This is a genomic window from Micromonospora sp. CPCC 205739 (assembly GCF_036906795.1).
Classification (GTDB): Bacteria; Actinomycetota; Actinomycetes; order Mycobacteriales; family Micromonosporaceae; genus Micromonospora.
In genome coordinates this window covers 1-57,182 of sequence record NZ_JBAKHS010000003.1, presented here as the reverse complement: position 1 = coordinate 57,182, position 57,182 = coordinate 1, and the positions used below count along the sequence as shown (strand labels likewise).

At 74.2% G+C, this 57,182-nt stretch carries 53 protein-coding genes (1 of these 53 running past the window's edge); 38 read left to right on the top strand and 15 right to left on the bottom strand.

Features of this window, described 5'->3' with window-relative positions; translation table 11 throughout:
• Positions 1-403, top strand: the final stretch of a protein-coding gene (locus V6U88_RS06385) for an amino acid permease (RefSeq protein WP_334450697.1). It extends 1,184 nt beyond the left edge of the window; only the last 403 of its 1,587 coding nucleotides appear in the window; the start codon falls outside the window, past its left edge; it ends in the stop codon at positions 401-403.
• Between the two features lie 21 nt (positions 404-424).
• Here V6U88_RS06385 and V6U88_RS06380 read toward each other — a convergent pair whose 3' ends face one another.
• A complete protein-coding gene (locus V6U88_RS06380) occupies positions 425-1,561 on the bottom strand; it encodes a PQQ-dependent sugar dehydrogenase (RefSeq protein WP_334450696.1) in 1,137 nt (378 codons plus the stop codon).
• A gap of 90 nt (positions 1,562-1,651) precedes the next feature.
• Between V6U88_RS06380 and V6U88_RS06375 the strand changes: the two genes are divergently transcribed.
• From V6U88_RS06375 to V6U88_RS06350, 6 genes are all read left to right on the top strand, one after another.
• On the top strand, positions 1,652-3,016 hold the full coding sequence (locus V6U88_RS06375) for a glutamine synthetase family protein (RefSeq protein WP_334450694.1): 1,365 nt from the start codon (positions 1,652-1,654) through the stop codon (positions 3,014-3,016).
• 99 nt (positions 3,017-3,115) lie between these two features.
• Positions 3,116-4,471, top strand: coding sequence for an aldehyde dehydrogenase family protein (locus V6U88_RS06370; protein WP_334450692.1), 1,356 nt, complete (start codon positions 3,116-3,118; stop codon positions 4,469-4,471).
• A gap of 5 nt (positions 4,472-4,476) precedes the next feature.
• Entirely contained in the window at positions 4,477-5,244 is a 768-nt protein-coding gene (locus V6U88_RS06365; RefSeq protein WP_334450690.1) for a 3-oxoacyl-ACP reductase, read from the top strand.
• Positions 5,245-5,359: 115 nt separating this feature from the next.
• Positions 5,360-6,052, top strand: coding sequence for a gamma-glutamyl-gamma-aminobutyrate hydrolase family protein (locus V6U88_RS06360; protein WP_334450688.1), 693 nt, complete (start codon positions 5,360-5,362; stop codon positions 6,050-6,052).
• A gap of 48 nt (positions 6,053-6,100) precedes the next feature.
• Positions 6,101-6,652 carry a pyridoxamine 5'-phosphate oxidase family protein gene (locus V6U88_RS06355; protein WP_334450687.1) on the top strand — a complete coding sequence of 184 codons (552 nt, stop codon included), beginning with the start codon at positions 6,101-6,103 and terminating at the stop codon, positions 6,650-6,652.
• A 176-nt stretch (positions 6,653-6,828) separates the two neighbouring features.
• Complete coding sequence (locus V6U88_RS06350; RefSeq protein ID WP_334450686.1) at positions 6,829-10,500, top strand: SpoIIE family protein phosphatase; 3,672 nt, start codon at positions 6,829-6,831, stop codon at positions 10,498-10,500.
• Between the two features lie 28 nt (positions 10,501-10,528).
• On the opposite strand, the gene V6U88_RS06345 is transcribed toward V6U88_RS06350, so the two are convergent.
• Positions 10,529-10,843, bottom strand: a complete 315-nt coding sequence (locus V6U88_RS06345) for an STAS domain-containing protein (RefSeq protein ID WP_334450685.1) — start codon at positions 10,841-10,843, stop codon at positions 10,529-10,531.
• 95 nt (positions 10,844-10,938) lie between these two features.
• Between V6U88_RS06345 and map the strand changes: the two genes are divergently transcribed.
• Together map and V6U88_RS06335 are read left to right on the top strand one after the other, a co-directional pair.
• Entirely contained in the window at positions 10,939-11,796 is an 858-nt protein-coding gene (gene map, locus V6U88_RS06340) for a type I methionyl aminopeptidase (protein WP_334450684.1), read from the top strand.
• On the top strand, positions 11,793-12,509 hold the full coding sequence (locus V6U88_RS06335) for a VIT1/CCC1 transporter family protein (RefSeq protein ID WP_334450683.1): 717 nt from the start codon (positions 11,793-11,795) through the stop codon (positions 12,507-12,509). Before map ends, V6U88_RS06335 begins: the two co-directional genes overlap by 4 nt.
• A 66-nt stretch (positions 12,510-12,575) precedes the next feature.
• On the opposite strand, the gene V6U88_RS06330 is transcribed toward V6U88_RS06335, so the two are convergent.
• The 7 genes from V6U88_RS06330 to V6U88_RS06300 form a co-directional block, all read right to left on the bottom strand.
• On the bottom strand, positions 12,576-13,313 hold the full coding sequence (locus tag V6U88_RS06330) for a nucleotidyltransferase domain-containing protein (RefSeq protein WP_334450681.1): 738 nt from the start codon (positions 13,311-13,313) through the stop codon (positions 12,576-12,578).
• Between the two features lie 88 nt (positions 13,314-13,401).
• The gene (locus V6U88_RS06325; protein WP_334450679.1) at positions 13,402-13,893 is read right to left on the bottom strand and encodes a nitroreductase family deazaflavin-dependent oxidoreductase; all 492 of its coding nucleotides are present in this window, start codon (positions 13,891-13,893) and stop codon (positions 13,402-13,404) included.
• Positions 13,894-13,946: 53 nt separating this feature from the next.
• Positions 13,947-16,676 carry an FtsX-like permease family protein gene (locus V6U88_RS06320; RefSeq protein ID WP_334450677.1) on the bottom strand — a complete coding sequence of 910 codons (2,730 nt, stop codon included), beginning with the start codon at positions 16,674-16,676 and terminating at the stop codon, positions 13,947-13,949.
• An 11-nt stretch (positions 16,677-16,687) separates the two neighbouring features.
• Complete coding sequence (locus V6U88_RS06315; protein ID WP_334450675.1) at positions 16,688-17,422, bottom strand: ABC transporter ATP-binding protein; 735 nt, start codon at positions 17,420-17,422, stop codon at positions 16,688-16,690.
• Positions 17,423-17,453: 31 nt separating this feature from the next.
• Positions 17,454-18,038, bottom strand: a complete 585-nt coding sequence (locus V6U88_RS06310; RefSeq protein WP_334450673.1) for a PadR family transcriptional regulator — start codon at positions 18,036-18,038, stop codon at positions 17,454-17,456.
• A 58-nt stretch (positions 18,039-18,096) separates the two neighbouring features.
• On the bottom strand, positions 18,097-18,546 hold the full coding sequence (locus V6U88_RS06305; protein ID WP_334450671.1) for a ferritin-like domain-containing protein: 450 nt from the start codon (positions 18,544-18,546) through the stop codon (positions 18,097-18,099).
• Positions 18,543-18,992, bottom strand: a complete 450-nt coding sequence (locus tag V6U88_RS06300) for a hypothetical protein (RefSeq protein ID WP_334450670.1) — start codon at positions 18,990-18,992, stop codon at positions 18,543-18,545. The genes V6U88_RS06305 and V6U88_RS06300 overlap by 4 nt, the downstream gene beginning before the upstream one ends.
• A 231-nt stretch (positions 18,993-19,223) precedes the next feature.
• Between V6U88_RS06300 and rimP the strand changes: the two genes are divergently transcribed.
• The 18 genes from rimP to V6U88_RS06205 all read left to right on the top strand — a co-directional run bounded on the left by rimP (position 19,224) and on the right by V6U88_RS06205 (position 37,860).
• Positions 19,224-19,940: a ribosome maturation factor RimP gene (rimP, locus tag V6U88_RS06295; protein ID WP_334450668.1), complete on the top strand. Its 717-nt coding sequence runs from the start codon at positions 19,224-19,226 to the stop codon at positions 19,938-19,940.
• Complete coding sequence (gene nusA / locus V6U88_RS06290) at positions 19,937-20,980, top strand: transcription termination factor NusA (protein ID WP_334450667.1); 1,044 nt, start codon at positions 19,937-19,939, stop codon at positions 20,978-20,980. Before rimP ends, nusA begins: the two co-directional genes overlap by 4 nt.
• A 16-nt stretch (positions 20,981-20,996) precedes the next feature.
• Positions 20,997-21,329, top strand: a complete 333-nt coding sequence (locus V6U88_RS06285) for a YlxR family protein (RefSeq protein ID WP_334450666.1) — start codon at positions 20,997-20,999, stop codon at positions 21,327-21,329.
• A gap of 93 nt (positions 21,330-21,422) precedes the next feature.
• Positions 21,423-24,425, top strand: coding sequence for a translation initiation factor IF-2 (gene infB / locus V6U88_RS06275; RefSeq protein ID WP_442934575.1), 3,003 nt, complete (start codon positions 21,423-21,425; stop codon positions 24,423-24,425).
• A gap of 88 nt (positions 24,426-24,513) precedes the next feature.
• Positions 24,514-24,807: a DUF503 domain-containing protein gene (locus V6U88_RS06270; protein ID WP_334450665.1), complete on the top strand. Its 294-nt coding sequence runs from the start codon at positions 24,514-24,516 to the stop codon at positions 24,805-24,807.
• 143 nt (positions 24,808-24,950) lie between these two features.
• A complete protein-coding gene (gene rbfA / locus V6U88_RS06265) occupies positions 24,951-25,433 on the top strand; it encodes a 30S ribosome-binding factor RbfA (RefSeq protein ID WP_334450664.1) in 483 nt (160 codons plus the stop codon).
• A gap of 26 nt (positions 25,434-25,459) precedes the next feature.
• Positions 25,460-26,491 carry a DHH family phosphoesterase gene (locus V6U88_RS06260; RefSeq protein WP_334451242.1) on the top strand — a complete coding sequence of 344 codons (1,032 nt, stop codon included), beginning with the start codon at positions 25,460-25,462 and terminating at the stop codon, positions 26,489-26,491.
• 65 nt (positions 26,492-26,556) lie between these two features.
• Positions 26,557-26,964, top strand: a complete 408-nt coding sequence (locus V6U88_RS06255; protein ID WP_334450663.1) for a hypothetical protein — start codon at positions 26,557-26,559, stop codon at positions 26,962-26,964.
• On the top strand, positions 26,964-27,173 hold the full coding sequence (locus tag V6U88_RS06250; protein ID WP_334451240.1) for a DUF6186 family protein: 210 nt from the start codon (positions 26,964-26,966) through the stop codon (positions 27,171-27,173). The genes V6U88_RS06255 and V6U88_RS06250 overlap by 1 nt, the downstream gene beginning before the upstream one ends.
• Before the next feature lie 478 nt (positions 27,174-27,651).
• Positions 27,652-28,164, top strand: a complete 513-nt coding sequence (locus V6U88_RS06245) for an AAA family ATPase (RefSeq protein WP_334450662.1) — start codon at positions 27,652-27,654, stop codon at positions 28,162-28,164.
• 278 nt (positions 28,165-28,442) lie between these two features.
• A complete protein-coding gene (locus tag V6U88_RS06240; protein ID WP_334450661.1) occupies positions 28,443-29,771 on the top strand; it encodes an MATE family efflux transporter in 1,329 nt (442 codons plus the stop codon).
• An 89-nt stretch (positions 29,772-29,860) separates the two neighbouring features.
• The gene (truB, locus tag V6U88_RS06235; protein ID WP_334450659.1) at positions 29,861-30,745 is read left to right on the top strand and encodes a tRNA pseudouridine(55) synthase TruB; all 885 of its coding nucleotides are present in this window, start codon (positions 29,861-29,863) and stop codon (positions 30,743-30,745) included.
• Positions 30,746-30,822: 77 nt separating this feature from the next.
• On the top strand, positions 30,823-31,752 hold the full coding sequence (locus tag V6U88_RS06230) for a bifunctional riboflavin kinase/FAD synthetase (RefSeq protein ID WP_334450657.1): 930 nt from the start codon (positions 30,823-30,825) through the stop codon (positions 31,750-31,752).
• Between the two features lie 194 nt (positions 31,753-31,946).
• On the top strand, positions 31,947-32,216 hold the full coding sequence (rpsO, locus tag V6U88_RS06225) for a 30S ribosomal protein S15 (protein WP_334450655.1): 270 nt from the start codon (positions 31,947-31,949) through the stop codon (positions 32,214-32,216).
• 242 nt (positions 32,217-32,458) lie between these two features.
• Positions 32,459-34,855, top strand: a complete 2,397-nt coding sequence (locus V6U88_RS06220; RefSeq protein WP_334450653.1) for a polyribonucleotide nucleotidyltransferase — start codon at positions 32,459-32,461, stop codon at positions 34,853-34,855.
• A gap of 52 nt (positions 34,856-34,907) precedes the next feature.
• Complete coding sequence (locus V6U88_RS06215) at positions 34,908-36,320, top strand: M16 family metallopeptidase (protein WP_442934574.1); 1,413 nt, start codon at positions 34,908-34,910, stop codon at positions 36,318-36,320.
• 190 nt (positions 36,321-36,510) lie between these two features.
• Complete coding sequence (gene dapB, locus V6U88_RS06210) at positions 36,511-37,284, top strand: 4-hydroxy-tetrahydrodipicolinate reductase (RefSeq protein WP_334450652.1); 774 nt, start codon at positions 36,511-36,513, stop codon at positions 37,282-37,284.
• 105 nt (positions 37,285-37,389) lie between these two features.
• On the top strand, positions 37,390-37,860 hold the full coding sequence (locus V6U88_RS06205; protein WP_334450651.1) for a GNAT family N-acetyltransferase: 471 nt from the start codon (positions 37,390-37,392) through the stop codon (positions 37,858-37,860).
• Positions 37,861-37,910: 50 nt separating this feature from the next.
• Here V6U88_RS06205 and V6U88_RS06200 read toward each other — a convergent pair whose 3' ends face one another.
• Entirely contained in the window at positions 37,911-40,016 is a 2,106-nt protein-coding gene (locus V6U88_RS06200; protein WP_334450650.1) for an amylo-alpha-1,6-glucosidase, read from the bottom strand.
• A 156-nt stretch (positions 40,017-40,172) separates the two neighbouring features.
• Here V6U88_RS06200 and V6U88_RS06195 point away from each other — a divergent pair, with 156 nt between their 5' ends.
• Genes V6U88_RS06195 through V6U88_RS06180 form a run of 4 tightly spaced genes read left to right on the top strand, consistent with a single transcriptional unit; the run spans position 40,173 to position 44,573 of the window.
• Positions 40,173-41,219, top strand: coding sequence for a LacI family DNA-binding transcriptional regulator (locus tag V6U88_RS06195; RefSeq protein ID WP_334450649.1), 1,047 nt, complete (start codon positions 40,173-40,175; stop codon positions 41,217-41,219).
• 25 nt (positions 41,220-41,244) lie between these two features.
• Positions 41,245-42,495, top strand: coding sequence for a sugar ABC transporter substrate-binding protein (locus tag V6U88_RS06190; RefSeq protein WP_334450647.1), 1,251 nt, complete (start codon positions 41,245-41,247; stop codon positions 42,493-42,495).
• A 57-nt stretch (positions 42,496-42,552) separates the two neighbouring features.
• Positions 42,553-43,683, top strand: a complete 1,131-nt coding sequence (locus V6U88_RS06185) for a carbohydrate ABC transporter permease (protein WP_334450645.1) — start codon at positions 42,553-42,555, stop codon at positions 43,681-43,683.
• Positions 43,680-44,573, top strand: coding sequence for a carbohydrate ABC transporter permease (locus V6U88_RS06180; RefSeq protein ID WP_334450643.1), 894 nt, complete (start codon positions 43,680-43,682; stop codon positions 44,571-44,573). Before V6U88_RS06185 ends, V6U88_RS06180 begins: the two co-directional genes overlap by 4 nt.
• A gap of 48 nt (positions 44,574-44,621) precedes the next feature.
• On the opposite strand, the gene V6U88_RS06175 is transcribed toward V6U88_RS06180, so the two are convergent.
• From V6U88_RS06175 to V6U88_RS06165, 3 genes are all read right to left on the bottom strand, one after another.
• Positions 44,622-45,002 (bottom strand): VOC family protein, encoded by a 381-nt coding sequence (locus V6U88_RS06175; protein ID WP_334450642.1) that lies wholly within the window; start codon positions 45,000-45,002, stop codon positions 44,622-44,624.
• A gap of 157 nt (positions 45,003-45,159) precedes the next feature.
• Entirely contained in the window at positions 45,160-46,218 is a 1,059-nt protein-coding gene (locus V6U88_RS06170; RefSeq protein ID WP_334450640.1) for a sigma-70 family RNA polymerase sigma factor, read from the bottom strand.
• A 58-nt stretch (positions 46,219-46,276) separates the two neighbouring features.
• Positions 46,277-46,858, bottom strand: coding sequence for a GNAT family N-acetyltransferase (locus V6U88_RS06165; protein WP_334450639.1), 582 nt, complete (start codon positions 46,856-46,858; stop codon positions 46,277-46,279).
• Between the two features lie 35 nt (positions 46,859-46,893).
• Here V6U88_RS06165 and V6U88_RS06160 point away from each other — a divergent pair, with 35 nt between their 5' ends.
• Complete coding sequence (locus V6U88_RS06160) at positions 46,894-48,204, top strand: glycosyltransferase 87 family protein (RefSeq protein WP_334451238.1); 1,311 nt, start codon at positions 46,894-46,896, stop codon at positions 48,202-48,204.
• On the opposite strand, the gene V6U88_RS06155 is transcribed toward V6U88_RS06160, so the two are convergent.
• Positions 48,103-48,654, bottom strand: a complete 552-nt coding sequence (locus V6U88_RS06155) for a GNAT family N-acetyltransferase (protein WP_334450638.1) — start codon at positions 48,652-48,654, stop codon at positions 48,103-48,105. The two genes, V6U88_RS06160 and V6U88_RS06155, sit on opposite strands and share 102 nt — an antisense overlap.
• A 78-nt stretch (positions 48,655-48,732) precedes the next feature.
• Here V6U88_RS06155 and V6U88_RS06150 point away from each other — a divergent pair, with 78 nt between their 5' ends.
• The 6 genes from V6U88_RS06150 to V6U88_RS06125 all read left to right on the top strand — a co-directional run bounded on the left by V6U88_RS06150 (position 48,733) and on the right by V6U88_RS06125 (position 56,002).
• Positions 48,733-49,962, top strand: a complete 1,230-nt coding sequence (locus tag V6U88_RS06150) for a winged helix-turn-helix domain-containing protein (RefSeq protein WP_334450637.1) — start codon at positions 48,733-48,735, stop codon at positions 49,960-49,962.
• Positions 49,963-49,966: 4 nt separating this feature from the next.
• On the top strand, positions 49,967-50,581 hold the full coding sequence (locus V6U88_RS06145; RefSeq protein ID WP_334450636.1) for a DUF2752 domain-containing protein: 615 nt from the start codon (positions 49,967-49,969) through the stop codon (positions 50,579-50,581).
• Positions 50,582-50,784: 203 nt separating this feature from the next.
• A complete protein-coding gene (gene thyX, locus V6U88_RS06140) occupies positions 50,785-51,522 on the top strand; it encodes an FAD-dependent thymidylate synthase (protein WP_334451237.1) in 738 nt (245 codons plus the stop codon).
• 53 nt (positions 51,523-51,575) lie between these two features.
• Positions 51,576-52,502: a 4-hydroxy-tetrahydrodipicolinate synthase gene (gene dapA / locus V6U88_RS06135; protein ID WP_334450634.1), complete on the top strand. Its 927-nt coding sequence runs from the start codon at positions 51,576-51,578 to the stop codon at positions 52,500-52,502.
• Positions 52,503-52,554: 52 nt separating this feature from the next.
• A complete protein-coding gene (locus V6U88_RS06130; RefSeq protein ID WP_334450632.1) occupies positions 52,555-54,243 on the top strand; it encodes a ribonuclease J in 1,689 nt (562 codons plus the stop codon).
• Positions 54,244-54,430: 187 nt separating this feature from the next.
• Positions 54,431-56,002, top strand: a complete 1,572-nt coding sequence (locus tag V6U88_RS06125; protein ID WP_334450631.1) for a S1 family peptidase — start codon at positions 54,431-54,433, stop codon at positions 56,000-56,002.
• A 206-nt stretch (positions 56,003-56,208) separates the two neighbouring features.
• Here the strand turns inward: V6U88_RS06125 and V6U88_RS06120 are convergent, their stop codons facing one another.
• Positions 56,209-57,036 (bottom strand): isocitrate lyase/PEP mutase family protein, encoded by an 828-nt coding sequence (locus V6U88_RS06120; protein ID WP_334450630.1) that lies wholly within the window; start codon positions 57,034-57,036, stop codon positions 56,209-56,211.
• Positions 57,037-57,182: the final 146 nt, after the last annotated feature.

The following is a 57,182-nucleotide window of genomic DNA, read 5'->3' as shown; positions in this document are numbered from 1 at the left end:
CGGCATCCCGGTCGCCTTCTACGCCGTGGTGTCGGTGGCGGTGATCGGGCTCTACCTGTCGTTCGTCATCCCGATCGCGCTCCGGCTGCGGATGGGGGACCGGTTCCAGCCCGGTCCGTGGACGCTCGGCCCGAAGTACAAGCTCCTCGGCTGGATCGCGGTGATCGAGATCGCCGTCATCTCGGTCTACTTCGTGCTGCCGATCGTCCCCGCCGGGGTGCCCGGCAACGCCGACTTCAGCTGGTCGGCGGTGAACTACGCCCCGCTCGCCGTGGGCGGGGTGCTGCTGCTGGTCGGCGTCTGGTGGTACGCCTCGGCGCGGAAGTGGTTCACCGGTCCCCGCCGTACCGTCGAGGAGCCGGCACCGGCGACCGGGCCGGCGCCGGTCGACGAACCGGCCTGACCCGCCGCCTCCACCGCCGGTTCACGGTTGCCGGGGACCGGCGGTGGGCGGCGTGACTGCCGGGGGCTGCGGCGGGCCGGTCGTCACCCGGAGGATGCGGTCGTCGTCCGCGGCCGGCGTGCCGCGGCCGTCGCGGTTGCTGGTGGCCACCCAGAGCGAGCCGTCCGGGGCGCGCTCCACGGTCCGCAGCCGGCCGTAGACGCCGCGCAGTTCGGCGGTGGGGGTGCCGACCTCACCGGACACCCCGATTGGTACGGCCCAGAGCCGCGCCCCGCGCAGCGCGGCGACGAACAGGGTGCCCTCGGCGAAGGCGGCGCCGCTCGGTGACGCCTCCGCCGGGTTCCAGACGACGACCGGGTCGCGGAACCGGGGGTTGCCGCTCCTGCCCTCGACGACCGGCCAGCCGTAGTTGCCGCCCGGCACGATCAGGTTCACCTCGTCCCACGTGCTCTGGCCGAACTCGGTGGCGAAGAGCCGGCCCCGCGCGTCCCAGGCGAGACCCTGCACGTTGCGGTGGCCGTAGCTGTAGACCAGCGATCCGGCGAACGGGTTGTCCGCAGGCACGCGGCCGTCCGGCCGCATCCGCAGGATCTTGCCGTTCCGGCTGGCCAGGTTCTGTGCGTCGGCGGGCACGAGCGCGTCGCCGATGCCGGCGTAGAGCATGCCGTCGGGGCCGAACGCGATCCGCCCGCCGTCGTGGGCGGACGCTCGCCGTACCCCGCTGAGGATCACCTGCGGGAACTGCGGCAGATCGAGCCGAAACCGCACGATCCGGATGTCGGAGGCGGTGGTGAAGCAGACGTAGACCAGCCGGTCCCGGCGGAAGGTGGGGGAGACGGCCAGGCCGAGCAGTCCCGCCTCGCCGCCGGCGACCACCCCGGCGATCCGGGCGACCTGCCGCGGTGCCCGGCCCGGCCGGACCCGGACGACGGTGCCCCGGTCGCGCTGGGCGACCAGGGCGCTGCCGTCGGGCAGGAAGTCGAGCCCCCAGGGAACCTGCAGCCCGGTCGCGACGACCTGCGGGTGGGCGAAGTCGAACCCGCCGGAGCCGGACGGCGTGCCCGGCCCCGGCGGCGGCTGCCCGCCCGCCTGGGCGGTGGCGGTGCCCGACCCGAGGGCGAGGACGGTGAGGACGGCCAGCAGGACTCGACGACGCATCGGAACTCCTCCTGTGGATTGCCGCCGACGCCCCCGGGGCATTGACGGTGATCCGGCTTGCCAGTAGACCTTGGTGATGGAGACTCGCTGATGACCAGAACGCCGTTGACGCTGGAAGAGTTGCGGGTCGGCATCGCCGCCGGCGAGATCGACACCGTGGTGCTCGCCCTGGTCGACATGCAGGGCCGGTTGCAGGGCAAGCGGTTCCACGCCCCCTTCTTCCTCGACCAGGTGGTCGCGAACGGCAGCGAAGGCTGCAACTACCTGCTCGCCGTGGACGTCGACATGAACACCGTCGACGGGTACGCGATGTCGGGCTGGGAACGCGGCTACGGCGACTTCGCGATGGTCCCGGACTTCGCCACCCTGCGCCGGATGCCCTGGCAGCCGGGGAGCGCGCTGGTCATCGCCGACCTGGCCTGGCTGGACGGCGGCGGCCCGGTGGCCGCCTCGCCCCGGCAGATCCTGCGCCGCCAGCTCGACCGGCTGGCCGCCCACGGGCTGACCGCGTACGCCGGCACCGAGCTGGAGTTCGTGCTCTTCCGCGACTCGTACGAGGACGCCTGGCGGCGCGGCTACCGCGACCTGACCCCGGCCAACCAGTACAACGTGGACTACTCGCTGCTCGGTACCGCCCGGGTGGAGCCGCTGCTGCGCCGCATCCGCACCGAGATGGCCGGCGCCGGGCTGACCCCGGAGAGCGCCAAGGGGGAGTGCAACCTCGGCCAGCACGAGATCGCCTTCCGCTACGACGAGGCGGTGGCCTGCGCCGACCACCACGTCATCTACAAGAACGGGGCCAAGGAGATCGCCGCCCAGGAGGGCATGTCGATCACCTTCATGGCCAAGCCGAACGCCCGCGAGGGCAACTCCTGCCACATCCACTTCTCGCTGCGCGACGCCGACGGCCGCTCGGCGATGCTCGGCGACGGGCCCGCCCACCTGTCGGTGACCGGGCAGCGGGTGCTCGCCGGGCTGCTCGACACCATGCGCGAGCTGAGCGTCCTCTTCGCCCCCAACATCAACTCCTACAAGCGCTACCAGCCCGGCTCGTTCGCGCCGACCGCGCTGCGCTGGGGCACCGACAACCGCACCTGCGCGCTGCGCCTGGTCGGGCACGGGCAGGGCATGCGGGTGGAGAACCGGGTGCCCGGCGCGGACGTCAACCCGTACCTGGCGATCGCCGCGCTGGTGGCCGGGGCGGTGCACGGCATCGAACGGGAGCTGGAGCTGGGCGAGGAGTGCACCGGCAACGCCTACGACGACCGGGCCGCCGAGCGGGTCCCCGCCACCCTCCGCGACGCCCTCACCCTGTGGGAGTCCTCCGCCGTGGCGAAGGAGGCCTTCGGCGACGAGGTGGTCGCCCACTACGCCAACCAGGCGAAGGTCGAACTGGCCGCCTTCGACGCCGCCGTGACGGACTGGGAGCTGGTCCGTGGCTTCGAACGCCTCTGACGCCGCCCGCCGCACGCGCCCGACCGGCCGGCGCGCCACGGGCGCGACGCGCCGGGACGACAGCTGCGCAAGCACCGCGGAGAGGGCAGGGTGGGGCGGGTGACCGAGGTACGGAACCCGGCGACGGGACAGATCCTGCGAAAGGTGCCGGCCAGCTCGCCGTCGGAGGTCGACGCGGCGATCGAGCGGGCGGCACGGGCGTACGAGACGTGGCGGGGCGTGGCGCCGGGGGACCGGGCGCGGCTGCTGCGGCGGTTCGCCGCCGTGGTGGACGCGCACCTGGAGGAGCTGGCCCGGCTGGAGGTGCACAACGCCGGGCACACCATCGGCAACGCCCGCTGGGAGGCGGGCAACGTCCGGGACGTGCTCGACTACTACGCCGGCGCCCCGGAGCGGTTGACCGGCCGGCAGATCCCCGTGCCGGGCGGGTGGGACGTCACCTTCCACGAGCCGCTCGGCGTGGTCGGGGTGATCGTGCCGTGGAACTTCCCGATGCCGATCGCCGCCTGGGGTTTCGCCCCGGCGCTCGCCGCCGGCAACACCGTGGTGCTCAAGCCCGCCGAACTGACCCCGCTGACCGCGCTGCGGCTGGGCGAGCTGGCGGTCGAGGCGGGCCTGCCGGAGGGGGTGTTCACCGTGCTGCCGGGGCAGGGCGGCGTGGTGGGGGAGCGGTTCGTCACCCACCCGGCCGTGCGCAAGGTCTGCTTCACCGGCTCCACCGAGGTCGGCACCCGGATCATGGCCGGCTGCGCCGGGCAGGTGAAGCGGGTGACCCTGGAGCTGGGCGGCAAGAGCGCCAACCTGGTCTTCGCCGACGCGGACCTGGCGAAGGCGGCGGCCACCGCCCCGTACGCGGTCTTCGACAACGCCGGCCAGGACTGCTGCGCCCGCTCCCGGATCCTGGTCCAGCGATCGGTGTACGACCGCTTCCTCGAACTGCTCGAACCGGCCGTGCGCGCCTTCCGGGTGGCGGACCCGGCCGCCGAGTCGACCGAGATGGGCCCGCTGATCTCGGCCGCGCACCGCGACCGGGTCGCCGGGTACGTCGACGGCGCGAAGGTCGCCTTCACCGGCACGTGCCCCGACGGCCCCGGCTTCTGGCACGCCCCGACCGTGCTGCTCGCCGAGTCGCCGGCTGAGCGGCACTGGCGGGAGGAGGTTTTCGGGCCGGTGGTGTCGGTGCTCCCGTTCGACGACGAGGCGGACGCGGTCCGGCTCGCCAACGACACCGAGTACGGCCTCTCCGGCTCGGTCTGGACCCGCGACGTCGGCCGCGCGCTGCGGGTGGCCCGCGCGGTCGAGGCGGGCAACCTGAGCGTCAACTCGCACTCCTCGGTGCGGTACTGGACCCCGTTCGGCGGGATGAAGCGCTCCGGGCTCGGCCGTGAGCTGGGCCCCGACGCGCTGCACGCCTTCACCGACGTCAAGAACGTGTTCATCAGCACAGAGGAGTGACCAGCGTGCAGGGACGACTTCAGGACCGGGTGGCCGTGGTGACCGGGGCGGGCAGCGGGATCGGGCTGGCCACCGTGCGGCGCTTCGCCGCCGAGGGGGCGCGGGTGGTCTGCGCCGACATCGATCCCGAGGCCGGCAAGCGGGCGGCCGACGAGGTCGGCGGCGAGTTCGTCGCCTGCGACGTGGCCGACGAGGCGTCCGTCCGGGAACTCTTCGACGGCGTGGTGCAGCGGCACGGCCGGGTGGACGTGGCCTTCAACAACGCGGGCATCTCCCCGCCCGACGACGACTCCATCCTGGAGACCGGCCTGGACGCCTGGGAGCGGGTGCTGCGGGTCAACACCACCAGCGTCTACCTCTGCTGCAAGTACGTCATCCCGCACATGCGCCGGCAGGGCAAGGGCTCGATCATCAACACCGCCTCCTTCGTCGCGCTGATGGGAGCGGCCACCTCGCAGATCGCGTACACGGCGAGCAAGGGCGGGGTGCTGGCGATGACCCGGGAGCTGGGGGTGCAGTTCGCCCGGGAGGGGATCCGGGTCAACGCGCTCTGCCCCGGCCCGGTCGCCACCCCGCTGCTGCTGGAGCTCTTCGCCGCCGACCCGGAGCGGGCCGCCCGCCGGCTGGTGCACGTGCCGATGGGACGGTTCGGCGCCCCGGAGGAGATCGCCGCCGCGGTCGCCTTCCTGGCCAGCGACGACGCGTCCTTCATGACGGCGGCGCAGTTCGTGGTGGACGGCGGCATCACCGGCGCGTACGTCACCCCACTGTGAGCGCGAGGAGTGAGCCGGGGCCTGCGAGCCCCGCAGTCGCGAACGGAGACGGCACGGTGAGCGCGAGGAGCGAGCCGGTCCTGCGAGCCCCGCAGTCGCGAACGGTGCCGGCCCGGTGAGCCGCCCGCTGATCGGGATCAGCGCGTACGTGGAGCCCGCCGGCTGGGCGGTGTGGCGGGACGTGCCGGCGACGCTGGTGCCGCAGGCGTACGTCCGGGCGGTGGGCGCGGCCGGCGGCCGGGCCGTGGTGCTGCCCCCGGACGACGTGGACGCCGACGTGGTCGGGGTGCTCGACGGGCTGGTGCTGGCCGGTGGGGCCGACGTGGGCCCGGAGCGGTACGGCCGGCCGCCCGACCCGCGTACCGAGCCCCGGCCGGACCGGGACGCCGGCGAGCTGGCGCTGCTCGCCGGGGCGCTCGCCGCCGACCTGCCGGTGCTGGGCATCTGCCGGGGCATGCAGCTGCTGGCGGTCGCGCACGGCGGGGCGCTGCACCAGCACCTGCCGGACCTGGTCGGCCACGACCGGCACCGCCCGGCCCCGGGCCGGTACGGCGCGCACCCGGTCCGGTTCGCGCCCGGCAGCCTGGCGGGGACGGTGATGGCCGGGGTGGACCGGGTCAACTCCTACCACCACCAGGGGGTCGCCGACCCGGGGCGGCTGGTCGCCACCGGCTGGGCCGACGACGGGGTCGTCGAGGCGATCGAGGATCCGCGGCGGCGGTTCCTGCTCGGCGTGCAGTGGCACCCGGAGAACGAGGCCGACCCCCGCCCGATCACTGCCCTGGTCCGGGCCGCCCGGTCCACCTGACGGGAACGGGCATCCCATCCTTCGGCCACCGGTGCGAGGATGGCCGGCATGGGGAAGGTGTATCCGGAGATCGGCGGGCGGCTGCGGGACTTCATCGAGGCGCAGCCGGTCTTCTTCGTGGCCTCCGCCCCGTCCGGCCCCGACGGGCACGTCAACGTCTCCCCCAAGGGGATGCGCGGCACCTTCCTCGTCGTCGATCCGCTGACCGTGGCCTGGCTGGACTACCACGGCAGCGGCGCGGAGACCCTGGCGCACCTGCGGGAGAACGGGCGGATCACCGTCATGTTCTGCGCCTTCACCGGCCCACCCAAGATCCTCCGCCTGCACGGGCGCGGCGTCGCCACCCCGCTCACCGATCCGGGCTTCGCGCCGCTGCTCGCCGGCTTTCCGGACCCGCCCGACCCGCACGCCGTCCGGAGTGTGGTCACCGTCACCGTCGAGCGGGTCAGCGACTCCTGCGGATACGGGGTGCCGCTGATGGACTACCGCGGCGAGCGCGACCTGCTGATCGAGTGGGGCTCCCACCGCACCGTGGAGGACCTGGCGGCCTACCGGAGCAGGAAGAACGCCGCCAGCATCGACGGCCTGCCGATCTTCTGACGGCTCGCCCCGACCCGCCGTCGAGCGGTGTCCGGCCGGTGGCGGCAGGATGAGACCCACGTAACCAGCGTCGGCGAGTGTCCATGCGTTACGTTGCTGGTCCGTCTGGGTAGAAGGCGGGGCGCGGCCGGTGAACGCCGAGGCGTCACGAGGGCACGGCCGGAGCGGGAGGGTGCATGAGCTCGGCCCAGGTGGGCGAGGGCGAGCGGAACTCGTCGGGCTGGCGGCCCGGCGACGGCTGCCTCCCTCCGCAGCTCGCCGAGGCGTTCGCCGCGGGGGGCGAGATGGGCCGAAGGCTGGCCGGGTACGACTGGTCCCGCACCCCGCTCGGCACCCCCGACAGCTGGCCGCCGGCGCTGTGCCACGCGGTCAGCATGATGCTCGCCTCCCGCGCCCAGATCGCGATGTTCTGGGGCCCGGACCACCGGACCTTCTACAACGACGCCTACCTGCCCACCATCGGCACCAAGCACCCGGGCGTCATCGGGCAGCCGGCGAGCGAGCACTGGGTGGAGACCTGGGACGTGCTCGGCCCGGTGCTGGACGGCGTGCTGCGCACCGGCGAGCCGTACCACGGCAAGGACCACCCGTTCGTCATCGACCGGCAGGGCTTCGTCGAGCAGGTCTACTTCGACGTCTCGTACGACCCGATCCGGGAGGCCGACGGTCGGGTCAACGGCGTCTTCTGCTTCGTCAACGAGACCACCGGCCGGGTGCTCGGCGAGCGCCGGCTACGGGTGCTGGCCGAGCTGGGCTCCCGGCTCGGCGAGGCGCGCAGCGTGCCGGAGGTGGGCCGGATCGCCGCCGAGGTGCTCGACGGGTACCGCGCCGACATCCCCTTCGCCCGGATCCGGCTCTACGACGACACCGGGCAGCTCGCCCTCGCCGGGTGCAGCGGCAGCGATGCGGCGAGCGTCCCCGCCGAGCCGTCGCCGGTGCTGCTCGGGTTCGCCGAGGATGGCGTCGCCGCCGAGATCGACGTGGCCGACCTGCTCGGCGTGGTGCCGCCCGAGGCCGCCGACCGGGCCCTGGTGCTGCCGCTGACCGCCACCAACGAGCCGGCCGGGGTGCTGGTCGTCGGGGTCTCCCGGCAGCTCTTCCTCGGCGACGAGTACCGCGACTTCTTCGACCTGGTCGCCGCGCAGATCTCCCGCGCCGTCGGGCAGCAGCGGGCGTACGAGCAGGAGCGGGCCCGCGCCGCCGAGCTGGCCGCGCTGGACCGGGCCAAGACGAACTTCTTCGCCAACGTCAGCCACGAGTTCCGCACCCCGCTGACGCTGGTCCTCGGGCCGCTGGAGGACATGCTCGCCGACCCGACGCTCCCTCCGGCGTACACCGACCGGCTGACCGTGATGCACCGCAACGCGCTGCGCCTGCTCAAGCTGGTCAACACCGTGCTCGACTTCTCCCGGCTGGAGTCCGGCCGGCTGGCCGCCCACTACCAGCCCACCGACCTGGCCGACTACACCTCCCGGCTGGCCAGCACCTTCCGCTCCGCCACCGCGCGGGCCGGGCTGCGCCTGGTGGTCGACTGTCCACCGCTGCCCGGGCCGGTCTTCGTCGACCGCGACATGTGGGAGAAGATCGTCCTCAACCTGCTGTCGAACGCGCTGAAGTTCACCTTCGACGGCGAGATCCGGGTGCGGATCCGCGCGGTCGACGGCGCCGCCCGGCTGGAGGTCAGCGACACCGGTGTCGGCATCGTCGCCGCGGAGCTGCCGCACGTCTTCGAGCGGTTCCACCGGGTGCCGGGGGTGCGCTCGCGCACCCACGAGGGCACCGGGATCGGCCTGGCGCTGGTCCGCGAGCTGGTCGAGATGCACGGCGGCACGGTGGTGGTCGGCAGCCGCCTGGACGAGGGCAGCACCTTCACGGTGACCGTCCCGTTCGGCTCCGGGCACCTGCCCGCCGACCGGGTGACCAGCGGCGCGCCGGCCCCACTGGCCGAGCCGCAGCAGGCCGCGCTCTACGTCGCGGAGACCGCCATCTGGAGCGACGACGGCGACGTCGCGTTCCCGCCGAACCCGGCCGCCCGGGCGGTGGGCGGGCGGGCTGGCCGGATCCTGCTCGCCGACGACAACGCCGACCTGCGCGAACACGTCACCCGGCTGCTCGGCCCGTCGTACGAGGTGGTGGCGGTGCCGGACGGCGTGGCGGCGCTCGAACAGGCCGTGGACGGCTCCTTCGACCTGGTGCTGTCCGACGTCATGATGCCCCGGCTGGACGGCTTCGGCCTGGTCAGGGCGCTGCGGGCGAACCCGGGGACCCGGCACGTGCCGATCGTGCTGCTCTCCGCCCGGGCCGGCTCCGCCGAGGCGGTCGCCGGGCTCTCCGTCGGCGCCGACGACTACCTGACCAAGCCCTTCTCCGGGCAGGAGCTGACCGCCCGGGTGCGCGCCAACGTCGAGCTGGGCCAGCTGCGCGGGCAGATCATCCGCCGGCTCCGGGCGCTGGCCGACGCGGCGGTGGCCGTCAACACCGCCCGCTCCACCGGCGACGTGGTGCAGGTGGCCGCCCGGCACGCGCTCGGACTCGCGGAGGCGGCCCGGGTGCTCGTCACCACCACCGGCGCCCGCTTCGAGGTCGACGGCGGCGGGGACGTCCCGGCCGAGCCGTCGCACGTGCTGCCGCTGACCGGCACCACCGGCGCGCAGCTGGGCGAGCTGCGGGTGTGGCACCGCGACGGCGACGGCACCGAGCAGGCCGCGCTCACCGAACTGGCCCGCCTGGTCGGGGTACGCCTGGAGAACGCCCAGCTCTACGAGGCCGAGCACCGCATCGCCACCACCCTGCAGCACAGCCTGCTGCCGCGGACGCTGCCCCAGCTGCCCGGCGCGGTGGTGGCCAGCCGCTACCTGCCCGGCAGCGCCGACGTGGAGGTCGGCGGCGACTGGTACGACGTGATCGGGATCGCCGACGACGAGGTGGTGCTGGTCATCGGCGACGTGGTCGGCAAGGGCGTCCAGGCTGCCGCGGCGATGGGCCAGCTGCGCAACGGGCTGCGGGCGTACCTGCTGGAGGGGTACGACCCCGGGCAGTCGCTGACCCGGTTGAACCGGCTGGTCGGCTCGACCGAGCGCCAGTCGTTCGCGACCGTGGTGTGCCTCTGGTTCGCCCCGCGCACCGGCCGGCTGCGGTACGCCAGCGCCGGCCATCCGTCCCCCCTGCTGATCCGAGGAGACGACGTGGCCTTCCTGCACGAGGGGGCGCTGGGTCCGCCCATCGGCGCCATCGCCGGCACCACCTACCGGACCGTCGAGGGCGAACTCGCCCCCGGCGGCCGGCTGCTGCTCTACACCGACGGGCTGATCGAGGACCGGCAGGTGAACATCGACGAGGCGCTGGCCCAGCTCCGTCGGGACGCCGCCGTCCGGGGCGAACACGTCACCGACCTGGTGGACGCCGTGGTGGAGCGGGTCGCCGAGCGGACCCGGCGCGACGACGTCGCGGTGCTCGCGCTGGAGGCCGCCGAACTCGACCGGTTCACGCTGCGGCTACCGGCCGACCCCACCCGGCTCAGCGTGCTGCGCAAGCGGCTGGAGGACTTCCTGCTCGCCCACCGGGTCGGCGAGACGGACCTGTTCGACCTGACCGTGGCGGTCTCCGAGGCCGCCGCGAACGCGATCGAGCATCCGGTGGCGCCCACCGACGCGACGATCGACGTCGAGGTGACCATGGCCGACCGGACGGTGGTGGCCACCGTGCGCGACAGCGGCCAGTGGCGCGAGTCGACGGGAGCGGGCTTCCGCGGCCGGGGGCTGGCGCTGATCCAGGCGCTGGGCGAGCTGTCGGTGCGCCGTACCCCGGACGGGACGGAAGTGCGGCTGACCCGGCGGCTGCGCGACTGAGGCCGGCCCCCGCGCACCCGGCGCGGCGTCACTCCCGGCGCAGCCAGTTCTGCTCGCCGAGACCGGAGATCTCCAGCACCCGGGCGACCTGCCGCGACGGCAGCACGGCCAGCCGGTCGGGGACGCGCTGGGCGAGCTGCACGACGGCATGGATGGCGGCCGAGTCGAAGAACGTCACCGCCCGCAGGTCCAGCGTGACCCGCGCGGCGGGCTCCCGCAGGGCGGTCTGGAGCATGGTGTCGGCGGTCGCCATGTCCACCTCGCCGGTCACCACGACGTGGAGGTGATCTCCGTCGAGTTCCGCGCTCGCGGAGAACACGGGAGGTGCGCCCCCTTGATCCACGCAGCCACAATGGCACAGCCGTATGCGCACGGCAACAACCGTCACGGCCGGGCCGTGGCCGGGGTCACGACGGGGCTCGGCGATAGGCTGTCGCCATGACCGTCCGTGCGCCGCTGACCCCAGGCACGCTCTCCCCGTGGCGAGCGGTTCCTGGCCACATCGTCCGTCCGGAGTACGTGGGCAAGAAGCGTCCGCAGCAGTGGCGTGGCTCGCACGTGCAGACCCCGGAGACCATCGAGAAGATGCGGGTCGCCGGCCGGCTCGCCGCCCAGGCGACCCAGCTCGCCGGCGAGCACTGCAAGCCCGGGGTGACCACCGACGAGATCGACCGGGTGGTGCACGAGTTCCTGGTCGACCACGGGGCCTACCCGTCGACCCTGGGCTACAAGGGCTTCCCGAAGTCCTGCTGCACCAGCCTCAACGAGGTGATCTGCCACGGCATCCCCGACTCGACGGTGCTCCAGGACGGCGACATCATCAACGTCGACGTCACGGCGTACCTCGACGGGGTGCACGGCGACACCGACGCGACCTTCTGCGTCGGGGAGGTCAGCGAGGAGGCCCGGCTGCTGGTCGAGCGCACCCACGAGGCGATGATGCGCGGCATCAAGGCGGTCCGGCCGGGCCGGCAGATCAACGTGATCGGCCGGGTCATCGAGTCGTACGCCAAGCGGTTCGGCTACGGGGTGGTGCGCGACTTCACCGGGCACGGCATCGGTGAGGCGTTCCACAGCGGCCTCTACGTGCCGCACTACGACAGCCCGCGCCCCACCGACATCATGGAACCGGGGATGACCTTCACCGTCGAGCCGATGATCACCCTCGGCACCTACCAGTACGACATGTGGGACGACGGCTGGACGGTGGTCACCAAGGACCGCAAGTGGACCGCCCAGTTCGAGCACACCATCGTCGTCACCGACGACGGCTACGAGATCCTCACCCTGCCGTGACCGAGACTCCGGCGGCGCTGCGCGAGGCGCACCACGCGGACGTCTCGGGCGGCTGGCTGCGGCCGGCCGTCTTCGGCGCGATGGACGGGCTGGTCACCAACATCGCCCTGATCGCGGGCGTCGGCGGGGGTGGCGTCTCGCCGCGCAGCATCGTGCTCACCGGCGCGGCCGGCCTGGTCGCCGGCGCGATCTCGATGGGGCTGGGGGAGTACACCAGCGTCCGCTCGGCCAACGAGCAGGTCGCCGCCGAGGTCGCCAAGGAACGGCGCGAGCTGGAGCGGCACCCGGAGGCGGAGGCCCGCGAACTGGCCGACGCGTGGGTCGCCCGGGGACTGCCCCGCGACCTCGCCACGCAGGTCGCCGAGGCGGTCCGGCGCAACCCGGAGGAGGCGCTGCGGGTGCACGTCCGCGAGGAGCTGGGCGTCGACCCCGACGAACAGCCCAGCCCCTGGTCGGCGGCGATCTCGTCGTTCCTCTGCTTCTCCGTCGGGGCGCTGGTCCCGCTGCTGACCTACCTGCTCGGCTTCACCAGCCTCTGGCTGGCGCTCGGCGTCGGCGGGGTCGGGCTCTTCGTGGCCGGGGCGCTCGTCGCCCGCTTCACCAACCGCCCCTGGTGGACCAGCGGCCTGCGCCAGCTGCTGCTCGGCGCCGCCGCCGCCGGCGCCACGTATCTCGTCGGGGCCCTCATCGGCATCCAAGGCAACATCGTCTGACCCCCTCTGGGGCCCGCACCGCGCGCACTTTCCGAAGCCACTCTCAGAGGCGGCACGGGGTGGGGGTCAGGGGGTGAGGAGGTCGTCGACGGTGCCGTCGACGGGGCGGCCTCGGGCGGCGAGTTCGTCGGCCTGGCGGGCGAGCACGCTGCCGATCTCGGTCATGTCGGCGCCGGCCAGCCCGGTGCGGCGTACCGCGTCACCCGGGTCGCGGAAGTAGGTGCGGGTGAGCAGGCCGGTCACCGTGGCCGCGGCCAGCCGCGCCTCACCGAGCATCAGCAGCGCCTGGTCGGTCTCGTACCACTCGGCGAGCCGGGCCGCCCGGGCGTGCGCCGCGCAGCCCCGGTACCAGGCCTGCCGGGCGGCGGTGCTGAACTCCGCCGGCCGGGCCCGGGCCAGCCGGCCCAGGTGCTCGTCGCGCAGCGTGCGCAGCCAGCCGGTCGGGTCGTACAGCGCGGTGGTGGTGACGTACCGGTCGGCGGTCAACGGCCAGAGCGCGGTCAGCGCGCGGGCCTGCCGCAGGTACTCCTCCGCGCCGGCCACGGTGAGGTCGACCAGCACGCCGTCCACCCGCCGGGTCGACGGCTCCGGGCCGACCCCGGGCCGGTAGGTGGCGAGCAGCAGGCCGACCTCGCGGTCCCCGCCGCCGTCGTCGTCGCCGTGCGCGAGCGGGCCGTGCACCGCCACGGCGAGGATGTCCGCCGGGAACCGCCGCCGGGCCGCCTCGGCCACCCGTTCGGCGACCCTCCACCGTGGATCGTCCAGGTGCTCCTCGGTGCCGATCTCGGTACTGCTGACGCCCACCGGGTACCACCTCCGTCACGGTCCGCGCACCGTCGGTACACCGCACCCTAGTCAGCACCGGCCGCCGCGTCGGGCCGCCGCGCCCGGGTCAGGCCGGGGCGTCGCCGACCGGTCCGCCGGTCGGCACCAGCCGGAAGATGCGGATCTCCCGGTCGCCGGCCCGCTCGACGTACGTCCGGTACGCGGGCCACTCGGTGACCAGCAGCCGCCACAGCCGGTCCCGTTCGGCCCCGGTGGCCACCTCCGCGCGGACCGCCATCCGGCGTCCCTTCACGTCCACCTCGGCGGCCGGGTCGGCGAGCAGGTTCATCGCCCAGCCCGGCTGGTGCTGCTGCCCCCAGTTCGACCCGATCACCACGTACGCGTCGCCGTCCGGCACGTACAGCAGGGGGTTGCTGCGGGGCTTGCCGGAGCGGCGGCCGGTGGTGGTGATGACCAGCGAGGGGATCAGCCCGAGCGCGACCACCCGGCCGCGGGTGAGCCGCCCGACCATCCGGTCGGCGGGGACGAGCAGGCGCATGGTGGCCCCGAACCACGCGTGGTGACCGAGTCGGCGAGTGAGGGTTCCCAGAACGGACACGCCGCCAGTCTGCCGGGTCGGCGGGTCCGGCGACACCCCCGGGACGGTCGCGCTCAGTCCAGCCGTCGCTCCACCGCCAGCCGGGACCGGGTGAGCAGGCCCGCGCCGAGCATCGCCACCAGCGGCACCACCACCAGCACCCCGAGGGTCAGCCAGGGCACCACGATCGGGTACGAGGGCTCCACCGGCCAGGCATCGGCGTACTGGCGGTTGACCGAGGTCAGGATGATCACCGCCGAGCCGAGACCGGCGACGATGCCCAGCACCGAGCCGAGACCGGCGATCAACCCGGCCTGGCAGAGCGAGAGCACCCGGCGGAGCCCGGGACTGGCGCCGACGGCGGCGAGGGTGGACAGGTCCCGGCGGCCCTCCGCGGCGGCGAGTCCGGTGGCCACCCCGGCCGCGCCCAGGGTGATCACGCCGGAGCCGAGCGCCAGCAGAAGCAGCAGCGGCCGCTGGTCCGACGCTGGCGGTCCCGGCTCCACCTCGACCAGCACCGGTACCAGCGACCGCAGTTCGGCAGCGAGGCGCCGCTGCTGAGCGGCGCTCGGCGCGTCGTCGGTCGCCACCGCCCAGCCCAGGTGTTCGACGGCCAGGCCGAGCCGCGTCGCCGCCGGCGCGGAGAGCACCAGCCGGTCGACCGGCAGGCCGCCGCGCAGCACGTACCCGGGGACGGTCGCGGTGGTGGTCACCGGCGGATCGGGACCCTCGGTGGTCCGGTCGACCGTCAGGGCGACCGTGCCGTCGACCAGGTAGCGCGGATCGGTCACCACCGCGCCGCCGGCCCGCAGCACGGCCGTCGCCCGGGCCACCTCGTCCGGCGGGGCGTCGGTGAGGGCCGGCAGGGCCGTCCCGTCGTCCACCACCACCGGCAGGTACATCCCCTCGGGGCTCTGCGTCGGCCGCTCGCAGCGGGGGTCGGCCAGGGCGCGCCGCCGGATTGCGGCCGACCGGAACGCCTCCGCCTCGAACGGGCAGGCCCGCTCGGGCGGCAGCATCGCGGCGACGGCGCAGTAGTCCTCGACGGGCCCGGTCGCTGCGCAGATCGGCACGTCGAGCGGGGCGACCGAGTCGGCGGCCAGCACGGCCCGGACCCGGTCGGCGACCGCGGGCACCGGGGGCAGGGCCGCCCCGTCCGGCGGTGCGGACCGCAGCAGCAGCACGTGGCCGGGCGGCACGCCGGGCTGCCAGCCGGCGCGGGTACGCGCGTCGTCGCTGGCGACATAGACGCCGAGGGCGACGCTGCCGGCGACCGCCGCCATCACCGCGGAGATGGCCGGACCCGTCGAGGAGCGGTTGCGGCTGGCGTCGCGCAGCGCGATCCGGGGGGCCGGCGGCAGCGCCGGGCCGGCCCGGGCGAGCAGCCCGATCAGGGTGGGCGTGGCGAAGACCAGCCCCAGCTCGCCGAGGATCAGCCCGGTGAGGATCACCGTCGGGCCGGCGCGCTGCGCCCCGAACGCGGCGATCGCCGACCCGAGGACGGTCAGCGCCACGCCGAGGACGAGCCAGCGGCGGCGGTGCGGCGGCACGGTGCGTCGCCCGGCCAGCCCCGCCACCACGTCCTGCCGGGCCGCCGCCCAGGCCGGGGCGAGCGCGGCCAGCACCCCGGCCAGCACCGCGACCGCCGCGATCAGGGCCAGCGCCGCGGGGAAGACCCGGTATCCGCCGCCGCGGGCACCGAAGAGGTACTGCTCGACCAGCGGCCGACCGGCGAACGCGGCGGCGACGCCGAGCAGCAGCCCGAGGGCCGCGCCGCCGACGCCCAGCACCACGCCGTCGGCGAGCACGATCCGGCGCAGGTGGACGGCGTCGCCGCCGGCGACCGCGACCAGGGCGAGGTCCCGGCGCCGCCGGCGTACGCCGACCGCGAACGCCGGCCCGACCAGCAGCACCACCTCCAGCAGGCCGAGCCCGCCGACCAGCACCACCGTGCCGGTCTCCTCGGCGTCCCCGGCGACCGGGGTACGGCTGAGGTCGGCCTCGACGAGGGTCGCGCCGGGGACCGGCGTCCGCGCGGTGAGCGTGATCCCGCGCGCGTTGAGCCGGTCGGTCAGCGCCGCGTCCACCGGCCCCGGCAGGTCGACCAGCCAGGACTCCTCCGCCGCGCTCGCCGGCGGGGGCACCGCCTGCGGGTGCAGCGCGACCGCCTCGGTCAGGTCGTCGGGGAACTCCACCACGCCGACCACCGTGTAGCCACGGGAACCGTCGGCGAGGGTGACCCGCCCGCCCACCTCGACCCCGAGTCGGCGCAGCGCCCGGGGGCTGACCGCGATCTCGTCCGGGCCGGTGGGCGCCCGGCCGGCGCGCAACCGGGCCGTCGAGCCGGCGAGCGGGTCGGCCAGGTCGAGCGACCGGCCGTTGAAGGCGACGAGGTCGTCGTCGACCCGCGCCTCGAACGGCACCCACCAGCGCACCCGGGCGACCCGGCTGCCGGGCGGCAGCAGCGCGACGACCTCCTCGGCGGTGACCCGGCCGCTGCGTGGCGGGTCGTCCCCCAGCGGGTGGGGGCTCTCGCCCCACGGGTCCTGGGTCACCGCGCCGTCGGCGATCCAGCGCAGCTCGACGTCGGCGGCGCCGAGCCGCTGCGCCGCGCGTTCGCTGCGGGTGAGCGCGGACATGTCGTAGCTGACCGCCACGAAGGTCAGCGCCAGCACCGGCAGGGTGATCATCGCCAGCACCAGCGCGGTACGCCGGCGCGCCCGGCCCGCCTCCCGCCGGGCGATCCGCAGCGCGGCCCGCCACGACCCGACCGCCCCGGCGATCCGCCCGCCGCCACGCCGCACCGGCGGCCGCCTCACCGACCGCTGCCGGAGAGCAGCTGCTCGACGCCGCCCAGCGGGGCGGTCGAGTCCACCATCACCCCGTCGCGCAGGAAGACCACCCGGTCGGCCCAGCCGGCGTGCCGGGCCTCGTGGGTGACCAGTATGCCGGCGGCCCCCGCGTCGACCCGGCGGCGCAGCAGGTGCAGCACCGCCTCCCCGGTCTGCGAGTCCAGCGCCCCGGTCGGCTCGTCGGCCAGCACCAACCGCCGCTCGCCCACCAGCGCCCGGGCGATCGCCACCCGCTGCTGCTGACCACCGGACATCTGGTCGGGAAAGCGCCCGCCGAGCCCGGTCAGCCCCACCTCGTCCAGCGCGGCCAGCGCCGCCCGGCGCGCCGCCCGTACGCTTACCCCGTCGAGTTCCAGGGGGAGCGCGACGTTCTCCGCCGCGGTGAGGCTGCCCAGCAGGTTGAGGTCCTGGAAGACGTAGCCGATCCGGCGGCGGCGCAGCCGGGCCAGCGCGCGACGGTCGAGCGCACCCAGCGACTGTCCCTCGACCCGTACCTCACCGGCGGTGGGGCGGTCCAGGCCGCCGGCCAGGGTCAGCAGGGTGGACTTGCCGGAGCCGGAGGGGCCCATCACGGCGACCAGCTCGCCGGGGTGGACGGTCAGGCTCACCCCGCGCAGCGCGTGCACGGCGGCCTCGCCGCCGCCGTGGGTGCGGTGCACCTCGCGCAGGTCGAGCAGCGGCTCGCCGGCCGCGCTCACCGCACGCCCACCCGGTCGTGCCGGCCGCCGTTCACCGGTGGACCTCCTGGTCGTCGTGCTGCACCGCCCCGGGCCGCCCGGACGGGTCGGCGGGCGGGGCCGGGCGGTACCGGACCAGGCTCGTCTCGCAGTGGTCCAGCCAGCGGATCTCCGCCTCGGCCTGGAACACCATCGCGTCCAGCACCAGCCGCCAGGGCAGGTCCTCCGGCCGGTCGCTGGCGTACTTCAACCGGGTCAGCTCCTGCAGGGTGCGCATGGTCGCGCTGCGCTGGGTCTGCACCACGGACCGGACGTCGACGCCCGGGGTGGTCAGCGCCAGGGCCAGCTTGATGGAGAGCTCGTCGCGGGGCCGGTCGGCGCGGCTGATCGGGGTGGCGAACCAGAGCGCCAGGTCCGCCCGCCCGGCGTCGGTGATCTCGTACGGCCGCTGCCCGCCCTCGTGCTCGGGCAGTGAACGGACCAGGCCGTCGCGTTCCAGCCGGTTGAGGGTGGTGTAGACCTGCCCGATGTTCAGCGGCCAGGTCGAACCGGTCGACTCCTCGAACGCGGCCCGGAGCTGGTAGCCGTACATCTGGCCACGCTCGAGCAGGGCGAGCAGGCCGTGGCGGATGGACATGGCTCCGGAGTATGCATACCTGGTATGCGTACCGCAACCGGAACGGGGGTCGCCGCGCTCAGGCGGGCCGGCCGGGGAAGGCGATGGTGAGCGGCGACATCCGCGCCGTGCGCCGCCAGCGGGTGGCCCGCACGGCGCAGTCGGTCAACGCGTTCAACGCCCGGGTACGGTCCGCGCCGGTGGTGACCGGCAGTGCCGCCCGCCAGAACGCCGCCGTCCGCTCCTCGATCTCCACCGCCAGCCGCAGCGCGGCGGCCCGGTCGGTGACCGGGTAGGGCAGCGCGTAGCCGGCCCGGTCCGCCGGGACCTGACCACCGCCGGCGCTCAGTTGCAGCACCAGCGCGTCGCGCCGGGCCCGGTGCGCCGCCTCGGCCGCCCGGGCGTCGCGGCGGGCCGCGTCGGTGAGCCGCACCCCGATCGGGCCGTACGCGAAGATCGCCGCGTACTCCGCGGTCAGCGCCGCGGCCAGCGCCTGGGCGGGGTCGGCGGGGGCCTGTCGCCGGATCACTTCAGCACCTCCACGTGGGTGGCCCGGGCGGCGGCGATCGAGCCGAGCACCGCGGCCCGCTCGGCCGGCGCGGCGGCGCACGCCTTCGCGGCCGACTCCCGGCCGCGCTGTTCGGCCGCCCGCAGCCCGGCGAGCAACTCGTCCCGGTCGCCGGCCGGCCCGCTGGCGCCCGGGGCGGGGGACCCGGAGGGCACGGGGCGCCCGATCAGACGCTGGATCTCCTCGGCGTGCGCGGCGTGCGCGTCGGCGATCGGGGTGAGCCGGTCGGCCAGCCCCGGGTCGGCGGCCACGGCGGCCCGGTGCCGGGCGGCCAGCTCGCGCGCCTCGCCGGCCAGCGGCTCCAGCGGGTCGGGCGGCGGGGCCGGCTCGTCCCGGTCGAGAAGATCACAGCCAGTCAGCGGCAGGGTCGCGCCACCCGCCGTCAGAAGTGCCCCCGCGCGCAGCACGGTCCGCCGGGTTTGCCCCGGTCCGCCGCGGTGCGTAGTCGTTCTGCCCGTCGCCACCGGACAAGTCAACACCATCTCCGTCATCAGGTGGGCGACCGGCGTCGGTGCGCCGCCCGGCCCGCCGCCCGACCGGCGCGTTACGCTCTGCGCAGCCACCGGCGCGTTCGCCCCGGTGGCGTGTGGGTATGGCGAGCCACGGGGCCGCCGCACAACAGGAGAAGGGTGCGCCAGATGACGCAGCGTGGCCGTGCCACCAGGCCGACGGGGCCGACGGGACGACCCCGTCGTACCGACGGTCCCCGGGGCGGCGACCGTGCGGGCGCACCCCGGGGCGGCGACCTCGCCGCCCGGCGCAACCGGCTGCGCGAGGTGATCGAGCCCGTCGTCCAGGGCGTCGGGTACGACCTGGAGGACCTGTCGGTCTCCCGGGCCGGCCGGCGGCACGTCGTACGCGTGATCGTGGACGCCGACGGCGGGATCAACCTGGACGCCGTCGCGGACGTCTCCCGGGCGGTCTCGGCGGCGCTGGACGCGGCCGAGGAGGCCGGCGGCGACATCGTGGCCGGCGAGTACCAGCTGGAGGTCAGCTCCCCCGGCGTGGACCGGCCGCTCACCCTGCCCAGACACTGGCGGCGCAACGTGGGCCGCCTGGTCAAGGTGACCACCCGGGCCGGCGCGGGCCTGTCCGGGCAGCGCGGCGAGCAGCCCGCCGGGGACCGTCAGGTCACCGGCCGGGTGGTGGCGGCCGACGACGAGCGCGTGGTGCTGGAGACCGACTCCGGCCGCGCGGAGCACACGTACGCCGAGCTCGGCCCCGGCCGGGTGCAGGTCGAGTTCAGCCGCCTCGACGAGATCGACGAGGCGGACGAGACCGACGAGGCCGACGAGGCCGGCGACGACATTGACGACATCGACGACGAAGATGATGTGGAGGACGAGGAGAGGTGAACATCGACCTCGCGGCGCTGCGCGCACTCGAGCGCGAGCGGGAGATCCCGTTCGACACGATCCTCGCGGCGATCGAGACCGCGCTGCTGACCGCCTACCGGCACACCGACGGGGCCGAGCCGCACGCCCGGGTGGAGATCGACCGTAAGACCGGGGCCGCCCTGGTCTACGCCCAGGAGGTGGACTCCGACGGCACCGTGGTGCGGGAGTGGGACGACACCCCGCACGACTTCGGCCGGATCGCCGCCATGACCGCCAAGCAGGTGATCCTCCAGCGGCTGCGGGAGGCCACCGACGAGGTGCACTTCGGCGAGTACGTGGGTCGCGAGGGCGACCTGGTCACCGGCGTGGTGCAGGCGCACGAGGCGCGGGTCGAGAAGGGCATCGTCAGCGTCGACCTGGGCAAGCTGGAGGGTGTCCTGCCGCAGTCCGAGCAGGTGCCCGGCGAGAGCTACAACCACGGCGAGCGGATCCGCTGCGTCGTGGTGCACGTGGCCAAGGGGATGCGCGGCCCGCAGATCACCCTCTCCCGCTCGCACCCGGGGCTGGTCAAGAAGCTCTTCGCGCTGGAGGTGCCGGAGATCGCCGACGGCACGGTCGAGATCGGCGCGATCGCGCGTGAGGCAGGTCACCGTACGAAGATCGCGGTGCGCTCCACCACGCAGGGCGTCAACGCCAAGGGCGCCTGCATCGGCCCGATGGGCCAGCGGGTCCGCGCGGTGATGAGCGAGCTGCACGGCGAGAAGATCGACATCATCGACTGGTCGGACGACCCGGCGACCTTCGTCGGCAACGCGTTGTCGCCGGCCAAGGCGCTGCGGGTCGAGGTGGTCGACCTGGCCAGCCGGACCGCCCGGGTCACCGTGCCGGACTTCCAGCTCTCGCTGGCGATCGGGCGCGAGGGGCAGAACGCCCGGCTTGCTGCCCGACTGACCGGTTGGCGGATCGACATCCGGTCCGACGCGGAGCAGGCCAACCCGGCCGGCCGGGGCGGAGCTGATCACGTCCCGGAGCCGGGCGGCGCGATCTCGACCAGCTAGGGGTAGACTTCTTCCAGTGGTACGACGCGCGCAGCCGGAGCGCACCTGTGTGGGTTGCCGGAGACGTGCGCCGGCCAGCGAATTGCTGCGGATCGTCGCGGTCGGCGACGAGGCTGGTCACAGCCTCCGGCCCGATCCGGCTCGCAGGCTGCCGGGTCGGGGAGCGAACATGCACCCGGATCCGGCCTGCTTCGCGCTGGCGGTGCGGCGGCGCGCCTTCGGGCGTGCGCTGCGCATCACCGGGGTCCTCGACCACGGCGCCCTTGCGGAGCACCTCGATGCGCCAACCACTACGTCCGGTCAGCCCGACCGGGCGAGGGTCGCTAGCAAGGTAGGACGACCGACATGAGCACACGATGAAGTCCCTGAAATGACCAGGCTTCAAGTGCACGAGTGAGGTTGCTGCGGGTGCTGCCCGCACGACCTCGGAGTGAGGAGTGCAGTGGCAGGTAAGGCCCGCGTACACGAGCTTGCTAAGGAGCTCGGGGTCGAGAGCAAGACAGTGCTCGCCAAGCTGAAGGAAATGGGCGAGTTCGTGAAGTCCGCGTCCAGCACCGTCGAGGCGCCCGTCGCCCGACGGCTGCGTGGCGCTTTCGTCGCGTCCGCCGGTGGTTCCGCGGCGCCGGCCGCCCCGGCGGCGGCCGCCCCGAGCCCGGCACCGACCCCGACGCCGTCCCCGACCCCGGGTGCCCCCCGGGTCTCGGCCAAGCCGATGCCGCCCCGGCGGCCGGCCGCGCCGACCCCTGGACCGAAGCCCAAGGGCCCGGTCCCCGGCCCGCCGCAGCCGGCGACCCCGGTCGCCAAGCCGGCGAGCGCGCACGACATCGAGGTGGCCGCCGCCGAGGCGCGCGCTGCCGCGCTGAAGGCTGAGCAGGAGGCCGCGGTCAAGGCCGCGCAGGCCGCCCGCCAGCAGCAGCGTGAGAACGTTCGACGGGAGCCCCCGACCGAGGGTGGCCCCCGTCCGGGTCCGCGTCCCGGCCCGAACGCCGTGCCGCCGCGTCCGGGTACCCCGGCCGCCGGTCGTCCCGGCGCGCCGGCCCCGGGCCCGGGTGCCCGGCCGGGCGGTCGTCCGCCGGCGCGTGGCGCCGGTAACAACCCGTTCGGTATCCAGGGCGGACAGCAGCAGCGGCCCCCGGCCGCCGGTGGCCCCCGGCCGAGCCCGGCGGGTATGCCGCCGCGGCCCAGCCCGGCCTCCATGCCGCCCCGTCCCAGCCCGGCTTCCATGCCGAGTCAGCGCCCGACCACGGGTCGCCCCGGCGGCCCCGGTGCCGGTCGTGGCGGTCCCGGCGGCGGTGCCGGTCGTCCCGGTGGCGGTGGCGGCGGCTTCCGCGGCGGCCCCGGTGGCGGTGGCGGCGGTGGCGGCTTCCGTGGCGGCCCCGGTGGTGGCGCCGGCGGTGGCGGTGGCTACCGCGGTGGCCCCGGTGGCGGCGGTGGCGCTCCGGGCGGCGGTTTCCGTCCGGGTGCTCCGGCCGGCGGTGGCGGTCGTCCCGGTGCCGGTGGTCGTGGTCGTGGCGGCGGCGCCGCGGGTGCCTTCGGGCGTCCGGGTGGTCGGCCGACCCGCGGTCGCAAGTCGAAGAAGCAGCGCAGACAGGAGTTCGACAACCTGTCGGCTCCGACCATGAGCTCGGGTGCTCCCCGGGGTCAGGGTCAGGTCGTCCGGCTCTCCCGTGGCGCCTCGCTGTCGGACTTCGCCGACAAGATCAACGCCAACCCGGGTTCGCTGGTCCAGGAGATGTTCAACCTGGGCGAGATGGTCACCGCGACCCAGTCCTGCTCTGACGAGACCCTGCTGCTGCTGGGTGAGCACCTCGGTTTCGACGTGCAGATCGTCAGCCCGGAGGACGAGGACCGCGAGCTGCTCGCGCAGTTCAACATCGACCTCGACGCCGAGGTCGCGGAGGACCGCCTGGTCAGCCGTGCGCCGGTGGTGACCGTCATGGGTCACGTCGACCACGGTAAGACCAAGCTGCTCGACGCGATCCGCAAGGCGAACGTCGTGGCCGGCGAGGCCGGTGGCATCACCCAGCACATCGGTGCCTACCAGGTCCACGTCCCGCACGAGGGCGAGGACCGCGCGGTGACCTTCATCGACACCCCGGGTCACGAGGCGTTCACCGCCATGCGTGCCCGTGGTGCCCAGGTGACGGACATCGTGGTGCTGGTGGTCGCGGCCGACGACGGCGTGATGCCGCAGACGATCGAGGCGCTCAACCACGCCAAGGCGGCGGACGTGCCGATCGTGGTGGCGGTCAACAAGGTCGACAAGCCGGAGGCGAACCCGGACAAGGTCCGCCAGCAGCTGACCGAGTACGGCCTGGTCGCCGAGGAGTACGGCGGCGACACCATGTTCGTCAACGTGGCGGCGAAGCCGGGTATCGGCATCGACGACCTGCTCGAGGCGGTCCTGCTGACCGCCGACGCGTCGCTGGAGCTGACCGCTCCGATCGACGGGCCGGCGCAGGGTGTGGCCATCGAGGCGCACCTGGACAAGGGTCGCGGTGCGGTGGCGACGGTGCTGGTGCAGAAGGGCACCCTGCGGGCGGGCGACTCCATCGTCGCCGGTGGGGCGCACGGCCGGGTCCGGGCGATGCTCGACGAGAACGGCAACCAGGTCGCCGAGGCGGGTCCGGCTCGTCCGGTGCTGGTCCTCGGTCTGACCGCGGTGCCGGGCGCCGGCGACACCTTCCTCGCCGCGGCGGACGACCGTACGGTGCGGCAGATCGCCGAGCAGCGGCAGGCACGGCGGCGGGCGGCGTCCTTCGCCAACTCGCGCGGCCGGGCCACCCTCGAGACGCTCATGGAGCAGCTCAAGGAGGGCGAGAAGACCTCGCTCAACCTGGTGCTCAAGGGCGACGTCTCCGGTTCCGTGGAGGCCCTCGAGGACGCGCTGTTCAACCTCGACATCCCGGAGGAGGTCCAGCTCAGGATCATCCACCGGGGCGTGGGTGCGATCACCGAGAGCGACGTCATGCTCGCGAGCGCCTCGTCCGAGGCGGTCACGATCATCGGCTTCAACGTGCGGGCCGCCAACAAGGTCCGCGAGATCGCCGACCGCGAGGGCGTGGAGATCCGGTACTACACGGTCATCTACCAGGCCATCGAGGAGATCGACGCCGCGCTCAAGGGGCTGCTCAAGCCGGAGTACGAGGAGGTCGAGCTGGGCTCCGCGGAGATCCGCGACGTCTTCCGCTCGTCCAAGGTCGGCAACATCTCCGGCTGTATCGTCCGGTCCGGCATCATCCGCCGCAACGCCAAGGCGCGGCTGCTGCGGGACGGGGCGGTCGTGGCGGACAACCTCACGATCAGCTCCCTCAAGCGGTTCAAGGACGACGCGACGGAGGTCCGCGAGGGCTTCGAGTGTGGTCTGACGCTGGCCGGTTTCAACAACGTCCAGGTCGGCGACATCATCGAGACCTTCGAGATGCGGGAGAAGCCGCGCGCCTGATCCGGTGCTGACACAGTGATCAAGGGGTTTACGCCATCCGGCGTAAACCCCTTGATCATGTCTGGGGGTGTCCGTATCGTCCGAAGCGATGTACACGGGAACCGCGGTCTTCGACCTGCTGCTGCCGGGCGACTCACGGTCGCTCAAGGCCAAGAGATCATATGTCCGGCCCATCGTGGCGGCGCTGCGCCGCTTCGAGGTGTCGGTCGCCGAGGTGGGCGCGCTCGACCTGCACGGCCGGGCCGAGATCGGGGTGGCCGTGGTGGCCGCCGAGGCGTCCCACGTCCGTGAGGTGCTCGACTCCTGCGAGCGACTGGTGGCCGGCCGGCCCGAGGCGGAGCTGCTCTCGGTGCGCCGCCGGTTGCACGGCGAGGACGACTGACTCCGCCGGTGGCCGTCACCACCGGCGGTGCCGCGCGACCGGCCGGGCGGCGCGGGTAGTGTTCGGGGTGTTGGGCGGTCGGTCCCGGCGGTGCCCCGCGCCGTCGTACCGGCCGTGAGCAGAACGCCCTGGAGGTGGGGGAGATGACGGATCCGGCCAAGGTACGCCGGCACGCGGAGCGCATTCGCGAACTGGTCGCGTCGGTGGTGCGGAGCCAGATCAAGGACCCCCGGCTCGGGATGATCACCATCACCGACGCCCGGATCACCGCCGACCTGCGCGACGCCACGGTCTTCTACACGGTGCTCGGTGACGCGGCCGCGCAGGCCAGCACCGCCGCCGCGCTGGAGAGCGCGAAGGGCATGCTGCGCAGCACCGTCGGCAAGGCGCTCGGCCTGCGCCACTCGCCGACCCTGACCTTCGTCCTCGACGACGTGCAGGACCAGGTCAAGCACATCGACGACCTGCTCGCCGCGGCCCGCCAGTCCGACGCCGAGGTGCAGCGGCTGGCGGCCCAGGCCAAGTACGCGGGCGAGGCCCAGCCGTACCGGACCGAGGACGACGACGAGGACGAGGACGCCGAGGACGACGACGAGGGCACCCCGTCGGCCACGGACCGGCGGTGACCGGCACCCCGGGCGCGGCCGGCGACCTGCTCACCGGGCCGGTGCTCACCGGCCCCGACGAGTCCGACTGGGCCGCCGCCGTCGCGGCGGTACGCCGGCTGCCGGCCGACGCCCGGGTGCTGCTGATCTGTCACGTCAACCCGGACGGCGACGCGCTGGGCAGCATGCTCGGCTTCGGGCTCGGGCTGCGCCGGCTCGGCGTACGGAATCTCCAGGCGACCTTTCCCGGGCCGCCCGAGGTGCCCGAGCCGTTCCGCTGGCTGCCGGGGCTCGACCTGCTGGTGCCGGCGTCCGGGGCGTACCCGGATCCGGACCTGGTGGTCTGCTTCGACGCGGCGAGCGAGTCCCGGCTGGGTGAGCTGGTCGACCGCCTCGACACCGCCGGCGAGGCGCTGGTCCTCGACCACCACGCCTCGAACACCCGGTTCGGTCGGGTGCACCTGGTGGACCCGGCGGCCGCGGCCACCTCGGTCGTCGTCGACGAACTGCTCATTCGGCTCGACGTGCCGCTGGACGCGCAGATCGCCCAGTGCCTCTACGTCGCGCTGACCACCGACACCGGCTCGTTCCGGTTCGCGGCCACCACCCCCGCGGCGCACGAGCTGGCGGCGCGGTTGCTGGCCACCGGCATCGACCCGGGTGACATCTCCCGCCGGGTCTTCGACACCCGGCCGTTCGGCGCGGTCCGGCTCTTCGGCGAGGTGCTGGGCCGGGCCCGGCTGGAGCCGTCGGCCGCCGCCGGCCACGGGCTGGTCTGGACGTACGCCACCCTGGACGACCTGGCCCGGCACGACCAGCGGCCGTACGTGCTGGAGGCCCTGATCGACTCGGTGCGGTGCACGGCCGAGGCCGACGTGGCCTGCGTGCTCAAGCAGGTGGGCCCGGCCGAGTGGGCCGTCTCCATGCGCAGCAAGGGCGCGGTCGACGTGAGCGCGGTGGCGGTGGCGCTGGGCGGTGGCGGGCACCGCTTCGCCGCCGGATTCACCGGTGCGGGCAGCGCCGAGGACGTGGCAGGGTCCATCCGGGCGGAGCTGGACGGCGCGCTGATCATCGGCTGATCTCCGGGGCGCTCCCGCTGAGTGTTGGTCTTCCCGCGCTGCGTGAGCGCGGGGAGAATCGGAGGATGGAGCAGCCCCCCGAGCTCACCGTCGACCTGCCGCGCGTCTGGGACCGTCCGGTGGTCACGGTGCCGGTGCTGGCCTGCCTCTCGCTGGTCGGTGGGCAACTGCCGTCCTTCTCCGCGCAGGCGAACCTGTGGACCCTGGGCACCGGCGGCGCGCTGGTCTGGCTGGGGCTGGGCAACCGGGTGCCCCGCCGGCCGGCGCCGCGCCGGCTCGGACGCGGCGCCGTGTGGTGGGTGCTACCGGCGGCCGTCTTCGGCGTCTTCGAGGCGGCGACGTTCGTGGTCTCCGCCGGCAGCGAGTTCCCCACCTTCTCCCGGCTGGCGGACCCGCTGCTCGCCGACGAGCTGGTCCGCTCGGCCGCCTGGTTCGGCTGGCTGGCGGCCTTCTGGGGGCTGGTCCGGCGATGATGCGCACCCTGGCCATCGCCGGCTTCCTGGCCGCCCTGCTGCTCTTCGCGGCCGTCGAGTGGGCCGCACGCCGCCCGGGCTCGCGGGTGCCGTCGCTCGGTGACGTCTGCGCGTACGTGATGCGGTACGAGGTCGGGCCGGTGCCGGTGGGCCGGATCGGGGTGTTCGGCTTCTGGTGGTGGCTGGGCTGGCACTTCCTGGCCCGGTGAACGCGCCGCCGCCCATCTCGTCCAGATGGCGGGAACTCTGGGCAGCATGTGGAACTGAACGTTAACTTGGGAAAAGACCGGGCGCCGCGCCGCGACGCAGGTCGTGGGCGGTGGTGCCACACCCGGTGCCGCCTCCCTCCAGGGTCAGACCGACCCGGGCTCACGCTGCCAGGCGAGCCGCTCCGGTGATCCCGGACCGCCACCCGGCGCTCAGCAGGACCGCCCGTAGGGCCGCCGTTTCCCCGGTGGTCCGCGCCCTGGAAGGGAACTCCCATGCCGACCAAGCCCAAGCCCGAGACCACCGACGAGGCCCGCGAGCAGATGCGGCGCGCGCTGCAGACCTCGATGGACACCCGTCAGTGACGCTGCCCGACCGGCGGTGACGCCGCCGACGTTCCGCGTCGACGACGTCACCGCCCCTCGGCCCCGGCTCCGGTACGGGGCCTGAACCGGCCTCCGCTCCGGGTACCGTCCGGCGATGCGCCGCATCCTGGTCGTCGGCAGTTCGGGCGCCGGCAAGAGCACGCTCGCCCGAGCGGTTGCCCGCCGGCTCGACCTGCCGCTGATCCACCTCGACCGGCACTACTGGCGCCCCGGCTGGATCCCCGCCGACGAGACGGCCTTCCGGTCCGACGTCGCCGCGCTCGCCGCCGGCGAGCGCTGGGTGATGGACGGCAACTACGCCGCCACCCTCGATCTCCGCCTGCCCCGCGCCGACCTGCTGGTGCTGGTCGACCTGCCCTGGCCGCTCTGCCTCGCCCGGGTCGTCCGCCGCCGCTGGGACCGCCGCGCCGCCGACCGCCCCGACCTGCCCGCCGGCTGCCCCGAACGGCTCGACCTGGGCTTCCTGCGCTACATCTGGCGCTACCCCGGCCGGTCCCGGCCCCGGGTCTTCGCCGCGGTCGCCGCCCACGCGCCCCGGCTGCCGGTCGTCCGGCTGCGCAGTCGCCGCCAGGTCCGTCGCTGGCTCGACACCCTCCCGCCCCGCTGACCCACCGGACCTTCCCGTCCCGCCCCTGCCCCGCCCCTCGACACCGGTTTGCGGCGTGTCGGGGCGTCACCGCTCGAGGACACCCCGACACGCCGCAAACGGGGGCGGCGGCACCGGCCGCGTGTGCGGGGAGCGCCGCCGGGCGCCGGTACCACGTCGCGCCGCTCTGCTCCGCCGGGCTTGCGGCCCGGTCCGGTCCGGCCCGTCCGGGTGACCGTCCCGCGTAAGCGGTCAGAGGTATTGCGATCCTTACGGCGACCGTGCCAGGATCGGCGGCGATGAGTCAGTCCACCGCCACCACCACCACCGCCCTCGCGCCGGCGCGCAGGATCGCCACCCTCGCGCTGCCCGCGCTGGTGGTGCTCGCCGCCGAACCGCTCTACGTGCTGGTCGACACGGCCGTGGTCGGGCATCTCGGCCGGGTGCCGCTCGCCGCGCTGGCCGTGGGCGGCACCGTGATGACCCTCACCGCTTGGCTGGGCACCGTGCTCGCGTACGGGATCACCGGGCGGGCGGCCCGACGCTTCGGCTCCGGCGACCGGGCGGCGGCGGTGGCCGAAGGTGTGCAGGCCTCCTGGCTCGCCCTCGCGGCGGGCGTGCTCGTCGCGCTCGCCATGCAGGTCGGCGGCGGGGCGTTGGCGCGTACCCTCGCCGGGGGTGGGGACGACGTGGCCGGCGCGGCCGCGCAGTGGCTGCGGATCGCGGCCCTCGGCGCGCCCGGGCTGCTCCTCGCCGCCGCCGGCAACGGCTGGCTGCGCGGCATCCAGGACACCCGCCGGCCGCTGGTCTTCGTGCTCGCGCCCAACCTGCTCTCCGCGCTGCTCTGCCCGCTGCTGGTCTATCCCGCCGGGCTCGGCCTGGTCGGTTCGGCGGTCGCCAACGCGATCGCCCAGACCGTCTCCGGCGCGCTCTTCGCCGCGGCGCTGGTCCGCGAGCGGGTCTCCCTGCGGCCCCGGCCCCGGCTCATCCGGCAGCAGCTGGTGCTCAGCCGCGACCTGCTGGTCCGGGGCGTGGCGTTCCAGGCCAGCTTCCTCTCCGCCACCGCGGTCGCCGCGCGCTTCGGCGCCGCCGCCGTGGGCGCCCACCAGATCGCCCTGCAACTGTGGTTCTTCACCGCGCTGGTGCTCGACGCCCTCGCCATCGCCGCCCAGGCGCTCATCGGCGCCGCGCTCGGCGCCGGCGACGCCGCCGGGGCCCGGGCCCTGGCCCGCCGGTTCGCCCTGCTCGGCGGCGTCTGCGGCGTCGGCTTCGCGGTGCTGATCGCCGCCGGTGCCGGCGTCGTGCCGTCCTGGTTCAGCTCCGACCCGCAGGTACGCGAGCAGGCCATGGTGGCCTGGCCCTGGTTCGTGGCGATGCAGCCGCTGGCCGGGGTGGTCTTCGCCCTCGACGGTGTGCTGATCGGCGCCGGGGACGTGCGCTACCTGCGCAACCTCACCATCGTCGCGGCGCTCGGCGGCTTCCTGCCGGCGATCTGGCTGGCCCACGGGCTCGACCTGGGGCTCGGCGGGATCTGGGCCGGGCTGACGCTGTTCATCGTGATCCGGCTGGTCGCGCTGCTGCTGCGGCTGCGCTCCGGCGGGTGGGCGGTGGTCGGCGCGGTCCGCTGACCCGGCCGGCCAGGGTGCGGCAAATGCGGTGGCGGGATTGTGCCGTGCGGTGACGGCGCCCGCGACCCCGTCTGGCAGGCTTGGCGGTCGTGAGCGGTGACGGTCTGATCGTGGTGGACAAGCCGGGCGGCATGACGTCGCACGACGTGGTGGCGCGCATCCGCCGGCTGGCGAGGACCCGGCGGGTGGGGCACGGCGGCACCCTCGACCCGATGGCCACCGGCGTGCTGGTGATCGGGGTGGGCCGGGCGACCCGGCTGCTCACGTACGTCATCGGCGCGGGCAAGAGCTACACCGCCACGGTCCGGCTCGGGCAGGCCACCGTCACCGACGACGCCGAGGGCGACGTGATCGCCACCACCGCCGCCGGTCTGCTGACCGACGAGGCGGTCCGGGCGGCGTTCGCGGCGTTGGCCGGCGAGGTCGACCAGGTGCCGAGCGCGGTGAGCGCCATCAAGATCAACGGGCAGCGGGCGTACAAGCGGGTGCGCGAGGGGGAGAGCGTCGAGCTGCCCGCCCGGCGGGTCACCATCTCCCGCCTGGACGTGCTCGCGGTGCGCCGGGACACCCCCGACGTCCTCGACGTGGACATCGACGTGACCTGCTCGTCCGGGACGTACATCCGGGCCATCGCGCGGGACGCGGGCCTGGCGCTCGGGGTGGGTGGCCACCTGACCGCGCTGCGGCGCACCGCGGTGGGCGGCTTCAGCCTCGCCGAGGCCGCCACCCTCGACGAGCTGGAGCAGCGCGCGCCCGAGGTGGTCAACCTGCCGCTCGACGCGGCCGCCGACCGGTTCTTCCCGCGCCGGGAGGCCGGCCCGGACGAGGCGAAGGTGCTCAGCCACGGCGGGCCGCTCGACGCGGCCGGCATCGCCGGGCCGTACGCCGTCTTCGGTCCCGACGGCGGCTTGATCGCTATCGTCAGCGAGCGGGACGGCCGGGCCCGCGCGGAGATCGTGCTCGCGCCGGCCTGACGGCGGGGGCGGGTGCGCCGGCCGCGCGGCCGGCGCGGGTACCCGGCGAGGCCCGGGGGAAGCAGGGGAGGAGCGGCATGCAGCGGTGGCGGGGGTACGACGCGGCACCCGGTGGCTGGGGGCGTTCGGTCGTCACCATCGGCGTCTTCGACGGCGTGCACAAGGGGCACCAGGCGACCATCGGGCACGCCGTGGCCCGGGCCCGGGAGCTGGGCGTACGGTCCGTGGTGGTCACCTTCGACCCGCACCCGGCGGAGGTGGTGCGCCCCGGCTCGCACCCGGCGGTGCTCACCGAGCCGGCCCGCAAGGCGGAGCTGATCGAGGCCCTCGGCGTCGACGTGCTCTGCGTGGTGCCGTTCACCCCGGAGTTCTCCCGGCTGCCCGCCGAGGCGTTCGTGCACGACATCCTGGTCGAGCACCTGCACGCCGCGCTGGTGGTGGTGGGGGACAACTTCCGGTTCGGGCACCGGGCCGCCGGCGACGTGGCGCTGCTGGAACGGCTCGGCCGCACCTTCGGCTTCGGGGTGGAGGGCGCGCCGCTGGTGGCCGAGGCCGGCACGGTCTTCTCCTCGACGTACATCCGCTCCTGCGTCGACGCCGGCGACGTGGCCGCGGCTGCCGCCGCGCTCGGCCGCCCGCACCGGGTGGAGGGGGTGGTGGTCCGGGGCGACCAGCGCGGACGTGAGCTGGGTTACCCCACCGCCAACCTGCTCTGCCACCGGCACGCGGCGATCCCCGCCGACGGGGTGTACGCCGCCCGGCTGGTGCGCCGGGGGCAGCCCGAGCCCCTCGCGGCGGCGGTGTCGATCGGCACCAATCCGACCTTCTCCGGCCGGGAGCGGCGGGTGGAGGCGTACGCGCTGGACTTCTCCGGCGACCTGTACGGCGAGCGGCTGGCCCTGGACTTCGTCGCGCACCTGCGGGAGCAGCGCCGGTACGACGCGATCGAGCCCCTGGTGGCACAGATCGCCGAGGACGTCGAGCGGACCCGCCGGGCGCTCGGCTGACCGCGCCGCCCGCCGTGTCCCCGGCCCTTCGCCGGGCGGTACCGGGGTGAACTGGTAGTCTGGCGGAGACGTCGGCTGACCGACGTGGGGCCTCGCGTGCCTGCACGACGCCGCGGGTGCGAGGTACCGGTCCGTTCCGGTCTCCTGACCGGTCCGACGGACACCAGTGATCAACCCATCGAAACAGGGAGAACATGGCGCTCGACCAGGATGCCAAGGCCAAGATCCGCGCGGAGTACGCGACCGCCGAGGGCGACACCGGTTCGCCGGAGGTGCAGGTCGCGGTCCTCACCAAGCGGATCGCGGAACTCACCGAGCACCTGAAGGTGCACAAGCACGACCACCACAGCCGCCGTGGGCTGCTGCTGCTGGTCGGCCGTCGCCGCCGGTTGCTCAACTACGTCCAGAAGAAGGACATCAACCGCTACCGGTCGCTCATCGAGCGGCTCGGCCTGCGCCGATGACGTGACGGGGGAGTGGCCTGCGGCCGCTCCCCCGTTCTGGTACCACGGAAGAACCGCTCTGGTACCACAGAAGAACAGGGCCGCTCGACCACCCGAGAGGGAGCCGGTCAGCGTACCGGTCTCCGGTAGTGGCCTCCGGGCACGCCGGCATCACGCCGGCCACCCGGGCGCTTCGATCGAAGACCGGCCGTCTGAGCAGCTCCCGTGTCGTGGGCCCCCGACGCGAAGGAGCACGACAGCACATGACCGAGACCAACCTCGGCACCGAATCCCGCACCGCCGTGATCGACAACGGGTCCTTCGGCACCCGTGAGATCACCTTCTCCACCGGCCGGCTGGCCCGTCAGGCCGCCGGCTCGGTCGTCGCCCAGCTGGGCGAGACCGTGGTCCTCTCCGCCACCACCGCCGGCAAGCAGCCGAAGGAGCAGTTCGACTTCTTCCCGCTGACCGTCGACGTCGAGGAGCGGATGTACGCCGCGGGCCGGATCCCCGGCTCGTTCTTCCGCCGCGAGGGCCGCCCCAGCGAGGACGCCATCCTCACCTGCCGGCTGATCGACCGGCCGCTGCGCCCGTCGTTCGTCAAGGGCCTGCGCAACGAGGTCCAGGTCGTCGAGACCATCCTCGCGCTCGACCCGCAGCACCCGTACGACGTCGTGGCGATCAACGCCGCCTCGATGTCGACCAAGCTCTCCGGCCTGCCGTTCTCCGGCCCGATCGGGGCGACCCGGATGGCGCACGTGGACGGCCAGTGGGTCGCCTTCCCGACCATCGATGAGCTGGCCCGGGCCACCTTCGACATGGTGGTGGCCGGCCGCGCCCTGGCCGACGGCGACGTCGCGATCATGATGGTCGAGGCGGAGGCCACCGAGCACACCGTGGCGCTGGTCGCCGGCGGTGCCCCGGCCCCGACCGAGGAGGTCGTGGCCAGCGGCCTGGAGGCCGCCAAGCCGGCCATCCGCGAGCTGTGCCGGGCGCAGAGCGAGCTGGCCGAGGTGGCCGCCAAGCCGGTCGCCGAGTTCCCGGTCTTCCTGGACTACCAGGACGACGTGTACGGCGCGGTGGCCGAGCTGGCCCGCACCGACGTGGCCGAGGCGCTCACCATCGCCGGCAAGGCCGACCGCGAGCAGGCCCTGGACCGGGTCAAGGCCCGGGTCGCCGAGGAGCTCGGCGGTCGTTTCGAGGGCCGGGAGAAGGAGCTCAGCGCCGCCTTCCGGTCGCTGACCAAGTCCGAGGTCCGCAACCGGGTGCTGCGCGAGCAGATCCGCATCGACGGCCGCGGCCCGCGCGACATCCGCCCGCTGACCGCCGAGGTCGGCGTGCTGCCCCGGGTGCACGGCTCGGCGCTGTTCGAGCGGGGCGAGACCCAGATCCTGGGCGTCACCACGCTGAACATGCTGCGCATGGAGCAGTCGCTGGACACCCTCTCCCCGGAGAAGTCCAAGCGCTACATGCACAACTACAACTTCCCGCCGTACTCGACCGGTGAGACCGGCCGGGTCGGTTCGCCGAAGCGGCGCGAGATCGGCCACGGCGCCCTCGCCGAGCGGGCGCTGATCCCGGTGCTGCCGGCGCGCGAGGAGTTCCCGTACGCCATCCGGCAGGTCTCCGAGGCGCTCGGCTCCAACGGCTCCACCTCGATGGGTTCGGTCTGCGCCTCGACGCTGGGCCTGCTCAGCGCCGGTGTGCCGCTGAAGGCGCCGGTCGCCGGCATCGCCATGGGCCTCATCTCCGACGAGGTCGACGGCAAGACCCAGTACGTGACGCTGACCGACATCCTCGGCGCCGAGGACGCGTTCGGTGACATGGACTTCAAGGTCGCCGGCACCCGGGACTTCGTCACCGCGCTGCAGCTCGACACCAAGCTCGACGGCATCCCGTCGGACGTGCTGGCCGCCGCGCTGCAGCAGGCGCACGAGGCCCGGCAGACCATCCTCGACGTGATGCAGTCGGCGATCGAGGCTCCGGCCGAGATGTCGGACTACGCGCCGCGGGTCACCACGGTGAAGATCCCGGTCGACAAGATCGGCATGGTGATTGGCCCGAAGGGCCAGACCATCAACGCCATCCAGGACGAGACCGGCGCCGAGATCTCCATCGAGGACGACGGCACCATCTACGTCGGCGCGACCAACGGCCCGTCGGCCCAGGCCGCGGTGGACCGGATCAACGGCATCGCCAACCCGACCCTGCCGAAGGTCGGGGAGCGGTTCCTCGGCACGGTGGTCAAGACCGCCGCGTTCGGCGCGTTCGTCTCGCTGCTGCCGGGCCGCGACGGCCTGCTGCACATCTCCAAGGTGGGCGACGGCAAGCGGGTCGAGAAGGTCGAGGACTTCCTCAACGTCGGCGACAAGGTCGAGGTGGAGATCGCGGACATCGACGCCCGCGGCAAGATCTACCTGGACAAGGTCCGCCCGGAGGGCGCCGAGGAGCCGGCCGCCGCTGAGGCCGCCGGTGGCGAGCGTCCGGCCGGTCGCGGCGGTGACCGCGGCGGCGACCGGGGCCCGCGCGACCGCGGCGACCGTGGCGACCGGGGCGGCGACCGGGGCGGCCGTGCCCCGGAGCGCGGCGACCGGCCCCAGGGCAACGGCGAGGGTGGCGAGGGCGGCGAGCGTCCGCGCCGCCGGACCCGGCACAGCTGACCCAAAAGCACCACCGCACCACCCACCCCTCGTCAACTGAAAGCAGGTCTCCGTGAGTCGGGCCCAGCGGCTGTCTTTTCCTGCGGGTCGACGGGGGGTGGGGCCGTCTGGATCCGTCCGGCACGCCACCGGGACGCAACCCGGTCGCGCCGGGTCGGGCCGCGCGGTTACCCGCACGCTGAGTGACGACCCGCTGGGCGGCACGGTACGTCGTACCGTGCTGCCCAGCGGGTTGCGCGTGCTCACCGAGGCGATCCCGGCGATGCGCAGCGTCTCGTTCGGCATCTGGGTGGCGGTCGGCTCCCGGGACGAGACCGGCCCGCAGGCCGGGGCCGCGCACTTCCTGGAGCACCTGCTCTTCAAGGGCACCCACAAGCGCAGCGCGCTGGAGATCTCCTCGGGGATCGAGGCGGTGGGCGGCGAGACCAACGCCTTCACCACCAAGGAATACACCTGCTACTACGCCCGGGTGCTCGACGAGGACCTGCCGCTGGCGATCGACGTCATGTGCGACCTCGTCGCCGACTCGGTGCTCGAGGCGGCCGACGTGGAGACCGAGCGCGGCGTCATCCTCGAAGAGATCGCCATGCACGACGACGAGCCCGGCGACGAGGTGCACGACCTCTTCGCCCGCGCCGTCTACGGCGACCACCCCCTGGGCCGGCTGATCTCCGGCACCGAGGAGACGGTCACCCCGATGACCCGACGGCAGATCCAGAGCTTCTACCGGCGCCGCTACACCGCGCCGCAGATCGTCATCGCCGCCGCCGGCAACCTCGACCACGCCGCCGTGGTCAAGCTGGTCCGCCAGGCGCTGCGCGGCACTCCGCTGGACACCGACCCGGCCGCGCCGGCGCCCCACCGGTCGGCCACCCCGGCGGTACGCACCAGGCCGGCCACCACGCTCATCGAGCCGAAGGAATCCGAGCAGGCGCACGTCATCCTGGGCTGCCCCGGGATCGACCGCACCGACGAGCGGCGCTTCGCCCTCGGCGTGCTCAACAACGTCCTCGGCGGCGGCATGTCCAGCCGGCTGTTCCAGGAGATCCGCGAGCAGCGGGGCCTGGCCTACTCGGTCTACTCGTACGCCAGCCAGTACGCCGACAGCGGCATCTTCGCCGTCTACGCCGGCTGCGCCCCGGGCAAGGTCGACGAGGTGCTGGAGCTGACCCGTACCGAGCTGGCCCGGGTGGCCGCCGAGGGGATCACCGAGGCCGAGCTGGCCCGCGGCAAGGGGATGAGCAAGGGCTCGTTCGTGCTGGGCCTGGAGGACACCGGCTCGCGGATGAGCCGGCTGGCCAAGGGGGAGCTGCTCTACGGCGACCTGATGCCGGTGGACGAGCTGCTCACCCGGGTCGACGCGGTCACCCTGACGGACGTGAACACGCTCGCCGCCGAGCTGCTCACCCGGCCGATGTCCCTCGCGGTGGTCGGCCCGTTCGGCGAACACGACTTCTCCGCCTGACCCTCTGACCCGCCCGACCCGGCGCGGCCGCTGGCCCGCGCTGTGGTCCCGCCCCGCCTTGCGGCGTGTGGGGGTGTCGGCGCGGTGGGTGGGCCCGACATGCCGCAACCCGGAGTGGATCCTCGGCGTCCCGTGGGACGTGGGTGGTCCCGGCGAGTGACCGCGTCCCGATTGGGATAGGTTGTGCCGCGTGACTGACGAGCAGGAGAAGGGCCTGGACGAGCCGATCCGGGTCGGCGTGCTGGGTGCCCGGGGCCGGATGGGTGTCGAGGTGTGCAAGGCCGTCGACGCGGCCTCCGACATGGACCTGGTGGCGATGGTCGACCAGGGTGACTGGCTGTTCAACGCCTCCGACGCCGGTGCCGAGGTGGTCGTCGACTTCACCACGCCGGACGTCGTCATGGACAACCTGCACTGGTGCATCGACCAGGGCATCAGCGCGGTCGTGGGCACCACCGGCTTCACCGACCAGCGCATCGAGCGGGTGCGCGGCTGGCTGGAGCGCAAGCCCGGCGTCGGCGTGGTGATCGCCCCGAACTTCGGCATCGGCGCGGTGCTGATGATGCAGTTCGCCGCGCGGGCCGCCCGGCACTTCGAGTCCGTCGAGATCATCGAGCAGCACCACCCGCGCAAGCTCGACGCCCCCAGCGGCACCGCCACCCACACCGCCCGCCGGATCGCCCAGGCGCGCGCCGACGCCGGCCTCGGCCCCGCGCCGGACGCCACCTCCGACGAGGTGCCGGGCGCGCGCGGCGCCGACATCGACGGGGTACGCGTGCACGCCGTGCGCGCCACCGGGCTGGTCGCCCACCAGGAGGTGCTCTTCGGCACCACGGGCGAGACGCTGACCATCCGGCACGACTCGTACGACCGGGCGTCGTTCATGCCGGGCGTGCTGCTGGCCGTCCGCGCGGTGCGTACCCGCCCGGGCCTGACCATCGGCCTGGACTCGCTGCTCGACTGAGCGCCCGCCCGGCCGGCCCGTGCCGCGGGCCGGCCCGCGCCGGCCGGTGCGGCACCGGGCGAAACGGCTCGTCACCGGGTCCGGCCGGGACCTAGGCTGACCGTCATGATCGATTCTGGGCTACGTGACCGGGCCGGACGTCACATCACGCTGCGGCCGGTCGACGACGACAACTGGCGGGATGTCGCCGACGTGGCTCCCCGCGACGACCAGCGCGCCTGGGTGCCCGCCCTGGCCGCCCGCTACCTGGTGCTGACCATGCGCTCCGACGTGTGGACCTCGCTGGCCGTCTACGCCGACGAGACGGTGGTCGGACACGCCATGTGGGGTGTCGACGACGACGGCTCCCGCTGGATCGGCGGCATGGTGATCGCCGCCGACGAACAGGACCGGGGCGTCGGCCGGGCCACCGTCCGCACCCTGGCCGACTGGCTCGCCGCGCAGGACGGCGGCAGCGTGGTCCGCCTCTCGTACCACCCCGACAACACCCCGGCGGCCCGCCTCTACACCGCCCTCGGCTTCGCCCCGACCGGTGCCGTGGAGGACGACGAACTGGTCGCCGAGCTCACCTCCTGACCTCACCGGTCCTGAGATCGACGGCGCCGCCGACCTCAGGACCGGTCCGGTCACGTCCGGACGGCGGAGTCGGGCGCGCGGCGGGGGGAGGGGACGGCGGGGGTCAGGGTGAGGGTCGGCGGGAGGTTGGCGAGGGTGGCCTGGCCGGTGGCGTCGACGTGGACGTCGACGCGGGTGCCGGCGACGCGCAGGCCCTGGACGGAGACGGCGCCCAGCTCGGGACCGGCCAGGGGACGCAGGGCGACCCGACCGTTCGGCACGTCCGGGTGCAGCCCGGTCGCGGCGTGCAGGAGCAGCACCGCGGCCGCCGCCGACCAGGCCTGCGGCTGGCAGGCCGCCGGGTAAGGGACCGGCCGGCCGAGCAGCGTACGGTCGTCGCCGCCGTAGAGCTCGGGCAGCCGGTGGTCGAACGCCTCCGCCGCGCCGAGCAGCCCCTCCGCCAGGCCCAGCGCGGCCTCCCGGAAGCCGGCCCGGGCCAGCCCGGCGAGCACGATCGCGGTGTCGTGCGCCCAGATCGACCCGCAGTGGTACGACAGCGGGCTGAACCCGGCGTCGCCGGTGGACATGGTGCGCAGCCCGAACCCGCCGGCCAGCGCGTCGCCGGTGAGCAGGTGGGCGACCTGCGCCTCCTCCTCGCCGGAGAGCAGGCCGGTGCCGAGCAGGTGCCCGATGTTGCTGGTCAGCGAGTCGACGGGGCGCTTGTCCCGGTCCAGCGCCAGCGCCGGGTGCGGGCCCTGCGGGCCGTCCACCCAGAAGGCGGCGCGGAACCGGGTGGCGAGTGCGTCGGCGTACCCGCGCCAGCGGTCGGCGCCCGGGCGGCCGAACGCGTCGAGCAGGTCCGCCCCGCCGACCGCCGCCTGGTACGCGTACCCCTGCACCTCGGCCAGCACGATCGGCGGCGCGGCCAGCCGGCCGTCGCGGAACCGGACGGCGTCCCCGGAGTCCTTCCAGCCCTGGTTGGTCAGGCCGTGCCCGGTGGTGTCGACGTACTCGACCAGGCCGTCGCCGTCGGCGTCGGCATGCCCGTCGAGCCAGCCGAGCGCCGATTCCAGGTGCGGCAGCAGCGGCTCGATCTGGTCGGCGGGCAGTCCCCAGCGCCAGGCGTCGTGCAGCAGCGCCACCCAGAGCATGGTGGCGTCGACCGTCCCGTAGTACGCCGGCGGTAGCCGCAGCCCCTCGCCGAGCATGGCGAACTCGTGCCGGCGCAGCTCGTGCAGGATCTTGCCGGGCGCCTCACCGGTGGCCGGGTCGAGCCGGGCGCCCTGCCGGCGGGCGAGCACCCGCAGCGTCCCGGCGGCAAGTTCGGTGCCGAGCGGCAGCATCATCCGCGCCGCCCAGAGACTGTCCCGGCCGAACAGGGTGAGGAACCAGGGCACCCCGGCGCCGAGGAAGACGTCGGCGGGCGAGGCGGGTTCGGCCAGGCGCAGCCCGCGCAGGTCGTCCAGGGACCGGTCGAGCAGGCGGACCAGCCGCCGGTCGTCGGCCCGGACCACCGGCCGGGACCAGTTCGGCTCCCCGGTCGGGGCGGTCACCACGGCCCGGGGGTCGTCGACCCGCAGCCGCCAGCGCAGCGTCGCGATCCCGCCGGGGCCGAGGTCGACCGGCCAGGACAGCCGGGGCGCAGTGGCCCGGCCCGTGTCCACCCGGGCGCCCTCGCCGGTGACGGTCACCGTGATGCCGTCGGCGACCCAGCGCACCCCACCCGGCTGCCCGGTCCGGGCCTCGATCGGCGTGGCCGCGCCGCCGGACTTGACCACCTCGATCGGGGCCAGGTCGCAGCCGAGGTCGACGCTGACCGTGGCCCGCACCGGCACGGCGGCCGTCGAGACGACGCGGATCTCCTCGTCGACGCCGTGCGGGCCGGCCCGGCGGGTCCGTTCCACCCGCACGGTGGGATCCGCGCCGGGGTCGCCGAGCCAGCGGGCGAGGCCGACGAAGCGTGCGCCGTGCGGGCCGTCGGGGCCGTGGGCCAGCGCCTCCGGCTCCCGGTCGTCGATCCGCAGCTCCGCCCGGGACAACACCCGGGCGTCGGCGTGGAAGACCCCCTGGACGCCGGCCGGGCGGATCTGCCCGGCCCGGTCGCCCAGCGCGCTGGTCGGGGCGAGGACCACCCCGACCAGCTCGTGCAGCAGGGGTTGCAGCTGGCGTTCGGTCACGGTTGCGGCTCCAGGTCCTGAGGGGGCGGACGAACTCTTGACAAGCCGTCCGGGGCGGTGCAAAGTGCGAAACATTCCAGAAACTTGAACGATCTAATCCTGCCGTATCCGAATTGGATCGTTCAAGGCGGCGAGAGGCATCAAGTGTCCGAAAAGGTGACCATCGCGACGGTGGCCCGGCACGCGCAGGTCAGCCGGCAGACGGTGTCCAATGTGCTCAACTCGCCGCACGTCGTGCGGGAGGAGACCCGCCGGCGCGTGCAGGAGGCCATCGACACCCTCGGATATCGGGCCAGCCAGGCCGCCCGGCAGATGCGTACCGGCCGGTCCCGGCTGATCGCCGTCCGGATCGAGCCCACCCGCGACGGGATCAACGGCTCGGTGCTCGACCGCTTCCTGCACGGCCTCACCGAGACCGCCGAGGCGGCCGGCTACCGCGCGATGCTCTACACCGCCGCCGACGCCGCCGCCGAGATCGCCACCTTCGACGACCTGCTCAGCGCGTACGACCTGGACGGGTTCGTGCTCACCGGCACCGACCACGGCGACCCGCGTACCGCCTGGCTCGCCGAGCGGGGCGTGCCGTTCGTGACCTTCGGCCGGCCCTGGGACGACCCCGACGCCCACCCCTGGGTGGACGTCGACGGCGCCGCCGGAACGGCCCAGGCCACCGGCCACCTGCTCGCCGCCGGTCACCGCCGGATCGGCTTCATCGGCTGGCCCGCCGGCTCCGGCGTCGGCGACGACCGCCGCGCGGGCTGGCGGGAGGCCCTGCGGGCGGCGGGCGTGGACCCGACCGGGCTGGACCGGGAGGCGGTGGACGGCATCGCCGAGGGCGAGCGGCTCGCCGCCGACCTGCTCGCCGCCGCGTCGCCGCCGACCGCCCTGGTCTGCGCCAGCGACTCGCTCGCCCTGGGTGCCCTCCAGGCCGCCCGCGCCGCCGCGCCGAGCACCGGCCCGGCCGCCCGCACCGCCGCGCCGGCCACCGGCACGGCCGCCCACACCGCCGCGCCGGCCGTGCCGGTGATCGGCTTCGACGACACCCCGGTCGCCGCGGCGGTCGGCCTGACCAGCGTCAGCCAACCCCTGGGCGACGCCGCCGCCCGCTGCGTCGACCTGCTCACCGCGGTCCTCGACGGGCCCCCGCGGACCCCTGCCCCCGTGCTGCTCCAGCCCTCGCTGGTGCTGCGGCACACCGCCTGACACCGTCCCCCACCCAGGAGAAACGATGGCACCTCGAACCCTCACCCGCGCGGCGGTGGCCGGCCTCGCCGCCGTCGCGCTCCTCGGCTCCGCCGCCTGCGGCAGCGGCTTCGACGACGACCAGTCCGGCACCGCGCAGTCCAGCGGGCCGGCCAACCTCCAGATCCTGATCGGCTCCTCCGGCGACGCCGAGACCAAGGCGGTGCAGGACGCCGCCGCGAAGTGGGCCTCGTCGTCGGGCAACCAGGCCACCGTCACCCCGGCCCAGGACCTCACCCAGCAGCTCGGCCAGGCCCTGGCCGGCGGCACCCCGCCGGACGTCTTCTACGTCGACGCGGCCCGGTTCGCCGACTACGCCAGCGTCGGCGCTCTGGAGCCGTACGGCGACAAGATCAGCAACAAGGACGACTTCTACGAGAGCCTGCGCACCACGTTCACCTACGACGGCAAGCTGTACTGCGCGCCGAAGGACTTCTCCACGCTCGCCCTCCAGATCAACACCGACCTGTGGACGAAGGCCGGCCTGACCGACGCCGACGTCCCGACCAACTGGGACCAGCTCACCGCCACCGCCCGCAAGATCAAGGCGAAGGGGCAGGTGCCGCTGGCCCTCGGCGACACCCGGGACCGGATCGGCGCCTTCCTGGTGCAGAACGGCGGCTGGCTGCTCAGCGAGGACGGCAAGCAGCCCACCGCGGACACGGCGGAGAACCTGGCCGCCCTCACGTACGTGAAGTCGCTGATCACCGAGGGGCTGGCCCGGTACCCGAAGCAGCTCGACGCCGGCTGGTCCGGCGAGGCGTTCGGCAAGGGCAAGGCCGTGATGACCATCGAGGGCAACTGGATCAAGGGCGCGCTGCAGAACGACTTCCCGAACGTCAAGTACAAGGTGGTCGAGCTGCCCGCCGGCCCGAAGGGCAAGGGGACCCTCTCCTTCACCCAGTGCTGGGGCATCGCCGCCAAGAGCAAGTACAAGGAGCAGGCGGTCAAGTTCGTCGAGGCGATGACCGCCGGCGAGCAGCAGATCACCTTCGCCAAGGCCTTCGGCGTGATGCCGTCCCGCCAGTCCGTGCGCGAGCAGTACACGGCCGCGTTCCCGGCGGACAAGCCGTTCATCGACGGCGCCGAGTACGCCCAGGGCCCGGTGAACGCCCCGAAGATGGACAGCGTCGTCGGTGATCTGGACACCGGCCTGCAGGGGCTGGCCAACGGCGACCCGAAGACCATCCTCGGCAACTTCGACAAGAACGCCAAGACGGCGCTCGGCGGCAGCTGACGGGCCGGGGGCGCCGCCGCACCGGTGGCGCCCCCACGGCGAGTCGAAGGAGGGTGGATGGCAACCGAAGCAATCGCCGCGCCGGCCACCGCGACCGGTGGCCCGGAGCGCCGGCGCGGCGGGGGCGTCCGCGGTGGCGAGAACCTGGCCGGCTGGCTCTTCGTCGCCCCGGTCATCGTGATCCTCGGCCTGTTCCTGCTGCTGCCGATCCTGATGGCGCTCTGGGTCAGCCTCACCGACTGGAACGGTCAGGGCAGCCCGTTCACGTCGAAGGTGCCGTTCGTCGGCGCCGACAACTACACCCGGCTGTTCACCGAGGACGGGCTGGCCCGTCGGGACTTCATGACCAGCATTCGCAACAACGGCTACTACGTGGCGATCGTGGTGCCCGCGCAGACCGCGCTCGCCCTCGGGCTCGCGCTGGTCGTCAACAACCGGATGCTCAAGGGCAAGGCGTTCTTCCGCAGCGCCTTCTACTTTCCGTCGGTGACCAGCTCGGTGGCGATCAGCGTGGTCTTCCTGTTCCTGTTCGCCAACTCCGGTGCGGTCAACGCGCTGCTCGGCGTCTTCGGCGTGGACGGGCCGCAGTGGTTCGCCGACTCGCGCGGCGTGCTGCACCTGCTGCTCGGGGCCGTCGGGATGGACACCGCGCCGGCTGCGCTGGCCGGCGGCGGGCCGTTCGGGCTGAGCTGGTGGGACTGGCTGTCCGGGCCGAGCGTCGCGATGATGTCGATCATCACGCTGGTGGTGTGGACCACCTCCGGCACGTTCATGCTGATGTTCCTGGCCGCGCTGCAGAGCGTTCCGGTGGCGCTGGACGAGGCCAGCACGCTGGACGGCGCGAGCCGCTGGCAGCGGTTCCGGTACGTCACCCTGCCGATGATCAAGCCGACCATGTTCCTGGTGCTCACCCTCGGCCTGATCGGCTCCTGGCAGGTCTTCGACCAGGTCTACGTGATGAGCCAGGGCGAGCCGGCCAAGACCACCCTCACCCCGGCCTACCTGTCGTACCGGACCGCGTTCCGGGACTTCGACTACGGCTCCGGCGCGGCGATCTCGTTCGTGCTGTTCCTGATCATCATCGTGCTCACCCTGGTGCAGCGCCGGGTGATGGCCGACCGGGACACCGACCGGCCGCGGCGGGCCCGGTGGTGGCGTCGGCGCGTACCGGAAGGGTCGCCGTCATGACCGCACTCACCGACCGCCCGCCGGTCGCGGCGGCGCCCGCCCACCGCGCCCGCCGCGGCGCCCGCACCCTGGCCACCCGGATCCTCGGGTACGCCACGCTGGTCTTCTTCGGGCTCGTCTTCCTCTACCCCTTCGTCATCCAGCTCGGCAACTCGTTCAAGACCGAGCCGGACGCGGCGGCGAACCCGCTCTCGCCGATCCCGGACCCGCTGACCATCGCCGGCTTCGAGCGGATCTTCGCCGGCACCAACTTCCCGCTCTGGCTCGGCAACTCGTTGCTGGTGACCGTCCTGGTCACCCTGGGCCGGGTCTTCTTCGACTCGCTCGCCGGGTACGCGCTGGCCCGGCTGCGGTTCCGGGGACGGTTCGGGCTGTTCGCCGCGGTCATCGCGGTGATGGCGGTGCCCGGCGTGGTGCTGCTCATCCCGAAGTTCCTGGTGCTCAACCAGCTCGGCATCTACAACAGCTACGCCGGGCTGGTGGTGCCGCTGCTCGCCGACGCGGCCGGCGTCTTCATCATGAAGCAGTTCTTCGAGTCGATCCCGGTCAGCGTGGAGGAGGCGGCCCGCATCGACGGTGCCGGCGTCTTCCGCACCTACTGGTCGGTGGTGCTGCCGATGGCCAGGCCGGCGCTGATCACGCTCACCATCCTGTCCTTCCAGGGGTCCTGGAACGAGTTCCCGCACAGCCTGGTCTCGGTGCAGGACCCCGACCTGTTCACCCTGCCGCGCGGCCTGGCCGACCTGGTCAGCGGTTCGCTCGGCAAGGGCACCCAGTATCCGTTGAAGCTGGGGGCGGCGCTGCTGGCCACCATTCCGGTGGCGGTCCTCTTCGTGATCTTCCAGCGGCACTTCGTGCGGGGCGCCAACGAGGGCGCCGAGAAGGGCTGACCCCGCCGGTGGCGGTTCCCGGCCGGCGCCGGGAGCCGCCACACCGGGTCAGTCCTGCGCGAGCACCGACAGGATGTTGCCGGCCGGGTCGGTGAACCAGGCGATCGTCGGCCCCTTGCCGCGCATCACGCCCTTCTCGTCCTGGCCCATCCCTTCGTAGCGGGCGAAGCGCACGCCCCGCGCGGTCAGCTCGTCCACGGCCCGGTCGACGTCCGGCACCGGGAAGTTCAGCACGGTGTGCCGGGCCGGCTCGTGGTCCGCCTTCGGATACACGAGCACCGGCCGGTCCCCGGCGATGTGCAGGGTCAGCAGGCCGCCCATCTTGTCGTCGCGCGACACCCGCAGGCCGAGGGTGTCGGCGTAGAACTGCTGGGCGCGTCCGATGTCGTCCACCGAGAACGAGCTGAACGCCAAGGTGTCCGTGAACATGCTGTCTCCGTTCCTGCGCGGCCGGCGGCATGACCGTCGCCGGGTGTGGCTGCCGTCCCGGTCATGGTCCTCCGCCGACGGGGCGCTGTCCTGGGATGGACTCCGGCGTTGGCCGGAACTCGTCGGTTCGGACACCGGCCCGTCGGCGCCGTACCGCTCAGGGCAGCCGGTCGGGCAGGCCGAAGAGCGGGAAGAGCCGCGGCTGGAGGAAGTGGGTGAGCCGGCTGATCCGGCCGCCGGAGGTCGCCACCAGCTGGATCGAGAACGCGCGGTGACCGCCGGCCGGGTCGGGCCGGAACTGCGCCAGCGCCGGAGCGCCGTTGGCGGCCACCGGCAGCAGCCGCGACCCCCGGCAACCGGCGCCCGGCCCGGTCAGCCAACGGCCGATGTCGGCCGCCCCGCGCAGCCACAGCCGGTACGGCGGCATGCTGTGCACCGCGTCCTCCCGCAGCAGCGCCACCAGCGCGTCGATGTCGTACCGCTCGAAGACCTGGACGTAGCGGTCGAGCAGTTCCCGGTGCTCCCGGTCCAGTGCCGCGACCGGCGCGGCCGCCTCCCGGTCGGCCATCGTGGCCCGGGCCCGCTGCAAGGCGCTGGTCACCGCGGCGACGCTGGTGTCGAGCAGTTCGGCGACCTCGCCGGCCCGCCAGCGCAGCACGTCCCGCAGGATCAGCACCGCGCGCTGCCGCGGCGGCAGGTGCTGCAACGCGGCGACGAAGGCCAGCCGCACCGACTCGCGGGTCACCGCCAGCTCGGCCGGGTCCGCCGGCAGCACGCGCGCGTCGGGCGCCGGTCCCAGCCACTCCCGGCCCGAGCCGGGCGCGCCGAGCGACGCCGCCACCGGGGCGGACGGCTCGCCGAGGTCCGTCGGCAGGGCCCGCCGGCCCTGACCCCGCAGCAGGTCGAGGCAGACGTTGGTGGCGATCCGGTAGAGCCAGGTGCGCAGGCTGGACCGCCCGTCGAAGCGGTCCAGGCCGCGCCAGGCCCGCAGCATCGTCTCCTGCACGGCGTCCTCGGCGTCGAAGACCGAGCCGAGCATCCGGTAGGCGTAGCCGGTCAACTCGACACGGAACCCCTCCAGGATCGCCGGATCGGCGTCGGCCCGGCGGTCGCCGCCGCGACCGGCGCGGTCCTGCCGCACGTCCGCCGGGTGCCCGGCTGCCACCGGAGGAGCCGGGATCGGGCCCGCGTCGGGGCCCGCCGTCGCAGCGGTCATGCGGCCACCGTAGGCGACGCCTCCGACACCGCCGGATCGGCGCGCGCGGAGTCCCCGGTCAGTCGGTGGCGACCGGCTCGGCCGGGACCGCGACGTGCAGGCGGAGCTGGGGGACCAGCATGTCGTCGACGTCCAGCGCCCGCGCCGCGCCGTCCGGCTCCCACCCGGTCGAGGTGAGGAACTTCCGGGTCGCCTCGTCGCCCTCGAACGCCCAGGCCACCGCCCGGTCGAAGCCGTCGGTGCGCCACTGGTCCACGGTGGCCGCGAGCAGCCGGCTGCCGTGCCCGCGCCGACCCCAGCGGGGCTCGACCAGCAGGTCGGTCACCGCCGCCACGCCTCCGGTCAGCGCCTCGGCCGGCTCACCGGGGGCGAGCGCCTCGGCGTCCGCCGGACCGGAGGCGGCGAACCCCACCAGATAGGATTGCTCGGCCTGTTCGACGGCGACCAGCACACGGTGCGCGCCGGAGGGCGGCTCCTGCACCGCCGCGCTCCACCGCCGGGCGAGCCACGCCTCGTCCAGGTTGTCGAGCACGTGCCGGGGCAGGATCCGGCGATACGCGACCCGCCAGGTCGCGAGCTGGATGCGTGCGATCTCGCCGGCGTCCTCGGGACGCGCCGGGCGGACGTACCCCATGGCCATGGGACTGAAGCCTACGCAGGGCGGGAGTGACGATGGTGGCGCAGGGTGCCAGGCGGACGACCGCGCAGGTCGTCGGGGTGGTCGCGCTCGCCGTCGCGGTGGCGGCCTTCCTCTCCGTGGCGGCCGTGCGGCACGGCTTCTTCGACCTGAAGGTCTACTACGGCGCGCTGACCTTCTGGGTCCACGACCACGGCGAGATCTACGACTACCTCAAGCCCGGCACCCAGTACGGCTTCACCTACCCGCCGTTCGCCGCGCTGGTCATGCTGCCGATGGCGTACCTGCCCTGGCCGGCGGCGATCACCGTCAGCGTGGCCGCCAGCGTGGTGGTCAGCACGGTGCTGATCTGGTGGCTGCTCGACCCGGTCTCCCGCCGCGCCGGCTGGACCCGCTGGTTCGCCCTCGCCGTGGCGCTCTGCCTGGCCGCCGCATTCGAGCCGATGCGCGAGACGATCAACTTCGGCCAGGTCAACATGCTGCTGCTGTTCCTGGTCGCGCTGGACCTGCTCCGGTTGCTGCCGCGCGGCAGCCGCTGGGCCGGCGTGGGCATCGGCCTGGCCACCGCGATCAAGCTGACCCCGGGCGTCTTCATCGTCTACCTGCTGATCACCCGGCGCTGGCGGGCCGCGTTCACCTCGATGGCCGCCGCGACGGGCGTGACGCTGCTGGCCGCCGCGCTGTTCCCCGACGCCTCCCGCGAGTTCTGGACCACCTCGCTGTGGAACACCAGCCGGGTCGGTGAGCTGGCGTTCGTCTCCAACCAGTCGCTGCGCGGGGTGGTGGCCCGGCTGAACCCGGAGCACCCGAGCGCCGTGGCCTGGCTGGTGCTGGTCCTGGCCACCCTGGCGGTCTGGGCGTGGCGGTCCCGGGCGGCGGTGGCCGTCGGCGACGAGGCGACCGGGCTGGCGCTCACCGGCGCGGTGATGTGCCTGGTCAGCCCCGTGACCTGGGTGCACCACCTGGTCTGGCTGATCCCCGCGCTGATCCTGCTGGTCGACAACGCGGTGGCCGCGCCCGCCGCCGGGACGCGGCGGCGCGCCCTGGCCGCCTTCGCGGTGGTCGCGTACGGGTTGCTGATCAGCCGGATCGTCTGGGCCTGGGAGAAGGACTTCACCGGGATCGACGGCTTCCTGGGCAGCAACACCTACGTCTGGATCAGCCTGGCGCTGCTGGTGCTGCTGCCGATCCGGCGCTGGGCGGTACCGGCCGCCGCCGGGGCGGCCCAGCGACCGGACCCGGCCGGGTCAGCCGTCGAGCCGGCCGGCGTACCGCAGCTCGTCGAGCCGGACCGGGGGACGCCCGCCGGCGAGCGGCACCGGGTAGGTGGACCGCTCGCCGTCGGCTGACAGCCCCGCCCGTTCGTAGAACCGGCGGGCCCGGGTGTTCTCCGCCAGCACCCAGAGCCGGTACTCCCGCCAGCCCCGGGCCGCCAGGCCGGCGCGCGCTGCGGCCAGCAGCGCCGAGGCGGTGCCGTCGCCCCAGTGCGCCGGCTCCACGTACGTCGCCAGCACCTCGCCGTACGCCGGGTCCAGGTCGTCCCGGTCCTGGTTGTTGCGGTACGGCCCGAACGTGGCGAACCCCGCGGGCACCCCGTCGACCTCGGCGAGCAGCGTGGTGAACGGGTGCTCCGGGTCGGCGGTGCCGAGGTCCCGTCGCCGCTGCGCCCAGGCCACCGGGTTGAGCCGGCGCAGGACCTCGTCGGGCATGATCCCGGCGTAGCCGGCCTGCCAGCCGTGGATGTGCACCCGGGCGATCGCCTCGGCGTCCTCGGGCTCTTCGCGGCGGATGGTGAGCATGTGTCCGTTCTATGCCTCGCCGGGCGTGTGGTCCAGCGTCCGCTCCGGCGTCGTACCGCTGGATTAGGGTGCCCGACGATGGCCGCACCGGAATCACTCTCCCTCGCCCAGGCCCGGCGGGTGGCGCTCGCCGCCCAGGGCTTCGCCGACCCGGCGCCCACCGGCGTGCCCACCCGGCGGCACCTGCGCCGGGTGCTCGACCGGGTCGGGTTGATCCAGATGGACTCGGTCAACGTGCTGCAACGGGCGCACTACCTGCCGCTCTACAGCCGGCTCGGGCCCTACCCGACGGCCCTGCTCGACACCGCCGCCTACCGCCGACCCCGGGAGCTGTTCGAGTACTGGGGCCACGAGGCGTCGCTGGTGCCGGTGGGGCTGCACGCGGCGCTGCGCTGGCGGATGGCCAAGGCCCACTCCGACGCCTGGGGCGGCATGCGGCGCATCGCGCAGGAGCAGCCCGAGCTGGTCGCCTGGGTCCGCGACGAGGTGGCCGCCCGCGGGCCGCTGACCGCCGCCGAGATCGAGCACGACGCGCCCCGGGAGACCGGCAACTGGGGCTGGAACTGGTCGGCGGTGAAGCGGGCCCTGGAGTTCCTCTTCTGGGCCGGCGAGGTGACCGCCGCCGACCGGACGACCTCCTTCGCCCGCCGCTACGACCTGCCCGAGCGGGTGCTGCCGGCGGCGGCCCTGGCCGCGCCCACGCCGACGGACGCCGAGGCGTACCGGACGTTGGTGTCGCTGGCCGCGCGGTCGCTAGGGGTGGCCGCCGAGCCGGAGCTGCGCGACTACTTCCGGCTCCCGCTGGCCGGCGCCCGGCAGGCGATCGCGGAGCTGGTCGAGGCCGGTGAGCTGCGGCCGGTGGCGGTGCAGGGCTGGCGGCAGCCGGCCTGGCTGCACGCCACCGCCCGGCTGCCCCGCTGGGTGCGGGGCAACACGCTGGTGAGCCCCTTCGACCCGCTGGTTTGGGAGCGGGCCCGCACCGAGCGGCTCTTCGACTTCAGCTACCGCATCGAGATCTACGTGCCGGCGCCGCAGCGGGTGTACGGCTACTACGTGCTGCCGTTTTTGCAGGGGGAGCGGTTCACCGCGCGGGTCGACCTCAAGGCCGACCGCCGGGCGGGCGTGCTGCTGGTGCCGGCCGCCTGGGTGGAGCCGGGCGCCGACCCGGGGGAGACCGCCGTCGCGCTCGCCGCGGAGCTGCACCGGCTCGCCGGCTGGCTCGGCCTGGACGCGGTGGCCCCGCCGGTCGCCGGGGATCTCGCCGATCCGCTGGCCGCCGCGTTGAAGGGCGTGGCCGGTGTACCGTGAGCGCGTGACGAGCGTTGACGGGTCGACGGGTCAGCCGGGTCAGCAGGTGCAGGACGCCGACACTGTGCCGGCCACGCCGCCCGGCGCGGCGACCACCCCGCACGGTGCGGGCGCCTGGACGCCCGAGGCCGCGTCCGCCGCCTGGCCGCCGGGCGCCTACCAGCAGGTCGAGCCGGACCGGCTCACCCGTTTCGTGCTCCGGGTGCACGCGCGTTCCCCGCGCTGGGCGGCGCCGCTGGCCGCGCTCGGCTGCGTCGGCATCGGGCTGGCGTACGCGCTGGTCAGCGATCCCACCCGCAGCGACCCGGACGCCGCCCCGAGCTGCCTGCTCAAGCTGACCACCGGGCTGGACTGCCCGGGTTGCGGCGGCACCCGCGCCCTCTGGTACGTGCTGCACGCCGACCTGCCCGCCGCCGCCCGGCACCACTTCCTCTTCGTCTTCGCGCTGCCCTTCCTGGCGTACCTCTTCGTGGCCTGGGCCGGGAAGCAGGCGTTCGGCTGGCGACTGCCCGAGCTGCGGATCAGCTCACCGATGATCGCCGGGTTCCTCGCCCTCTGGCTGGCCTTTTCGGTGGCGAGAAACCTCCCCTGGGCCCCTTTCACCGCGCTCTACGTCTGACCCTGCCCGTCGGCCGCACCGGCGGCCCACGCCGCCGCGCGTCCCGACGCGCACCGCGACGTGCCGGCTGCGAGATCTTGGACACTTGCCGTTCAGCCGGAACGGAAACTGTCCAAGATTTGCAGCTCAAGGCCCGTTTCGCGGCCGGGAGGTCGACTTTCGCCCAGCCGTACCGGGCCACTACAGTCCCAGGAATGCCGGAGATGGTGCAGCCCCAGGTCAAGCTGATCGCATGGACCCAGTTCCAGGCCCCGGACGACGTGCCGTGGTCGACCGACGCCGACGGCGGTCAGGCGCTGGCGGAGTTCGCCGGCCGGGCCTGCTACCAGAGCTGGAAGAAGCCGAACCCGGCGACCGCCACCAACGCCGGCTACCTGGCGCACATCCTCGAGGTGGGCCACCTGAGCGTGCTGGAGCACGGCTCGGTGAGCTTCTACTTCACCGGCGTCTCCCGCTCCCTCACCCACGAGCTGATCCGGCACCGGCACTTCTCGTACTCGCAGCTCTCCCAGCGCTACGTCCCCGAGCGGGACGCGGCCATGGTCGAGCCCGCGGTGATCGCCGACGACCCGGAGCTGCACAAGAAGTTCGTCGAGGCGGCCGAGGCGAGCGTCCGGGCGTACACCGAGCTGCTGGAGGGGCTGGAGCAGCGCTTCTCCGACGAGCCCAACCCGACGCTGCGGCGCAAGCAGGCCCGGCAGGCGGCCCGCGCGGTGCTGCCCAACGCCACCGAGACCCGGATCGTGGTCACCGGCAACTACCGGGCCTGGCGGCACTTCATCGCCATGCGGGCCACCGAGCACGCCGACGTGGAGATCCGCGAGCTGGCGGTGGAGTGCCTGCGCCAGCTCCAGCGGGTGGCCCCGAACGTCTTCGCCGACTTCGTCATCTCCGCCCTGCCCGACGGCACCGAGGTGGCGACCAGCCCGCACGGCGAGTGAGTCCTGAGCCCTTCCCCACCGGCCCTCCGGTGGTCGTCCGCTAGGTTGTGAACATGACGCACGACCACCCTGCCGCCCCCGTCCGGGGCGCATCGCGCCCGTTCGGGCGACTGCTCACGGCCATGGTGACCCCGTTCACCGCCGACGGTTCCCTCGACGTGGACGGCGCCGTACGGCTCGCCGCCCACCTCGTCGACGAGCAGGGCAACGACGCGCTGGTGCTCAACGGCACCACGGGTGAGTCACCGACCACCACCGACGCGGAGAAGGAGACCCTGATCCGCGCGGTCGTCGAGGCGGTCGGTGACCGGGCCCGGATCGTCGCCGGGGTGGGCACCAACGACACCCGGCACACCATCGAGCTGGCCGCGTCGGCCGAGAAGGCCGGCGCGCACGGCCTGCTGGTGGTCACCCCGTACTACAACAAGCCGCCGCAGAGCGGGCTGCTGCGCCACTTCACCGCGGTGGCCGACGCCACCGGGCTGCCGATCATGCTCTACGACATCCCGCACCGGGCCGGGGTGGCCATCGCCACCGACACGCTGGTGCGTCTCGCCGAGCACGGCCGGATCGTCGCGGTTAAGGACGCCAAGGGCGACCTGACCGCCACCAGCTGGGTGCTCAGCCGCAGCGACCTGGCCTTCTACAGCGGCGAGGACGCGCTCACCCTGCCGACGCTGGCGGTCGGCGGGGTCGGCCTGGTGGGCACGTCGACGCACTTCATCGGCGCGCAGACCAAGCAGCTGATCGAGGCGTACGAGGCGGGGGACAGCGCGACCGCGCTGGCCCTGCACCGGCGGCTGCTGCCGCTGCTCACCGGGATCTTCCGTACCCAGGGCGTGATCCTGGTGAAGGCGGGCCTGGCGGCCCAGGGTCTGCCGGCCGGCCCGGTGCGGCCGCCGCTGGTGGACGCCACCACCGACGAACTCGCCCAGCTGCGCGCCGACTGCGCGGCGGCGGGCCTGGAACTGCCCGAATGATCGAACGACACGACGGACGCCGAGTGACGGCGTCGCAGATTGAGGTGGACGCGTGACCGAGGCGCACATCGAGGGTGAACTGCCCCCGCCGCTGCCGGAGGGCGGCCTGCGGATCATCCCGCTCGGCGGGCTCGGCGCCATCGGTCGGAACATGACCGTCTTCGAGTACGACGGCAAACTGCTGATCGTCGACTGCGGGGTCCTCTTCCCCGACGTCGAGCAGCCGGGCGTGGACCTGATCCTGCCGGACTTCGGCCCGATCCTGGACCGGCTGGACGACGTCCAGGCGATCGTGCTCACCCACGGTCACGAGGACCACATCGGCGCGGTGCCGTACCTGCTCGCCCACAAGCCGGACATCCCGCTGGTCGGCTCCCAGTTCACCCTGGCCCTGGTCGAGGCGAAGCTGGCCGAGCGGCGGATCCAGCCGTACACGCTGACCGTGCGGGAGGGCGGCCGGGAGCGGCTGGGCCCGTTCGAGTGCGAGTTCTTCGCGGTCAACCACTCGATCCCGGACGCCCTCGCGGTGGCCATCCGCACCCCGGCCGGTCTGGTGCTGCACACCGGCGACTTCAAGATGGACCAGGTCCCGCTGGACGGCCGGATCACCGACCTGGCCGGCTTCGCCCGGCTCGGCGCCGAGGGCGTGGACCTGCTGCTGTCGGACTCCACCAACGCGGAGATCCCCGGCTTCGTCACCCCGGAGCGGGAGATCGGGCCGGTGCTCGACTCGACCTTCGCGAAGGCCAGGGGGCGGATCATCGTCGCCTCGTTCGCCTCGCACGTGCACCGGGTGCAGCAGGTCTTCGACTCCGCCGCCGAGCACGGCCGCAAGGTCGCCCTGATCGGCCGGTCGATGGTCCGCAACATGGGCATCGCCCGCGACCTGGGCCTGCTCAACATCCCGGCCGGCCTGGTGGTCGGCATCGAGGAGGCGACCACGCTGCCGCCCGAGCAGATCGTGCTGATGTCCACCGGTTCGCAGGGCGAGCCGATGAGCGCGCTGGGCCGGATGGCCAGCGGCGACCACCGGCACATCACCATCGCTCCCGGCGACACCGTGGTGCTGGCCAGCTCGCTGGTGCCGGGCAACGAGACCTCCGTCTACCGGGTGATCAACCGGCTGGCCCGGGCCGGCGCGGTGGTCGTGCACAAGGACGTGGCCAAGGTGCACGTCTCCGGCCACGCCCCCGCCGGTGAGCTGCTGTATCTGCTCAACGTGGTGCGTCCCAGCAACCTGATGCCGGTGCACGGCGAGTGGCGGCACCTGCGGGCGCACGCGCGCCTCGGCGTCGAGTCCGGCGTCGCCGCCGACCGGGTGGTGCTCTGCGAGGACGGCGACGTGGTCGACCTGGTCGAGGGGCGCGCCAGCCTGGTCGGGCACGTGAAGAGCCGCTACGTCTACGTCGACGGCCTCGCCGTCGGTGACGTCAGCGAGTCGCTGCTCACCGAGCGGCGCATCCTCGGCGACGGCGGCTTCATCGCCACCACCGTGGTGGTCGACTCGGTCACCGGCAAGGTGGTCGGCGGCCCCACCCTCTCGGCGAAGGGCTTCTCCGAGGACCCGGAGGCGTTCAACCCGGTGGTCCCGCTGGTCACCGAGGCCCTCAACCGGGCCGCCGCGGACGGCATCACCGACCCGCACCAGCTCCAGCAGATCGTCCGGCGCACCGTCGGGCGCTGGGTCAACGACAAGTACCGGCGCCGCCCGATGATCGTCCCGACGGTCGTCGAGGTCTGACCCACCGGCTCCGCACGCCGGTCCACCGTCCGCGGTGGACCGGCGTCGTCGTGTCCGGGTACGCCCCGGTGGGTCACCGGACGGACACGCTGCGCTGAAAGGTCCGGGTCGGGGTCAACCGATCGGCCGTCGTCTCCGTACTCCGTTCCGGCAGGCGTACCCCGCGCCGGCCGGGAGGAGCATGCGGATGGACCGCAGACGGATGACAGCCATCGGCGTCGTGGTGGCGGCGGCGGGATTGACGGCGGCGGTGACCCTGCCGTCGTTCGCCGGTGAGAACACCGGACCGCGAGCCGGTGGACCGGCCGGGGCGAAGGCCACCGGCGGGGTGGCCCCCGAGGTGCTGGACGCGATGAGCCGCGACCTGTCGCTCAGCCGGGAGCAGGCGGTACGGCGGTTGGCGGCCGAGCGGCGCGCCACCGGCACCGTCGGCCGGCTGCGCACCGAACTCGGCGCGGCGTACGGCGGCAGCTGGCTCAGCGCCGACGGTGCCACCCTGACCGTGGCGGTCGCCGACCCGGCGCAGGCGGCCCGGGTCAGGGCCGCCGGTGCGGTGCCGAAGGAGGTCGACCGCGGCGTGCGGGAGCTGGACGCGGTCAAGGGCCGGCTCGACTCGGCCGGCGCCCGGGCCACCCCGGACATCGCCGGCTGGTACGTCGACGTCGCCACCAACTCGGTGGTGGTGCTCGCCCGGCCGGGCGCGGAGCAGGCCGCCCGCCGGTTCGCGGCGGCCACCGGGGCGCCGGCCGGTGCGGTGCGGGTGACCGCCTCCAGCGAGTCGCCTCGGCCGCTGTTCGACGTGCGCGGCGGCGACGCGTACTTCATCAACAACGCCGGCCGCTGCTCGGTCGGCTTCTCCGTGGTCGGCGGCTTCGTCACCGCCGGGCACTGCGGCCGGCCGGGGGACCGCACCACCGGGGTGAACCGGGTCGCCCAGGGCACCTTCGCCGCGTCCTCGTTCCCCGGCGACGACTGGGCGTTCGTCCAGGTCAACAACCAGTGGACGCCGCAGGGCGTGGTGAACGACTTCAACGGCGGCACGGTGCCGGTCAACGGCTCCACCGAGGCCCCGGTCGGCGCCTCGATCTGCCGTTCCGGCTCCACCACCGGCACCCGCTGCGGCGTGGTCCAGGCCAAGAACGCCACCGTCAACTACCCGGAGGGCACGGTCACCGGGCTGACCCGGACCAACGTCTGCGCCGAGCCCGGTGACTCCGGCGGGGCGTGGCTCTCCGGCGACCAGGCGCAGGGCGTCACCTCCGGCGGGTCCGGCGACTGCACCGCCGGCGGGATCACCTTCTTCCAGCCGGTCAACGAGATCCTCCAGCGCAACAACCTGACCCTGGTCACCGCGAACGGTCAGTCGGCTCCCGCCGAGCCGCCGGCCGGCGGCGACGCCACCGCCCCGCCGGCCACCGCCGCCCCGACCGCCCCGCCGGCCGGCGACTCCTCGGTCTGCACCGGCGAGGTCAGCCGCTCCGGCAGCATCGCCGCCGGCCGCTCCCAGGCGCAGCCCGACGGCCGCTGGTACGTCGCCGACGGCGGCGCGCAGAGCGCCTGCCTGGACGCCCCCGACGGCGCCGAGCTGGTGCTGGAACTCCAGCGCTGGACCGGCACCGGCTTCCGGACCGTGGCCCGGGCCGGCACCGCCGAGGGCGTCGCCCGGCTCGACGCGGAGGGCCCGGCCGGCGCCTACCGCTACCGGGTCACCGCGCTGAGCGGCTCCGGCCAGTACACCCTGGCGTTCTCGGCCAGCTGACCCACCCTCGACCGCGGCCCCCGACCCCCACCGCCCGGTGGGTCGGGGGCCGCTCCGCGCCCCCGCCCCCATGGCCGCATCTTCCGAGAAAGCGTGGCTATGCCGCGCGGAACAGCCACGCCTCCTCGGAGAGTGCGTACCGGGGTGGGTGAATGTTGCGGTCGTGCCGGGCGGTCGCTGGTGCGTCGGTCGGGAGTGCTCCTGGCTCAGCGGAGCAGGGCGTTCAGTTCGCCGTATGAGGTGGCGGGGGTGAGGGCGGTGTAGGTGCCGCGGGTCAGCGCCTCGGTGGCAGCCCGCCGGACCAGGCCGTACGCGGCCTCGGCCAGCGACGAGCCCAGGCTGACCCGGGCCACGCCCAGCTCGGCCAGGGTGGGCACGGTGGGTGCGCCCGGACCGGCGAGCACGTTCACCGGTCCGTCCACCCCGGACACCAGCGCGGCGATGCTCTCCACGTCGACCACCCCCGGCACGAAGACGCCGTCCGCCCCGGCCGCCAGGAACGCCTCGGCCCGGCGCAGGGTCTCGGCGAGTCGCTGCGCCGGGTCGCCGACCGCCCGCAGGTAGGTGTCGATCCGGGCGTTGACGAAGAGCGCCACCCCTGCGGCCTCGGCGGCCTGGCGGGCGGCGGCGATCCGGGCGCACTGCTCCGTCGTGGCGCGCAGCCGGGTCGGGTCGTCCGGGTCGGCGTCCTCGATGTTGATTCCCACCGCGCCGGCGGCCAGCACCTCCGTGACGGTACGGGCGACGCCGGTCGGGTCGGCGGCGTACCCGTCCTCGATGTCGGCGGTGACCGGCACCGTCACCGCCGCGGCGATCCGGGCCAGTGGCGTGAGCGCCCGGCTGCGGTCCAGCGCCCCGCCGTCGGAGACGCCCAGGGCCCAGGCGACGCCGGCGCTGGTGGTGGCCACCGCCTCGGCCCCACACTCCTCGACCAGGCGGGCGCTGGCCACGTCCCACGCGTTGGGCAGGACGAGCGGTGTACCGGGCCGGTGCAGGGCGCGCAGGTGGGCGGCCCGCTGCTGCGGTGTCGTCATGCGGCAAGTCCACCAGCCCGGCGCGTCGGTGTCCGGCGGCTTTCGGACCTCACTCGCGCCGGATGCTCCTATGGATGTCAAGCGGTGTTGAGGGCGGCGAAGTCGGCCATGAGTGCGGCGTGGATTTCACGGACGATGTAGCGCTT

Excerpts from the sequence above, each read along its gene's own strand:
- V6U88_RS06355 (WP_334450687.1), top strand. The coding sequence starts at position 6,101 with ATGGGGAAGGTGTATCCGGAGATCGGCGGGCGGCTGCGGGACTTCATC.
- V6U88_RS06310 (WP_334450673.1), bottom strand. The coding sequence starts at position 18,038 with ATGTCCATCCGCCACGGCCTGCTCGCCCTGCTCGAGCGTGGCCAGATG.
- V6U88_RS06165 (WP_334450639.1), bottom strand. The coding sequence starts at position 46,858 with ATGGCCATGGGGTACGTCCGCCCGGCGCGTCCCGAGGACGCCGGCGAG.
- V6U88_RS06270 (WP_334450665.1), top strand. The coding sequence starts at position 24,514 with ATGTACACGGGAACCGCGGTCTTCGACCTGCTGCTGCCGGGCGACTCA.
- V6U88_RS06175 (WP_334450642.1), bottom strand. The coding sequence starts at position 45,002 with ATGTTCACGGACACCTTGGCGTTCAGCTCGTTCTCGGTGGACGACATC.
- V6U88_RS06190 (WP_334450647.1), top strand. The coding sequence starts at position 41,245 with ATGGCACCTCGAACCCTCACCCGCGCGGCGGTGGCCGGCCTCGCCGCC.
- V6U88_RS06205 (WP_334450651.1), top strand. The coding sequence starts at position 37,390 with ATGATCGATTCTGGGCTACGTGACCGGGCCGGACGTCACATCACGCTG.
- V6U88_RS06170 (WP_334450640.1), bottom strand. The coding sequence starts at position 46,218 with ATGACCGCTGCGACGGCGGGCCCCGACGCGGGCCCGATCCCGGCTCCT.
- V6U88_RS06125 (WP_334450631.1), top strand. The coding sequence starts at position 54,431 with ATGGACCGCAGACGGATGACAGCCATCGGCGTCGTGGTGGCGGCGGCG.
- V6U88_RS06255 (WP_334450663.1), top strand. The coding sequence starts at position 26,557 with ATGGAGCAGCCCCCCGAGCTCACCGTCGACCTGCCGCGCGTCTGGGAC.
- V6U88_RS06185 (WP_334450645.1), top strand. The coding sequence starts at position 42,553 with ATGGCAACCGAAGCAATCGCCGCGCCGGCCACCGCGACCGGTGGCCCG.
- V6U88_RS06120 (WP_334450630.1), bottom strand. The coding sequence starts at position 57,036 with ATGACGACACCGCAGCAGCGGGCCGCCCACCTGCGCGCCCTGCACCGG.
- V6U88_RS06230 (WP_334450657.1), top strand. The coding sequence starts at position 30,823 with ATGCAGCGGTGGCGGGGGTACGACGCGGCACCCGGTGGCTGGGGGCGT.
- V6U88_RS06380 (WP_334450696.1), bottom strand. The coding sequence starts at position 1,561 with ATGCGTCGTCGAGTCCTGCTGGCCGTCCTCACCGTCCTCGCCCTCGGG.
- V6U88_RS06180 (WP_334450643.1), top strand. The coding sequence starts at position 43,680 with ATGACCGCACTCACCGACCGCCCGCCGGTCGCGGCGGCGCCCGCCCAC.
- V6U88_RS06245 (WP_334450662.1), top strand. The coding sequence starts at position 27,652 with ATGCGCCGCATCCTGGTCGTCGGCAGTTCGGGCGCCGGCAAGAGCACG.
- thyX (WP_334451237.1), top strand. The coding sequence starts at position 50,785 with ATGGTGCAGCCCCAGGTCAAGCTGATCGCATGGACCCAGTTCCAGGCC.
- rimP (WP_334450668.1), top strand. The coding sequence starts at position 19,224 with ATGACGCAGCGTGGCCGTGCCACCAGGCCGACGGGGCCGACGGGACGA.
- rbfA (WP_334450664.1), top strand. The coding sequence starts at position 24,951 with ATGACGGATCCGGCCAAGGTACGCCGGCACGCGGAGCGCATTCGCGAA.
- map (WP_334450684.1), top strand. The coding sequence starts at position 10,939 with ATGACCGTCCGTGCGCCGCTGACCCCAGGCACGCTCTCCCCGTGGCGA.
- V6U88_RS06250 (WP_334451240.1), top strand. The coding sequence starts at position 26,964 with ATGCGCACCCTGGCCATCGCCGGCTTCCTGGCCGCCCTGCTGCTCTTC.
- V6U88_RS06375 (WP_334450694.1), top strand. The coding sequence starts at position 1,652 with ATGACCAGAACGCCGTTGACGCTGGAAGAGTTGCGGGTCGGCATCGCC.
- V6U88_RS06150 (WP_334450637.1), top strand. The coding sequence starts at position 48,733 with ATGGCCGCACCGGAATCACTCTCCCTCGCCCAGGCCCGGCGGGTGGCG.
- dapA (WP_334450634.1), top strand. The coding sequence starts at position 51,576 with ATGACGCACGACCACCCTGCCGCCCCCGTCCGGGGCGCATCGCGCCCG.
- rpsO (WP_334450655.1), top strand. The coding sequence starts at position 31,947 with ATGGCGCTCGACCAGGATGCCAAGGCCAAGATCCGCGCGGAGTACGCG.
- V6U88_RS06350 (WP_334450686.1), top strand. The coding sequence starts at position 6,829 with ATGAGCTCGGCCCAGGTGGGCGAGGGCGAGCGGAACTCGTCGGGCTGG.
- V6U88_RS06220 (WP_334450653.1), top strand. The coding sequence starts at position 32,459 with ATGACCGAGACCAACCTCGGCACCGAATCCCGCACCGCCGTGATCGAC.
- V6U88_RS06155 (WP_334450638.1), bottom strand. The coding sequence starts at position 48,654 with ATGCTCACCATCCGCCGCGAAGAGCCCGAGGACGCCGAGGCGATCGCC.
- V6U88_RS06240 (WP_334450661.1), top strand. The coding sequence starts at position 28,443 with ATGAGTCAGTCCACCGCCACCACCACCACCGCCCTCGCGCCGGCGCGC.